The sequence below is a fragment of the Symplocastrum torsivum genome (genome assembly GCF_059505465.1).
Window position 1 is genome coordinate 1 of the sequence record NZ_JCACKQ010000036.1, and the last position, 57,671, is coordinate 57,671.

At 46.3% G+C, this 57,671-nt stretch carries 36 protein-coding genes and 4 pseudogenes (1 of these 40 running past the window's edge); 23 read left to right on the plus strand and 17 right to left on the minus strand.

Annotation, left to right across the window (positions count from 1 at the left end; genetic code table 11):
• Window positions 1-287: 287 nt before the first annotated feature.
• The gene (locus AC5JL3_RS11645) at window positions 288-2,972 is read left to right on the plus strand and encodes a ShlB/FhaC/HecB family hemolysin secretion/activation protein (protein ID WP_496074646.1); all 2,685 of its coding nucleotides are present in this window, start codon (window positions 288-290) and stop codon (window positions 2,970-2,972) included.
• 275 nt (window positions 2,973-3,247) lie between these two features.
• Here AC5JL3_RS11645 and AC5JL3_RS11650 read toward each other — a convergent pair whose 3' ends face one another.
• From AC5JL3_RS11650 to AC5JL3_RS11665, 4 genes are all read right to left on the minus strand, one after another.
• A complete protein-coding gene (locus AC5JL3_RS11650) occupies window positions 3,248-4,048 on the minus strand; it encodes a DUF928 domain-containing protein (protein WP_496074647.1) in 801 nt (266 codons plus the stop codon).
• Window positions 4,049-4,199: 151 nt separating this feature from the next.
• A complete protein-coding gene (locus AC5JL3_RS11655) occupies window positions 4,200-10,571 on the minus strand; it encodes a DVUA0089 family protein (protein ID WP_496074648.1) in 6,372 nt (2,123 codons plus the stop codon).
• Between the two features lie 342 nt (window positions 10,572-10,913).
• Window positions 10,914-13,439, minus strand: coding sequence for a CHAT domain-containing protein (locus tag AC5JL3_RS11660; RefSeq protein WP_496074649.1), 2,526 nt, complete (start codon window positions 13,437-13,439; stop codon window positions 10,914-10,916).
• Between the two features lie 206 nt (window positions 13,440-13,645).
• On the minus strand, window positions 13,646-15,373 hold the full coding sequence (locus tag AC5JL3_RS11665; RefSeq protein WP_496074650.1) for a tetratricopeptide repeat protein: 1,728 nt from the start codon (window positions 15,371-15,373) through the stop codon (window positions 13,646-13,648).
• 248 nt (window positions 15,374-15,621) lie between these two features.
• Here AC5JL3_RS11665 and AC5JL3_RS11670 point away from each other — a divergent pair, with 248 nt between their 5' ends.
• Together AC5JL3_RS11670 and AC5JL3_RS11675 are read left to right on the plus strand one after the other, a co-directional pair.
• Window positions 15,622-16,899: a pentapeptide repeat-containing protein gene (locus tag AC5JL3_RS11670; RefSeq protein WP_496074651.1), complete on the plus strand. Its 1,278-nt coding sequence runs from the start codon at window positions 15,622-15,624 to the stop codon at window positions 16,897-16,899.
• Window positions 16,900-17,075: 176 nt separating this feature from the next.
• A complete protein-coding gene (locus AC5JL3_RS11675; protein ID WP_496074652.1) occupies window positions 17,076-18,926 on the plus strand; it encodes a glycoside hydrolase family 9 protein in 1,851 nt (616 codons plus the stop codon).
• Between the two features lie 211 nt (window positions 18,927-19,137).
• Here AC5JL3_RS11675 and AC5JL3_RS11680 read toward each other — a convergent pair whose 3' ends face one another.
• From AC5JL3_RS11680 to AC5JL3_RS11695, 4 genes and pseudogenes are all read right to left on the minus strand, one after another.
• Window positions 19,138-20,061, minus strand: a complete 924-nt coding sequence (locus AC5JL3_RS11680; RefSeq protein ID WP_496074678.1) for a hybrid sensor histidine kinase/response regulator — start codon at window positions 20,059-20,061, stop codon at window positions 19,138-19,140.
• 92 nt (window positions 20,062-20,153) lie between these two features.
• Window positions 20,154-21,022 (minus strand): annotated as a pseudogene (locus AC5JL3_RS11685) (IS701 family transposase); the annotation flags it as partial.
• 303 nt (window positions 21,023-21,325) lie between these two features.
• Window positions 21,326-22,135: pseudogene (locus AC5JL3_RS11690) on the minus strand (sensor histidine kinase); the annotation flags it as partial.
• A gap of 246 nt (window positions 22,136-22,381) precedes the next feature.
• Window positions 22,382-22,600: pseudogene (locus AC5JL3_RS11695) on the minus strand (response regulator); the annotation flags it as partial.
• 409 nt (window positions 22,601-23,009) lie between these two features.
• Here AC5JL3_RS11695 and AC5JL3_RS11700 point away from each other — a divergent pair.
• From AC5JL3_RS11700 to AC5JL3_RS11710, 3 genes are all read left to right on the plus strand, one after another.
• On the plus strand, window positions 23,010-23,396 hold the full coding sequence (locus tag AC5JL3_RS11700; protein WP_496074653.1) for an HAD family hydrolase: 387 nt from the start codon (window positions 23,010-23,012) through the stop codon (window positions 23,394-23,396).
• A 159-nt stretch (window positions 23,397-23,555) separates the two neighbouring features.
• Window positions 23,556-24,155 carry a DedA family protein gene (locus AC5JL3_RS11705; RefSeq protein ID WP_496074654.1) on the plus strand — a complete coding sequence of 200 codons (600 nt, stop codon included), beginning with the start codon at window positions 23,556-23,558 and terminating at the stop codon, window positions 24,153-24,155.
• A 131-nt stretch (window positions 24,156-24,286) separates the two neighbouring features.
• On the plus strand, window positions 24,287-25,273 hold the full coding sequence (locus AC5JL3_RS11710; RefSeq protein ID WP_496074655.1) for a TIGR03885 family FMN-dependent LLM class oxidoreductase: 987 nt from the start codon (window positions 24,287-24,289) through the stop codon (window positions 25,271-25,273).
• Between the two features lie 45 nt (window positions 25,274-25,318).
• Here AC5JL3_RS11710 and AC5JL3_RS11715 read toward each other — a convergent pair whose 3' ends face one another.
• The 3 genes from AC5JL3_RS11715 to glpX all read right to left on the minus strand — a co-directional run bounded on the left by AC5JL3_RS11715 (window position 25,319) and on the right by glpX (window position 31,809).
• The gene (locus AC5JL3_RS11715; protein WP_496074656.1) at window positions 25,319-28,456 is read right to left on the minus strand and encodes a UPF0182 family protein; all 3,138 of its coding nucleotides are present in this window, start codon (window positions 28,454-28,456) and stop codon (window positions 25,319-25,321) included.
• A 301-nt stretch (window positions 28,457-28,757) separates the two neighbouring features.
• On the minus strand, window positions 28,758-30,044 hold the full coding sequence (locus AC5JL3_RS11720; protein WP_192217974.1) for a glutamyl-tRNA reductase: 1,287 nt from the start codon (window positions 30,042-30,044) through the stop codon (window positions 28,758-28,760).
• 727 nt (window positions 30,045-30,771) lie between these two features.
• Complete coding sequence (glpX, locus tag AC5JL3_RS11725; protein WP_496074657.1) at window positions 30,772-31,809, minus strand: class II fructose-bisphosphatase; 1,038 nt, start codon at window positions 31,807-31,809, stop codon at window positions 30,772-30,774.
• 211 nt (window positions 31,810-32,020) lie between these two features.
• On the opposite strand from glpX, the gene AC5JL3_RS11730 reads away from it, so the two are divergent.
• The 4 genes and pseudogenes from AC5JL3_RS11730 to AC5JL3_RS11745 all read left to right on the plus strand — a co-directional run.
• Window positions 32,021-32,692, plus strand: coding sequence for a Uma2 family endonuclease (locus AC5JL3_RS11730; RefSeq protein WP_496074658.1), 672 nt, complete (start codon window positions 32,021-32,023; stop codon window positions 32,690-32,692).
• An 87-nt stretch (window positions 32,693-32,779) separates the two neighbouring features.
• Window positions 32,780-35,374, plus strand: a complete 2,595-nt coding sequence (locus tag AC5JL3_RS11735; protein WP_496074659.1) for a DEAD/DEAH box helicase family protein — start codon at window positions 32,780-32,782, stop codon at window positions 35,372-35,374.
• Window positions 35,375-35,575: 201 nt separating this feature from the next.
• Entirely contained in the window at window positions 35,576-35,824 is a 249-nt protein-coding gene (locus AC5JL3_RS11740) for a hypothetical protein (RefSeq protein ID WP_496074660.1), read from the plus strand.
• Window positions 35,811-35,945: pseudogene (locus AC5JL3_RS11745) on the plus strand (HNH endonuclease); the annotation flags it as partial. The gene AC5JL3_RS11740 and the pseudogene AC5JL3_RS11745, both read left to right, overlap by 14 nt.
• A gap of 24 nt (window positions 35,946-35,969) precedes the next feature.
• Here AC5JL3_RS11745 and AC5JL3_RS11750 read toward each other — a convergent pair.
• Complete coding sequence (locus tag AC5JL3_RS11750; RefSeq protein ID WP_496074661.1) at window positions 35,970-36,503, minus strand: Uma2 family endonuclease; 534 nt, start codon at window positions 36,501-36,503, stop codon at window positions 35,970-35,972.
• 545 nt (window positions 36,504-37,048) lie between these two features.
• On the opposite strand from AC5JL3_RS11750, the gene dnaG reads away from it, so the two are divergent.
• Window positions 37,049-39,157 carry a DNA primase gene (gene dnaG, locus AC5JL3_RS11755; RefSeq protein WP_496074662.1) on the plus strand — a complete coding sequence of 703 codons (2,109 nt, stop codon included), beginning with the start codon at window positions 37,049-37,051 and terminating at the stop codon, window positions 39,155-39,157.
• Window positions 39,158-39,165: 8 nt separating this feature from the next.
• Here the strand turns inward: dnaG and AC5JL3_RS11760 are convergent, their stop codons facing one another.
• On the minus strand, window positions 39,166-39,678 hold the full coding sequence (locus AC5JL3_RS11760; RefSeq protein ID WP_496074679.1) for a pentapeptide repeat-containing protein: 513 nt from the start codon (window positions 39,676-39,678) through the stop codon (window positions 39,166-39,168).
• Window positions 39,679-39,761: 83 nt separating this feature from the next.
• Here AC5JL3_RS11760 and AC5JL3_RS11765 point away from each other — a divergent pair, with 83 nt between their 5' ends.
• Window positions 39,762-40,349: a YraN family protein gene (locus tag AC5JL3_RS11765; RefSeq protein ID WP_496074663.1), complete on the plus strand. Its 588-nt coding sequence runs from the start codon at window positions 39,762-39,764 to the stop codon at window positions 40,347-40,349.
• A gap of 349 nt (window positions 40,350-40,698) precedes the next feature.
• Here AC5JL3_RS11765 and AC5JL3_RS11770 read toward each other — a convergent pair whose 3' ends face one another.
• Window positions 40,699-41,088 carry a hypothetical protein gene (locus tag AC5JL3_RS11770; RefSeq protein WP_496074664.1) on the minus strand — a complete coding sequence of 130 codons (390 nt, stop codon included), beginning with the start codon at window positions 41,086-41,088 and terminating at the stop codon, window positions 40,699-40,701.
• Between the two features lie 151 nt (window positions 41,089-41,239).
• On the opposite strand from AC5JL3_RS11770, the gene queA reads away from it, so the two are divergent.
• A complete protein-coding gene (queA, locus tag AC5JL3_RS11775; protein ID WP_496074665.1) occupies window positions 41,240-42,487 on the plus strand; it encodes a tRNA preQ1(34) S-adenosylmethionine ribosyltransferase-isomerase QueA in 1,248 nt (415 codons plus the stop codon).
• Window positions 42,488-42,786: 299 nt separating this feature from the next.
• Window positions 42,787-44,259: a tetratricopeptide repeat protein gene (locus AC5JL3_RS11780; protein ID WP_496074666.1), complete on the plus strand. Its 1,473-nt coding sequence runs from the start codon at window positions 42,787-42,789 to the stop codon at window positions 44,257-44,259.
• On the opposite strand, the gene AC5JL3_RS11785 is transcribed toward AC5JL3_RS11780, so the two are convergent.
• Together AC5JL3_RS11785 and AC5JL3_RS11790 are read right to left on the minus strand one after the other, a co-directional pair.
• On the minus strand, window positions 44,248-44,943 hold the full coding sequence (locus AC5JL3_RS11785; RefSeq protein WP_192217965.1) for a potassium channel family protein: 696 nt from the start codon (window positions 44,941-44,943) through the stop codon (window positions 44,248-44,250). The genes AC5JL3_RS11780 and AC5JL3_RS11785 overlap by 12 nt on opposite strands.
• A 160-nt stretch (window positions 44,944-45,103) precedes the next feature.
• Window positions 45,104-46,438: a TrkH family potassium uptake protein gene (locus tag AC5JL3_RS11790; RefSeq protein ID WP_496074667.1), complete on the minus strand. Its 1,335-nt coding sequence runs from the start codon at window positions 46,436-46,438 to the stop codon at window positions 45,104-45,106.
• Window positions 46,439-46,516: 78 nt separating this feature from the next.
• On the opposite strand from AC5JL3_RS11790, the gene AC5JL3_RS11795 reads away from it, so the two are divergent.
• The 5 genes from AC5JL3_RS11795 to AC5JL3_RS11815 all read left to right on the plus strand — a co-directional run bounded on the left by AC5JL3_RS11795 (window position 46,517) and on the right by AC5JL3_RS11815 (window position 51,586).
• Entirely contained in the window at window positions 46,517-47,365 is an 849-nt protein-coding gene (locus AC5JL3_RS11795; RefSeq protein ID WP_496074668.1) for a methyltransferase domain-containing protein, read from the plus strand.
• A gap of 140 nt (window positions 47,366-47,505) precedes the next feature.
• Window positions 47,506-48,927, plus strand: coding sequence for a 1-acyl-sn-glycerol-3-phosphate acyltransferase (locus AC5JL3_RS11800; RefSeq protein ID WP_496074669.1), 1,422 nt, complete (start codon window positions 47,506-47,508; stop codon window positions 48,925-48,927).
• Between the two features lie 189 nt (window positions 48,928-49,116).
• A complete protein-coding gene (locus AC5JL3_RS11805) occupies window positions 49,117-50,667 on the plus strand; it encodes a tetratricopeptide repeat protein (RefSeq protein WP_496074670.1) in 1,551 nt (516 codons plus the stop codon).
• Window positions 50,660-51,175 carry a PIN domain-containing protein gene (locus AC5JL3_RS11810; RefSeq protein WP_496074671.1) on the plus strand — a complete coding sequence of 172 codons (516 nt, stop codon included), beginning with the start codon at window positions 50,660-50,662 and terminating at the stop codon, window positions 51,173-51,175. The genes AC5JL3_RS11805 and AC5JL3_RS11810 overlap by 8 nt, the downstream gene beginning before the upstream one ends.
• 69 nt (window positions 51,176-51,244) lie before the next feature.
• Complete coding sequence (locus AC5JL3_RS11815; RefSeq protein WP_496074672.1) at window positions 51,245-51,586, plus strand: type II toxin-antitoxin system PemK/MazF family toxin; 342 nt, start codon at window positions 51,245-51,247, stop codon at window positions 51,584-51,586.
• A gap of 124 nt (window positions 51,587-51,710) precedes the next feature.
• On the opposite strand, the gene AC5JL3_RS11820 is transcribed toward AC5JL3_RS11815, so the two are convergent.
• Window positions 51,711-52,046 (minus strand): hypothetical protein, encoded by a 336-nt coding sequence (locus AC5JL3_RS11820; protein ID WP_496074673.1) that lies wholly within the window; start codon window positions 52,044-52,046, stop codon window positions 51,711-51,713.
• Here AC5JL3_RS11820 and AC5JL3_RS11825 point away from each other — a divergent pair.
• The 4 genes from AC5JL3_RS11825 to AC5JL3_RS11840 form a co-directional block, all read left to right on the plus strand.
• Window positions 52,045-52,203: a hypothetical protein gene (locus AC5JL3_RS11825; protein WP_496074674.1), complete on the plus strand. Its 159-nt coding sequence runs from the start codon at window positions 52,045-52,047 to the stop codon at window positions 52,201-52,203. The genes AC5JL3_RS11820 and AC5JL3_RS11825 overlap by 2 nt on opposite strands.
• A gap of 497 nt (window positions 52,204-52,700) precedes the next feature.
• Window positions 52,701-53,906 carry a hypothetical protein gene (locus tag AC5JL3_RS11830; RefSeq protein WP_496074675.1) on the plus strand — a complete coding sequence of 402 codons (1,206 nt, stop codon included), beginning with the start codon at window positions 52,701-52,703 and terminating at the stop codon, window positions 53,904-53,906.
• 46 nt (window positions 53,907-53,952) lie between these two features.
• Window positions 53,953-56,859, plus strand: a complete 2,907-nt coding sequence (locus AC5JL3_RS11835; protein WP_496074676.1) for a two-partner secretion domain-containing protein — start codon at window positions 53,953-53,955, stop codon at window positions 56,857-56,859.
• A gap of 10 nt (window positions 56,860-56,869) precedes the next feature.
• Window positions 56,870-57,671, plus strand: partial view of a CHAT domain-containing protein gene (locus AC5JL3_RS11840; RefSeq protein WP_496074677.1) — the 5' end (the start) only. The gene runs 2,006 nt beyond the window's last position; 802 of the gene's 2,808 nt are visible here — the first part of the coding sequence; the start codon lies at window positions 56,870-56,872; its stop codon lies off the right edge, out of view.

Here is a 57,671-nt window from a genome sequence, read left to right on the forward strand (position 1 = left end):
CTTCCCTGCTCCTTTTTCGCTTAAGTTGACACCAATGAAAGCCTTGCGCCCCTACCTACTTGACAGACCACTAACGTGGGTTTGCTAGTCACTCGTTAGGTAGAAAGATGTACTGCATTTGGCAAAAAGTTTCACCAGCGTATCGAACAGTTACAACAGGACGTAGATCAGGAGATTGATGAATATAATGGCGAATGCCCTAAATGGTCGGTGCTGTTGTGGCATAACACCAATACAGGTATTGCTTCTTTTTAGATTTAAACGTTTATCGGTTGGGACTATGGCACATGATTGTCCTCACTATTGGGCCCTCGCTTAAGCCGAGGTTGCCATTACTTCTTAAAATTCTCGGCATCTCTGCATTAGTCGGTGTTTGCTGGCTGATTGCGACTCAGCTAGTTTTTAAATCGGAGTTTGATGTCGTCAGAGAGCCAGAGGATGAAGCGAGTAGTAATGAGCCGATTCGGATTGTCACGCTGTCTCCACCCACCTCAAATCAAACACGGACGAATACTCAACGGTCTGACGCGAGGAAAAATGCACAGCTTAGAACCAATGTAGGAAATTCAAATCAGGAAAGAGCCTTATCTAGTTCTCCCGCTTTACCTCAAATTTCTGCTTCACCACAAGTTCGCTCGACACCTCAAGCTTCCTCTTCACCACAAGTTCGCTCGACACCTCAAAGTCGCTCCGCCTCGCAAACTCGCTCTTCACCACAAGTTCGTCCGACACCTCAAGCTACTCCTCAAAGGCAACAATCTGTTCAACGTGCTGAGACTCGTTCACCGCAAAAACAGGCAGTTGCACCACAACCGCAACCTTCTCCGCTAAAGGTTGATTTTTCTGACCTGCTAGCCGCTCCAACAGCGCAATCTAGCACCCAGCGAGCTTTACTTGAACAAGCAAGCCTACCATCATCTGAGCCATCGCGTGTTGCGATCGCTCCACCTTCCCCTGTGCAGAGACAACGCCCGCTTCCCTTACCGGAAAAACCCGTTACTGAGCAAGTAACAGAACCTTCACCTCTAGCGCCTTCACCTCCGCCAGGGGTAGCAAAACCTCAACCCGTACCTTTGCCTCCAGCCTCAGAACCTCCGCCAACTGCCGCCATACCCCAGCCAGCACCTGAAGCCCCTCCTGTTGTACCCTCTCCCACTACTCCGGTTCAGCCATCACCAACTCCTACACCTGAACCAAAACCGATGCCTGAGGCAATCCCGCCTGTATCGGAAAATGTTTTTGTTGAGCGGTTTGAGGTTGTTGGGAGTACAGTTTTTAGCCCAGAAACCTTGGCACTAATTGCTGGAGAAGCGGTTACTCCTGAACAAGCCGAACCGTTACCCGAAGGGGTTGAGGTCGATCCGGCTGTGATTAATCGCCTCTTATCTCTTGCAGAGTTGCTGCAAGCTAGTGAGGCAATTACGAAATATTACACAGACCGAAACTATATCAATTCTGGAGCTTATATCCCCCAGGATGCTCTGCGTGATGGGGTTGCTACGATTCAGATCATCGAAGGTAGTCTGGAAGCGATCAATATCTTAAACACGACTCCCTCCATACCACCACTGGAAGGTAGTCGTTTGAGCCTGGGTCTAGAAGACGTTAACATCAATCGAGACAATAACCGCGCAAACAACAATGGTTCTGGGTCACTTTTGGCAAACCCATCCTACCTTACGAGTAACTGGCTAGAACCCAATGCTACACCTGCACCAGACCGCATCTTCATTACAGGGAATCGCCCTCTAAATCCTAGCTATATTCGCAGTCGTCTTGCGATCGCAGGTGCAACTCCTCTGAATTTGGATCGATTGCTAGAAGGTGTCCAACTTTTGCAGCTAAACCCTCTGATTGAGAGTATCTCTACAGAAATTGCTCGTGGGACACAAACAGGAACCAGTATCCTGAATGCTAATGTCACGCCAGCGGATACCTCGGACATTCAGTTCACCGTAGATAATGCGCGATCGCCTAGTGTAGGAAGTATTCGTCAACGCGCTCAAGTGAGTCAAGGGAATTTCTTAGGTTTAGGCGACAGCTTAATCCTCGGCTACAGTCGCACAGAGGGCAGCGAAGGTTGGGATGCTAGTTATAGCTTGCCCATCAACGCTCGCAACGGCACCTTAAGCTTTAGCCTTGGCGATACTTCTAGTGAGGTAATTGAAGACCCATTTAACTTTTTAGACATCCAATCTCGATCCCGCTACTATGAACTTACTCTTCGCCAACCTGTAATTTTAACTCCCACTGAAGAGGTGGCGTTGAGTTTGACAGCGTCTCGACGAGAGAGTGAAAGTGAGTTTCTCCAAGGCTTAACGGGAATAGCAGAACCATTCCCTGGTGTGGGCGCTGATGCAGAGGGGAATACACGAGTTTCAGCGCTGCGATTTTCTCAGGAATGGACGAAACAGGGGGAAGAGTACGTCTTAGCGCTGCAATCAGAATTTAGCCTTGGATTGGATGCCTTGAACTCAACGATCAACCCTATCCCTCCCGACAGTCGCTTCTTTTCCTGGCGGGGAAGAGGGCAGTGGGTGCGTCGCTTAGGAGACGATACGCTCTTACTGTTACGAGGTGAACTCCAACTTGCAGATCGTCCCTTAGTCCCGTTGGAACAGTTTGGAATTGGTGGGCAAGAAACAATTCGGGGATACCGTCAAGATACCCTGCTAACTGATAATGGTTGGCTAGCGGGTGTTGAGCTACGTCTCCCGATTCTACGGATACCTGAAGTTGATGGTGTGTTACAGCTTGCGCCGTTTCTGGAGGTCGGTAGGGGGTGGAATAGTGGAGATAGTACAGACCCAGAAAACAGTGTGTTGGCAAGTACAGGGATTGGTCTGTTGTGGCGGCAGGATAATCTAAGCGCCCGTTTGGATTGGGGTATTCCTCTCACATCTTTCTCATCAAGTGGGGAGACGTTGCAGGAGAATGGGATTCACTTCTCCGTGATTTACTCTCCATTTTAAAGCCAGCCGCTTCTATCCGCCTTCAACGAGGGAGTAAGCAGATTCCGGTCTCTCGCGTTGACCTACTGTGTACACAAGTGACTTATTTTGCTCAACGCGCTCCCAGACCTAACCCCCAACCCCTTCGGGAGCGAGGGAAGGGTGAGCCATCTTCAAAGCCCCTCTCCGTGTCGGAGAGGGGTTTGGGAGAGGTCTGCCGACTTCTGTGTACACGGTCGCCCCTATACCTCCATCTCCCCATCCGTCTCAACAGGCTTTATTAACTGTTCAGCGCCTTAGTTTCCGGCAATTTGCACCACAGGCTTGTTAGCAAAATCTTGCAGATTGACCGATTGCATGAGGCTTGCCCAATCTTGTGCAACGGATTGGTCGTTAGGATTGCTCAAGCGTAGTTCAGCTAAGGAGGACAAGGTATCCTGCCAAATTCCCGCTTCTGCATAGATAGCAGACTTTTCACGGAGAGTGGCTTGATTGATCTGACTCGCTACAGTAGGGTCTAGGGCAACTCGCTCTACCCAACTCATGGTAGACAGGCGATCTTGTGGCTTGTTGGCGTTACAGACAACTGAAACCTGCCACAGGTACTTTTGACCGACTTGCAAAGGAGGAACGCTCTCTGGAATCCGAATGCCTACAATCCCAGGCTTACCCGTCAAGGTAAATTTGGTTGAGTAAAGCTCTTGCTCGCCAGCTTCGTTCTGTAAGGTTAACTGGGCTGTCGCACCCGGCATTTCGGCTGGGATATTGACAAATAGTGTAGGATGTGCGGACGCGGTGGAATCAACAGGAGCTTCCTCATCTGAGGCGGTTTCTTCTGGTCGGGTAGGGGGTGTGACGGGAGCGATGGTTACGGGTGGGCAAGACCCACGCGCAAAGCCTCCAACTCGAAATCGGGAGGGTCGGACTCTTACCCGAAATCCAAGGCGACCTGCGACTAGGATTCCTTGACTTCCGGAGGAGGGTTGTCTGGCTTGGCTAAATCTGGAGAGGGCGAGTACGGGCAGGACGCTAGTACCTAAGAATCCTGCGGCGAGGACGGTTGCAATGGTGATTTTGAAAGAAGTAGAGGGTTTCATAGGGGTTCTCCTAGGGTTGGTGCTGCGGTTGGCGCGATCGCTTACGTTTGGTTTAGATGGTAATAATAGAGGAATTGAATTGTTTGGGTTCTACTGACACATCAGTTGAGTTGAGAGCGATTACGCAAGTCATTAACAAAATGTAATGGCTCTAGGGTGCGATCGCTGATGTTGACCAAGATTGGTAGCATAGTGACGGGAATTGTGCGAGTTGCTGAGGGCTGACTGAAGAAGTAAAGGGAGTTATGCGGATTGGGGTGTGGGCTTGGGGGGAAATGCGATCGCTTTCGGGGTCAAAAGTCACCCAATCAGATGCCTCAGCTTCGGGTGCTAAGGGATCAGTAGGATTAAGGGGTAGTCCGCCACGTCCAATGATGGTGAATTGGCTCAGTTCACCGTCTGCACCGCTTGCTGAACACTGCCCACCAACTAAGCCTGAGACATCAATAAAGTTTAGAGGTAAGGCAGCTAAACCTCGGCTGGGGTCAATGCCAAGGGTTGTTATTTGTACAGTTCCAGCGGCTCCACCTTGAGAACTGGCAGTAATGTCGTTAAGAGGGGTTCGTGCTAGGCGAAAGTCAAGACCAAAGATGCCAAGCGCGTTGATAGTGATTCGTCCGCCATTGCCGAGAACTGCATCAGCAACGATATCGTTGCCTTCCTTGCCTGTGGGGAAAGATGCTATGACGTATTGGGCGTTGATGTTAATGTTACCACCTGTGGCGCTACCTGTGGCTAGAGCAGAGATGAGGCTCTCGTTATCCAGACGCAAGAAGCCAGAGGCGTTGAGGTCGATGTTTGCACCGCCTTCCCCTTGACCCGCTTCAGCCGTTATGCTGCCTTGGTTGAGTCCGATAAAGTCAGCATTGACGTTAACATTGCCTGCAATTCCTGATGGGCTGCTCACGGATACTTCTGCTCCATCTCGAATTAGCAAATCTCCTGTATTTATAGTGACACTACCAGCTCTACCTCCTGTCGTAGCTGCTGCCACTACACCTCCTTGTGGTTCACTTCCCGGTGAGGGAGTAAATGTACCAGTAAGCGTTACTGAATTGCTGGCATCAATTATCACATCTCCCGCCACACCACTTATGGTGGAGGAAGAGATGAGACTGTTATTAACGCTCAACCTTTCCAGGTTTTGCAGTTGAACGCCTCGTCCTTGTCCTGCATTGGTCGCTGCTGAAATAGTCGAGCCATCTTCCACCGTCAACTCACGGGCGTTGATAGTGACTTGTCCAGACTCTGAGTTTGTATTATCTCCTGTCGCTGCTACTGACAACTCACTATTGCCACGAACTAAGACTGACTCTGCTGCCTGTTCTCCCACATTAATACTTAAGCTTCCGGCTATCCCATTGCGAGTGGAAGCGCTAATCTCACCGCCACTAGTAACTTGCAAACTGTCCAATCCTTGTAGAGTGATATCTCTACTCTCACCGGAAATGTTGGAGGCTAATATTTGGGCATTATCGGTAACTGTCAGTTGCTGTGCATTCAGGGTGACACTGCCAGCGTTACCGCCTGCCTCGGTTGCCTGAGCCGACAAGCGGCTTCCTTGACCAGAGAGTAGCACAGATTCCGCCGCCTCCTGTCCAACATTAATGCTCAGGCTTCCGGCTGTCCTTGATTCAGTAGAAGCGCTAATCTGTCCACCACCCGTGACTTCTAAGCGTTCTAATCCTTGTAGAGTGATATCTCTACTCTCACCGGAAATGTTGGAGGCTAAGACTTGGGCGTTATCGGTAACTGTCAGTTGCTGTGCATTCAGGGTGACACTGCCAGCGTTACCACCGCTCTCGGTTGCTTGAGCCGACAAGCGGCTTCCTTGACCAGAGAGTAGCACAGATTCCGCCGCCTCCTGTCCAACATTAATGCTCAGGCTTCCGGCTGTCCTTGATTCAGTAGAAGCGCTAATCTGTCCACCACCCGTGACTTCTAAGCGTTCTAATCCTTGTAGAGTGATATCTCTACTCTCACCGGAAATGTTGGAGGCTAAGACTTGGGCGTTATCGGTAACTGTCAGTTGCTGTGCATTCAGGGTGACACTGCCAGCGTTACCACCGCTCTCGGTTGCTTGAGCCGACAAGCGGCTTCCTTGACCAGAGAGTAGCACAGATTCCGCCGCCTCCTGTCCAACATTAATGCTCAGGCTTCCGGCTGTCCTTGATTCAGTAGAAGCGCTAATCTGTCCACCACCCGTGACTTCTAAGCGTTCTAATCCTTGTAGAGTGATATCTCTACTCTCACCGGAAATGTTGGAGGCTAAGACTTGGGCGTTATCGGTAACTGTCAGTTGCTGTGCATTCAGGGTGACACTGCCAGCGTTACCACCGCTCTCGGTTGCTTGAGCTGCCACACGACTATCCTGACCAGAAACCTGCACTGACTGCGCCGCCACCTGTCCTGCATTGATACTCAAATTACCGGCTGTTCCGCGCTCAGTGGAAGCGCTAATTTGACTGCCACCACTGACTTGCAAAGTCTCTAAGTTGCGTAGGGTTATACCGTCACTGGTACTTGTCTCTGAAACTGTTGAGGCTAACACCTGAGATCCCTGCTCCACGGTTAGTTGCCTTGTACTGATGTCCACACTTCCAGCATTCCCGGTAGCCGTATCGGTTGCCTCGGCAGATAAACGACCTTGAGCGCTCACAGTTACAGAGTCCCTTGCCACCACACTTAGGTTTCCTCCCTGACCACTAGCAGAGGTAGCTGCTGAAACCTGTGCCTGATCCCGAACAATTAACTCCCCGGTTGTAATTGTCACATTTCCCGCTGCTCCAGTCCCTTGAGTTTGAGAAAATAAACCACTATTAAGAATTGGCTCAGTAGCATCAGGTGAACGTGGATTTTCAACGGAAATGTGGAGTGTATAGGTGTCTGCCGGAATGTTATTAGTTGCATCTGAACCATCTGGTGCATTGCCTTCTATTAGGGTGCCATTTGATGCGAAAGAGTAGTATTCCCCAACTCCAATCACATAGTTGCCTGGTAAGTCAAAAACATGGCTGATAAACGCATCTAATCCAGACGTACTTCCGTTGGTACTCGCTTCAGCTAAGTAGTTATCATCGTTGCTTGCTAGCAAGGCTCCAGTATCTTGATTAAAGAGAAAGAGTTGCGTGTCTATGCTGCCATCTTGTCCCAGTTTGTAGCCCTCATCAATATCAAAAATCCCAAGACTGCCTGCTGTTCCCACTGAAAATGAGTAGTAAGCAAAATTACCATTTCCAGTACCTTCAATAGGGACATGAGGAATGGTTTCAGAGAAGACTACATTTGAGTTGCTGGCTATCTCAAAAGTTAATCCCAGGTCATTGAGGATGTTTAGGACTGTTACCTGTTGTGTTGTAAATTGGGACACTGGCTCGGTAAGGGGTGGAGCAACGCCAGATATGAGTGTTCTGGTTGTTGCATTTACCCGAATGTCACCCGCCCGGCCCTGCTGAAAAGCAGTTGTGAGTAATTGTCCTCCATCTATAACCTCAAACTCATTAACGTTTACCTCAATATTCCCACCCGCCGAAGCACTTCTGGTGCGGGCATCTAAAACTGCCCCTTCCGATATACGAGCAGTTCCATTGGAGGCATTTACGGTAATATTCCCGCCCTGACCACTGTTGGGAAGTTCTGATGCCGTCAAGAGACCACTAGGGAGTCTGCTTGCTTGACTGATACCAGAAACCCTAAAAGCGGGAATTTTTTCACCTGAAATCGGATCGACAGAATCAGCACCTGAAACATCGACGGTAATATTGCCAGCTCTAGAAGTTTGAGTTCCCTGCGTACCTGATTCTACTCTTGCGCCTTCTGTTAAGGAAAAGCTACCACTTTGGATATTGACATCGCCTCCGCTACCTGATGCCCTCAATCCCACTGTAGTTCTGATCGTGCTGTCACCTGTCAAAGAAACTTCACCATCACCAGCATTGATTGTGACACGACCACCTTGCCCTGAACCGCTAATACTGGCATTTAGGGAAGAGCCATTGCTCAAAGAAACTGACCCAGCCGTAATATCGATGCTGCCAGGAATGTTCTGTAGATCTGTGCCAGTAGAGCCAGTTCGGACAGCTGTATTAATACGACTGTTATCTGTTAAAGATAGCGCACCATTCGTATTAATTGTGACTGTGCCGCCCAGACCTGTACCAGTAGATTGGGCAAATATACCACTGCTAGAACCTTGATTTGGACTCAGCCCTTGATTAAGAAGCCTACTTGACCCAAGCGAAACTTGCAGAGTGTAGCTATCTCCTATGTCAGGAGTATTGCTTGGCGTTATTTCAATACCATTATCATTTGCTGTAGAGTCATACTCACCTACACCAATGACGTAGGTTCCCGGTTCCCGAAAAGTATAGCGGAGAAATGAATCATAGCGATGTTGGCTGCCACCTGCACCTGCTAATTCGGGAAAGTCATCATTTTCAGCTAGTAATGTTGTTACTGGTTCACCTTGGCTATTCTCCCTAAAGAGGAAAATTTCAGTATCTATTGTCAGATTGAATTCATCAATAGCTGTGTCTGGATTGTTAAGGAATTTACCATAATCAATATCAAAAATGCCAATAGTATTGGAATCTGTAATCTCAAACGAGTAGTAATCAAAACTTCCATTACCTGTACCATTGATAGATATATAAGGAATAAGTTCGGAAGACTGAACATCAGGGTTTTCATCCATTAAAAACTCTGAAAAGTCGAGATTATGTGCCCCAAGAACTGTATCATTAGCTTCCCTTTCATTAATCTCTCCAATACCATTGGCATTAATAGGAGTAGACCTATTTCGCTGAGCAAAATTGGAATCAGATCCAGAAATGGTAACACTATCGGAGGCATTAATCTTAATATTGCCAGCAGTTCCAGCCCCAGAACTTGTGGCAATTAATTGTCCACCATTTCTCAGTTCAACTTGAGCAGGATTATTGTTAGGATTTGCTTCATCACCTATTGTGATATTACCTCCAGGAGAGTTTCCTTGAGTTTGAGCGCTCAATACTCCTCCATCCGAGACACGTAAGCTGCCATTCCCAAGAAAATTGAGCGTGATATTCCCCCCTCTACCACTGTTTTCGGTTTCAGAAGAGGTGAACAAGCCACTGGAGAAGCCTTCTTGAGTACTGAATCCAGAAATATCAAATGCAGGTGTTATTATTTCACCTGAATTTGGATCTTCAGTATCTGAACCTAAAATATCAATCTTGATATTTCCCGCCCTCGCGTTTTCCTCGACAGGACTTTGGGGATTTTGGGGAATTTGGGGATTTTGGGTTCCAACTGTTCTGTCTCCAAATGTTCGAGCTTCAAATCTACCTCCGTCTGTTAGTGAAATAGACCGAGCTTGGACCTCGATATTTCCGCCAGAGCCGCCAGCTCCTACACCTACAAGAGTTCTGATACTACTATTGTTGGCAAGCGCTATACTACCCTCATTTCCTATGGCTGTGAGTGCTATGTTTCCACCTTGACCATTACCATTTGTAGTGGCATCTATAAGAGATTGATTGACTAAAGAAATCGAATTAGCAATGATACTAATATTCCCTCCTATGCCAGAAGTTTCAGTGGAAGAAGTATCACTAAATAAATTACTGTTATCCAGAGCAACTGAGGTAGCAGAAAGGTTGTTAACTCCCCTCAATATAATGTTTCCACCACTACCTCTTGCACCAATAGAACCTGCATCTAAGGAAGAGTTTGTTAAGGAAATAGCTGAAGGAGTTTCAATTGTGATGTCACCAGCATTTGTTGGTAAGCCGTCTTTAGCATAAATTGTATTAGTTCTAATAATGCTGTTTTCAATAGAGACATTTCCCTCGGTACTTGTAATAGTAACGTTGCCACCATTACCTGTGGTTGAAGAGGTATCGATATTACCTGTAATCGTTACCGACCCACCTGACAGCAATAAGTCCCGTCCCACTGCTAAATCGGCTTCACTTACCAAGGCCGCAGGTGGTTCGGAACCATACTGCAACCCAATGGGAATATTTACCGTTACCAAAGGCGGGGCATTGGGATTTGTTGCTCGAAACTCACTGCCATCGGGGAACGTAAACTTATCCGCTGTCCCCGCAACAAACGACCCCCGGATATCTAGTTGGGCATTGGGACCAAAGACTATCCCATTGGGGTTAATCAGAAATAGGTTTGCTCCACCATCTACCCCCAATGTTCCAAGAATATCGGAGCGGTTAGTTCCTGTTACCCGCCCCAAAATATTCTCAATCCCCGCTGGGTTCGCAAAATAAACTCGCTGTAGTTCCCCAACATTGAACTCCCTGAAACTGTGGAACAGGTTAACCCCCCGGATTGCTCCTCCATCAATTCGGTCAGCTAACCCTCCTGGAACATCCACATTTGGTGTTACCTGAGACCGTTGTGCCCCCAAGGTTTGGTCAGGAACAATCTGAGCAAGAGTCGGGTCAGTCCTACCTGTGAGAACCCCAATGACAGCCATGACACTCGCAAGGCTTAACGACCAAACACCATTATTTCCGAAGCGAGTCATTGCTGTACCTCCAGCCAAACAGTCTGTTGTTAAAGGGGATACCGAGAAAGCTTTTTTGATATTTCAACCACACCCACTTCAAGGCGAGGTATCAGAGCTACGTTTCAAGGTATTTGCACAAACGAGATATAACCTAGCTAAAACTCAGATCTTGTAGCAAATCGCTTCTACCCCACCTCAGCCCTCCCCTTAATAAAAGGAGGGAGCTAAATTCCCCTTAGCGAGGGAAGATTTCAGTAAACGCATCTATCTGTGGGTCTAGTCTAGGAAACCATATTCTATTCCATCCTCAGGTATCGGAAGAAAGGTTGTCACAATCTTTAAATTCTTCTGCGAAAGAAGCTACAACCAGTTCCCTACTAGGATGAACGGTGCCCAAAAATAAGGATGGCGTCGGAAACGAGGATCTTGGAGGATAGACAGTTGGGCTTGTCGTAACGCTTCTGCCTTCGTAACATCCTGACGCGCTAACTCCTTATAAAAGCGCCCCATTAGCATAGACGTTGCCTCGTCATTCACTGACCAGAGGCTGGCTACAGTACTCCGTGCCCCTGCCCGAACGGCAACACCTGCTAACCCTAATGCTGCTCGTTTATCGCCCGATGCTGTTTGACAAGCACTCAATACCAGTAGCTCAATCGGTTCAGAACGCCCTAACTCACTCGATTGCAGCAAACTGCTCAGCTCTCCTACATCGATCGCAACATTATCTTCCCCAGTCAGAATAAACGTCTCTTCTTGCCGAGAACTAAACTGACCGTGGGTAGCAAGATGCACGATGGGAGCCGCAGAGCTTTTCACAGCTGCTTTGAACCGCTCAATTGTAAAATCTTCATCGAGCAGGATGCGCGTAGGTAACTCCGCCTGAATTGTCTTGAGTTCTGGCTCAACGTTGGGTAATGGAGAAAACTGTTGAGAACGCCATTGCCGAGCTTCGGTGATGCCAACAGCTAGGACACTCAGATCTTTCTGCTGTAGTGGACTGGGACTAACAAGCTGTAATCCTGGAGTGAGAGCGATCGCATATTTCTCCAATAAATATTGTTGCCCATCATTGAGCGCCCCCATCGGAATATTCCGCAGCGCCCCATCCAAGACAAACACTAACGTATCCACCTTACTCTGACCCAAATCCTGCTCAATCGGACGGATGAGCAAATCGTAAACTTGCTGGCTTAAGGGTCGAAACTCTAAACTAATGCGATTGTACAAAGCACCCTGCAATCGCTCGACCAACGCTTCCACTTCCTCGCTGGTAATTTTCGTAGACTTGTGGCTCAACTGCTGCCCTGGTAAGTTGATAATCACCTCCAAGCGATCGGGTAGGATAATCGGATAAATTACCGCCACTTTCTCCACTCCAGCCACTTCGTCAAGTTTTACCGCTTGCACATCCAGACAGGCTTCCCGCAAGAAATTATTCAGTTCCGCAATTTGCAACGACTCCATTACTTGTCGTGCTTTTTCCAACTTTTCTGGACTGGACTTGCCATCGTTATCCTTTAATAGCAAACTCACTAATTCTCGGTGAATCGGTTCAACGCTTTCTTTAAAGGAAAACTGGACTTCTGGATTTACCGTAACTAGGTCACTTCGCAGAGATTGGAGAATATCAACCGCACTAGAATAAGCTGCGATCGCTTTTTCTATCTTCCCCTGTGCTTCTAATATCCGCCCAATCTGCCAATGCCAACGGTAAGTCATATCATTGGCATTAATCTTTTGGGAGAGAAACAGCGCTTGTTCCGTTAGGGTTTGCGCCTCATTCCACTGCTTCGTTCGTTCATAAATCTCGGCTAAATGACCCATAGCATAGGCTTGGGCGCGTTGATCACCTAACGCCTCTGCCTGTCCTCTTGCAGTGATTAACCCTTGGGTAATATCAGTCCAACTCAACGTTGATGGATTATTCAATTGGTTTAAGCGAGTCAAACTTCGAGCAAAGTTGATTTGAGCATAAACCGTGGTGCGACTGGGAGGCAGCGCATTAATTTGTTGTTGAATTGGAGATACAAGAGCTTGAGCTTGGGAGACTTGGTTAGTTTCTAGGAGGAAACTCAGTTGATTCAGTTGAGCTTGCAATTTTATCGTTGGAGAACCAGAACCCTTGGCAACCTGTTGATAAAAGTTGAGTGTTTCTTCATTCTTTTGCTGGGCACGGGCAATATTTCCCAAACTGAGTTGCGCTGATGCAATGGCTTGAGGAAGTTGCAATCGTTGCGCCACCTCCAAACTCTTCTGCGTTACTGAATAAGCTTGTTCGAGATTGCCCACAATTTGCAGCACCTCTCCTAAGCTGCGTAACCCCATCGCCTTAGTCGGTGAGTCGGATTGATTTTCTAGGCTTTGAGACAAAGGTTGCAAAAGTGCGATCGCTCGTTGGTGAAACCCCAAGATTTGTAGCGCTTGGGCTTGCCGAATCTGAGTTTGAGTTGCGTCAATTTCGTTGCCAACTTGCTTATAGATTGTTGCGGCTTGTTCCCAAGTTGCCAGTGCAGCTTCCGCTTGTCCTTGAGCGAGTTGAACCCCACCCTGAATTTCCAGCGTTTGTGCTAACACAGAGAGACGCTGATGATCTGAATCTCGTCGCGTTTGCAGAATCTCCAAACTTTGGGTTAGCGCTTGGTTGGCTTCTGCCCAAGTCCCTAACTGCTCGTACACTAAAGCTAGATTACTCAGACTCATCGCTGTCGAGAGTGTATCTCCTTGGGCACGATACCCCTGAACCGCCTGCTGGAGAATTGCTGCTGCTGCCGATAACTGCCCGGATTCGTAGAGAGTTCTGCCCTGCTGAAGCAACGCTTGAGGATTACTGCTATTCACACTCAAGCTAGGGGGAAAAGCGCCTAAAACTGGAGCAGTAGTCAAGCGAGGAAAGGTAACCAGGCAAAACGCTACTGTTAATGAAAGCAGCAAGAATCCCCAACCCCTTACACGCCGTAATGACTCGCTCCAATACCGTCGTTTGTGCCTAGGACTTACGCAAATTGCTCGTTTAAATACTATTCGTACTAGGGTGGGCACTACCCACCTTAGAGGTAGAGGTTCTGAGGAATGTCTTTGCTGTCTCTTGCTCATTGTTGTGTCTGGGGTTGCTGCGGTGGCTGTTGTTGCTGCGACTGTTGTTGCTGCTGTTGCAGCGCAATTCTTTGCAAAGCGGTTTGTGCGAGGGATTGTTGGGGATTAAGCTTTAGAGCAGTGGTTAGTGCTGCGATCGCTTCTGGAATGCGTCCCAACTGTCCTAAAATCAGACCTTGCCCTGTCCAAGCGTCTGCATTGTCGGGTGCAAGCTCAATCACTTGTTCGTAAGATTCTAAAGCTTCCTCATACCGTTGCAGGGCAACCAAGGCGACTCCTCGGTTATACCAGGCTTGCACTAATTCTGGATTGAGATTGATAGCACGATTGGCAGAGAAGATGGCGGGTTCGTGGCGTCCTAAATGCCACAACACGACGCTCCGATTTGCCCAAACTTGCGCGTTATTGGGTTCAAGTTCGAGTGCTTTTTCATAGGCTTCTAGAGACGCTTCGTAGTCATTGATACTCCGAAGAATTCTGCCTTGGTTTGCCCAAGCTAGCGCATAGTTAGGATTGAGAGTAAGCGCTTGCTTGCTGGAAGCCAGTGCCTCATCGTAGCGCTCCAAATACCAAAGGACGGCACTGCGATTGCTCCAAGCTTCAGCATAATCGGGGTTCAGTCCAACGGCACGATTCACGGCTGCTAGGGCTTCTTCATAACGTCCCAAACCACCAAGAGCGTGTGCTTGCTGATGCCAAGCTTCGGCAGCACCAGCTTCTCGCCAAGTCCCATCTCCCTGAACTGCCTTCGTACAAGCCTCCAGTGCTGGCTCATAGGTTTTGAGTCCATTTAATATCCCACATTGCGCGACTAATGCCCGTGAAAAATCCGGTTTGAGAGTAATGGCTTGCTGGTAAGAAGTTAGGGCTTCGGTATCGCGTTCGAGTTGCTCAAACAGTTGTGCCTGATTTGCCCAAGTCTGAGCATTTTTTGGCTCAAGGTTTAATGCCCGATCATAAGCAGCGATCGCTTCTTGATATTGCTTAAGTTGTGTATGAGCTAGCCCTTGATTGTACCAGGCAAGTCCTGGTGTTTTATCACCCCAATTCCCATTACCTGCCAATGCTTGCTGACAAGATGCGATCGCATCTGGGTACTGTCGCAGATTGAGCAAGGCTTCACAACGAGCCGTCAATGTTTGAGAATCGTTGGGTTCGAGTAATAGTGTCCGGTCATAGGCAACTAACGCCTGTTCATCGTCTGCCAACTGACTCAAAGCAACGCCCCGATAGTACCAAGCTAAAGCCGGAGAGCGATTTCCCCAGTTGCCATTCACCCGTAGTGCTTCATTGCAAGCATCTAACGCCGCTTCATTTTGCTTGAGGGCAGAATATGCCATGCACTGATAGGTGAAAGCAAGTGAGTTTTTGTCGTCAAATTTTAAGGCATTGTCTGCTGATGCGATCGCTTCGGGATATTGCTTGAGGTTCAGGAGAATCCCACTATGGACTGCCCAAATGCTTGCACTTTTAGGTCGTAATGTAATTGCCTGTTCACACGCGGCTAAAGCTTCTTCATACTTTTGGGCAGATACCAGTAAATCGCAACGATTTACCCAATAATCAAAATCTTCCAGGTCTTCTAACCCAGATTGGGCAGTAAGAGTAGTAAGTCCAGCATCTTGGCTCAAGGTCTGGGTGGTACTCGCAGCTAGGGTAAGTGATGGCGCTCCAAGACCGCCTACAACTGCCGTCAAACTCAACCCTATTCCGAGAAGCCGCATCAATTTTTACCTGTCTATTTGCCAGCATGAGACAACGGTAGTGATTACCCTGTAAAGCTGTGAGTGACGTGAAACTTTATTAGTGTTGTGAGTCTAGACCATCGATCATCGCATAAACTAGACTCACGTCAATTGACTTGTCACGAGTCTTAAAGTGTTGCGATAGTGAAGATTCAGGGTATTGAGTGAAGGGGATTAGGGATTGGGGATTGGGTTGACATTCAAAAAATTAAGGAAACGGAAGACTTATGGTTGCTCTAAAACCCTTTGCGATCGCGTTTTGCCTCCCTCTACTTTTTGCTCTCCCCTCTCAAGGAGCAGACCCTGATGATGTCAAACAACTACGAGACACACGAGAATGTGCACGATGTGACCTGCAAGAGGCTAATTTAGCAGGAGCTTATCTGCGACAAGCTAATTTACGGGGTGCAGACTTGCAAGGCGCTAACCTCAATGGTGCAGACTTACAAGGTTCTTATCTCAAAGAGGCAAATCTCGAAGGCGCAGACCTCAGAAATGCGAATCTCTCTGATGCGAATCTCGACAATGCGAATCTTGAAGGGGCAAGTCTCAAAAATACGGTATTTAACGACCGGACAATCATTGCAGACAAATGGCGGATTGTTCAACGGTTGGTTACTCAAGGAGTAGAGGGTCAAGAGCTAACTGAGGCGGACTTAGCCGGAGCAAACTTGGATGGTGCTGACCTAAGACAGGCTAACTTAGAAGGCGCAAATTTAGAGAGAGCCACTTTTGAGGGGGCGAACTTAAGCGGGAGTAATCTCAATCGCACCAATTTAGGAGAAGCTAATCTTTTCATCGCCAATCTCAGAAACGCAAGTCTGAGCCAAGTTAACTTGCAACAAAGCAGTCTACGAGCAGCAGATTTGAGAGAAACAGATTTTACTGGCACAAATCTGAGTAATGCTGACCTTGCAGCCGCTTATTTCGGAAGTGCTAACTTAACTGGCGCAAATTTGAGCGAATCTGATTTAACAAGTGCGATTTTGAGTAACGCCAATTTGCAATCAACTAATCTTGAGGATGCTAACCTTACGCTAGCCGATCTGCGGGAGACGAACCTTACAGGTGCAACACTAGAAGGAACGGAGCTAAGGGGAGCAGATTTGAGCAATGCTGACTTGGGGGGCGTCAGCTTGCAGGGAGCGGTTCCAGAGGGAGTAACGTTGAGGAATGTGGATTTAGTTGGCGCAGATTTGAGCGGTCTTAACCTGACGGGTACAGATTTGAGTGGTTTAGACTTGAGCAATATTAACTTGAGTCAAGCGAATCTTAGTGAGGTAAATCTTAGCGGGGCAAATCTCACGGGTGCCAACTTAAGTGGTGCTAATTTAAGCGAAGCGAACTTGAGTCAAGCTAACCTTACAAATGCACAGCTAGAAGGAACAAACTTGAGTCAAGCAAACTTGCAAAGGGCTAGGCTTCAAGGCATTCAAGTACGGGGAACTAACTTCTGTGGCGCTACTTTTCCCAGTGGAAGTGAGTTTAAATGTGGGAGCAATTGAAAGGGCTAAACATCACTCTTGTCCAGAAGAAACTCAAGAAATGGGGCAAAGGGCACGCTACCTGGCGGAGAAACGTTACAATTTGGAACGTTTTACTCAAAAAACGGTTTAGTGTATGCAAAGCTTAACATAGCATGGGTTTTGGCTAAGCACAGTAGAGCGAAAAGGTAGGCAGTATGAAAATTGGAAATATACGAGTCTTTTGGGGTTGCGTAGTTTTAATATTTATATTCGTTATTTCTCTACATTCTTGCTCTTCTTTGCCAAAAGTCGCTGATGCTTCGCCGCAAATTTTAGTTGATCAGTTTGGCTATCGACCTCGCGACCCTAAAATTGCTGTCATTAGAGAAGACGGGAATTCCCACCCTAAAAACACTGAATCTACTAATATATTTAACGTTATAAATGTAAGTACTGGTGAGAGCGTGTATTCCAATAATGCCACCCCGTGGAACCAGGGTAAGATTCATTCTCAATCTGGAGATATTGCTTGGTGGTTTGATTTCTCATCAGTCAGTAAACCAGGTCGCTATATTGTTAGTTCTCAAAGCGGTGAAAAATCTTTTCCGTTTGAGATTGCTGAAGATGTGTACCGTAATATTCTCGTTGCAGCAACTCGAATGTATTTTTACCAAAGGAGCGGCTTTGCAAAACGACTACCTTATGCAGATGCCCGATGGCAAGATGATGCTGCTTTCTTAGGACCACAGCAAGACACTGAAGCTAGATTTATTGACGATAAGGAAAACCCTGCTCTGGCCAGAGATATGCGTGGAGGATGGTTTGATGCAGGGGACACGAATAAATATGTCACTTTCGCAGAAGACCCAGTTCATCAGCTACTACATGCTTATTCTCAAAATCCCGATGTCTGGACAGATAATTTTAATATTCCAGAGTCGGGCAATGGCATTCCCGATTTGATTGATGAACTCCGTTTTGAATTGGACTGGCTTCAACGTATGCAAGACAGCGACGGAGGTGCATTTATCAAGCTAGGGACAACGGATCATAACTCTGCTGAAAGACCAAGCTTGGACAAGCGTCCACGGTTTTATGCGCCAAAATGTTCTTCTGCAACAATCGCTGTTGCAAGTATGTTTTCCCACGCCTCACTTGTTTTCGGCAGCTTTCCGCAGCTAGCCAATTACGCAGATGGTCTTGGTCAAAAGGCGCTAAAGGCTTGGCAGTGGTTTGAGTCTCATCCTATTGAAACGAGTTGTGATAGCCAAATAATTAAGGCTGGTGATGCAGATAGAACAGCTCAAGAGCAAATTGGAGAAGCCGTAGCGGCTGCCGTTTATCTCTTTGCTTTGACTGAAAATCCTAAGTATACAAATTACATCAAAGAACACCTTTCCCAAACACAGCCTTTTTTAGCTCCTGTTTGGTCTTCTTATCAGGTTACGCAGGGAGATGCGCTGTTATTTTATGCTAAGTTGCCGTCAGCAGATGCTGCTTTACGAGAATTAATAACCAATCGATTTAAAGAGCTAGTTCGTACCAACGTAAGCGCTTATGGAAATGCTAACGATTTAGACCCCTATCTAGCCTATATGCCGGATGAACACTATCATTGGGGTAGTAACTTCGTCAAAGCAAATTACGGGAACACAAACTATGATGTTGTTCTCCATAACATTAACCCTAATAAAAATGATCAGTATAGAGTTCGTGCACTTAACTCAGTCCACTATTTTCATGGGGTAAATCCGCTAGGAATTGTATATTTGACGAATATGTATGATTACGGAGCTGAATACTCTGCGAATGAAATGTGGCATGAATGGTTGGGTAAAGGAATCTACAGCAATGCTTTAACTTCTCCTAACGGTCCTGCTCCAGGCTATATTACAGGAGGTCCTAACAAGGACTCTACAGGCTCTGCTACTTTACGCCAACAGCCTCCCATGAAAGCCTATTTAGATAGTCATGATGTCAAATTAAATATGTGGGAAGTCACAGAACCCAGTATTGTCTACCAAGCCGCCTATATCAAGCTTCTGTCGAAATTTGTAGATAATTGATCTGTGAAAGATGTTACTGGGGACTGGCAAATTTGGGGTAAGCGAAAAAAAACAACTCAAAAACCGATTATTTTCCTAATACCAGGGCAAAGCATCTCTCTGATCCGTCGGGGAGAAATTATTAAGATGATTTACAATTTGTCAACTCATAAATGATGCAGGTTCTAAAGGTAAGATACTCGATAGTGTAGAAGATGAAGCTAAGCGGTAATCAATCCGTTCTGGCATTCTGGCTTGAGTTATTCAAGGGAATTGCAACGCTAAAGGTTGTCCCTGTGCCAACCTCACTCTTCACCGCAATCTGACCTCCGTGTAAATCCACGGCTGTTTTAACAATGGTTAACCCTAATCCTGTCCCAGAGATTTTGCCAACATTGCTCCCTCGATGAAACGATTCAAACAGTTGTTGTTGGTCTTCTGGAGAAATTCCAATTCCCTCATCCTTAATGTGGAAGATTGCCTCTCCATCCTGACAAACTAAGTTAAATGTGACGGTGCTGCCTTCTGGTGAATACTTAATTGCATTTGAGAGCAAATTAGTCAGAATTTGCCGCAGCAAGTTTTTATCCATGCAAGCTTTGGTCAATTGTCTTTGGCTGGAAAAGGCGATTCGATGCTGGGCACTATTAACCCGTTTTATTTCTTCCACTAAATCGTCGCAGAATTCTTCGACAGCTAGGGGTTGGGGGTTGAATTCTAGTTTCCCCGCTTCTGCCTGTCCAATACTCAGCACATCATTTAACAGCGCTGTCATCCGTCGAGCAGATTCTTCAATTTGACGAAGGTACTCCTGTTTTTTCTGTTCAGATAATTGTTGACTGCAATCTTTCATGAATTCAGCAAAACCTAAGATGGCGGTTAGGGGATTGCGGAACTCGTGAGACACCATAGAAACAAAGTAGGATTTGAGTTGGTTGAGTTCTTGTTCCTTAGAGAGTGCCTTACGAACTTCGGCTTCTGCCATCTCGCGCTGATGAACTTCCTGTTGCAGTCGTGCATTTTGCTCTAAAAGTTGCTGAGTGAGCCTTCGGAGTTGTAACTGATGCTCGACACGAGCCAAAACCTCTTGAGCTTGAAACGGTTTGGTGATGTAGTCTACCCCGCCTACTTCAAACGCTTTTACCTTATCAAACACTTCATTCAAGGCACTAATGAAGATAATCGGAATGTCCTTGGTTTGACAAGAAGCTCAGGACTTACGCAAAGACACTAGATATAGAGTAGGTGTCACACAAGTTGCATGGGAACAGAGGGATGTTTAAGTTCCTTAATCAAGTAACCAGAAAGCCATTGGTGTTTTAGTTGGTAAATGGTTTGAGCAGTGAGTGCAGCTAATCTGTTCAAGTGAGTCCAAGCTAGAATCGCACAAGCGATATGATTTCTTTGAATCCTAGCTTTACGGCATTGGCAAGCTTCAATACCAGTAAGTTGCTTAAGTCCGGGCGTGAAACTCCTCGACTTTCCAACGAACAGCGTTCGCTTTTTGAACCTCATCCGTTGAGTTTTGAGAGCAGTCATTAGTGACAATATAGTCCGTTCTATTGGTAGAGATAGTAACCCGGAATAATTTCACCTTTTTATATTTGGGAAAGTTCTTGATTTTAATCAACTTACCCTGCTGTTGTTCTTCTGTTGACCACCTCAATTGTTCAATCTGTTTATATTTCTCTACTCCTCCACTATCATCTACCAAGCGATTCCGTTTCAAAGGGCAGTAATAAATTTTTCCGAGTTGTTCGATGAAAGCCATCAGATAAGAGAGCGGCATACCAACTATCCATCAACACTCTGACGAAGGGTAGCTGCTTGCCGTACACAAGACCATGTAGCAGATATGCTACATGGTCGAGCTTGTTCTTTCCATCCCCATCAGGGTCATAAATTCGGTAGTCAATTACCCAGAATTGTCCGGTCTTTACATTGACATAGACACAACTGATTAGACCAATTCCTCGAATTACACGATGCTCTGTACCACTATACTGTCGGCGGACAAGTTCAATACAACGAGAGGAGTTTTTGTCAATAACCGTATCATCGAAAATAATCGAGCCATCTTCATCTAGTTGGATCAGATATTTAACGTTATCCCAAAGTAGGCGTCTGACAGGTGTAGGTTTTTTACAGAGGTGTGAGTAGTCACCAGCACGGCAGTGAAAATAGAGGATGAAACTTAGGTGCATCCAGAACTAAAAATGCTTTCAAATAAGCATCTTTTAGAGTGGTCACGTATAGTGTCACAGCAGATGAATCATCTATCACTCCCTCAAGTCGCCTTCCCTAGCGACGTGGAGTTTTGGCATGGTGATGACCAAATCAAGTAGTTTAACCCAGGTATCTAACTTCATTGCCAAGATCAATGGAGAAAAGCCCAATACAGTACGTCAGCGACTCAAAGATTCGACTAAAGGTAAGTTGCCGTATTCCTTAATAATAGAAATAGCCGAATGCTCTGGCTTTTCTTTCAGGCGATCGCGCAAAATCAACAAAGTGCTATCGATTCCCTCATGAATGTTGACAGATTTCATTTGCGCTTCATCAAGCCGGGAGAAGCTCCGCAACGTCAGCACAATCTCGCCAATGCGCTCAGCTCCCATCTTCATTGAAGACAAAGTTTTGGGCAAATCTTCTATTAAAAAATCCAGGTCAATCTCTTCTATTTTGTCTTGGATTTCAGGAGAACTGTGGGCATAGCCCTCCTGATAAAGGCTGATTAAAGCGAGTAAATCCCGTGTATAGTTATCTACATGGCTGAGGTTAGCTCCGATGAAGTTGACAGGGTTGTTGATTTCGTGGGCGACGCTGGCAATAAGTTGTCCGAGGCTGGACATTTTTTCGGTATGAATCAGCTTGCGTTGGGTGAGTTTGCGCTCAGTGATGTCGCGTGCGAAAGCAAAATTGTATTCCTTGCCCTCAAATTCTAAAAAGTTTGCATTGACTTCAGTGGGTCTTATCGTTCCATCCTTCCTCTTGTGGCGAGACTCAAATGTTAGGCTGCCGTGTTCTTTAAGTTCCTGCCAGTGAGTTAACCAAATGTCAGCATGGTAGTCTGGCTCGATATCGTGTACGCTCAGAGACAGCAATTCTTCTTCCGAATAGCCTAATAAGTGACAAGCGGCCTTATTAACACCTAAGATTTTGGCATCAGAGTCAACCCAAAAAATTGAATCGGATGCCTGTTGTACAGAAAATTGTGTTAGTTGAAGCATTGACTCTACCCGCTTTCGCTGACCGATTTCAGCCTGTAGAGATTCGTTGATTTTAGTTAATTCGGCTGTCCGTTCCTGAACGTTAACTTCTAGAGACTCAAGCGTAGAGCGTAGCAACTCTTCAACCTGCTGGCGCTCCTGGATTTCGTCTTTCAGTGCCCGGTTTGCCGTCTCCAGTTGTGCATTTTGCTCTACAAGTTGTTGAGAAAGTCTTTGGATGTGTAACTGATGCTCGACACGAGCCAAAACCTCTTGAGCTTGAAAATGTTTGGTAATGTAGTCCACCCCACCGACTTCAAACGCTTTTACCTTATCAAACACTTCATTCAAGGCACTAATGAAGATAATCGGAATGTCCTTGGTTTGACAAGAAGCTTTCAATCTAGAACAGACTTCATAGCCGTTTAGTTCCGGCATCATGATGTCCAACAAAATCAGGTCAGGTGGAGATGACTGGATAGACATAATAGGGTAAGTATTAAATCTAAATCGCCCTCAATTGCCGCTTTTTGTAAGGATGCCAACTATATGTCCTACGCTGGATTTCCTCTAGCTTCTACCTTAACCAGACTTACTGATAGAAACCAAGAGTCATGGGAGTAGACGTTGGACAGTGATACATTGTGGTGTGAATAACCTAGAAGAAAGGGAAAAAATTTAGGATGAGATTGAGGAGACGTTATTGTTGCCTATAGCTGAGATTGAGCAGCTACAAGCAGAGGAGAACAGTACACTTGGCAGTTAATAAAGATTATTCAAGTTCTGCGATCGCACTTCACTAATCGGCACCCATCTGTTTCACTTTCTTCTGGTTTCAACTCAAAGGACACAACTACGAGGTTGCAGTTGTCGGCTAATTTTTAAGGAGGTTTTTATGACAAAAGCGACAAAACCATACTCTAACCGCATTGCCTTGGTATTCGACTTCGATGACACCCTCGTCCTGGATACGGTTGATAGCCTGCTTGAAAGCTGTAGAATTGATTCCCAGGCATTTCGAGCCGAACAGATTCAACCCCTAACCGACAACGCTTGGGAACCGATTCTTGCCCGATTTTACAGCCTGATTCAGGAATCGAAGCGACGCGATCGCTCCGACAAGATTACCAAAGACTACAGTGCCAAATTCGGTCAGGAGTTAGCGCCGTTTGATGGTGTGCCCGAAATGTTCGATCGCTTGCGGCAGAGTGTTAAGGAAATTCTCCCAGATATCGAGGTTGAGTTCTACTTGATTACTTCTGGCATGGTGAAGATTGACTAGACCAAGCTGGCAGAAAGAGGTGACCAGTTAACAACAGACCCAAAAGTAGAAAGTTATAAGCCTTTCTTCCTTCTACCCTCTGCCCTGGAGCCTTCTGGCTTCTTGTACTAGTTTTTCGTCTTTGCTCTGTCCCAATTTCCTAATTAAAGGAATCGCTCAATGCTTGAATGGATTACAGGTACTATCAACTCTTTAGGCTATCTGGGAATTGCTCTGCTGATGTTCGTAGAAAACATATTTCCCCCCGTGCCTTCGGAGATTATCATGCCCTTGGCAGGGTTCACGGTAACGCAGGGCAAGTTGAACGTAGTCTATGTAATTTTGGCGGGGATGGTGGGTTCCGTGCTGGGCGCACTGCCTTGGTACTACGCAGGCAAGCAATTGGGCGAAGACCGCTTGAAGAATTTAGCTGATAAGTACGGTAGGTGGCTGACGCTATCTGGTAAGCATATCGACAAATCTAAGCAGTGGTTCGACAAACACGGTGGTATCGCAGTGTCCTTTTGTCGCCTTGTACCGGGAGTCCGCACCTTGATTTCAGTTCCCGCAGGAATTGACAAAATGCACTTAGTACCGTTCCTGCTGTACTCAACATCGGGTACTGCATTGTGGGTAGGTTTGTTAACCTATGCGGGATTGTTGCTAGGGCAAAACTATAAATTAGTAGAAAAGTTCCTTGGGCCTGCTTCCGGAATTGTACTCGTTGCTCTGATAGTTGCATTTGGTATCTGGGTTGCGAGGCGCAAAAAGAAACAGTAATTCAAACAGCTGTAGAGATAACCTCGCAGTTTCTTGATCACGACGCTTACTCCCGCTATCAAATTGTTGAGATACGTTAAGCATCATTAATATCATTAATTTAGTATGACATCACATACAAAGGAATCATCATGGTAAAGATTGCATATCATGCTTCCCACGAGCAGTTCAAGCCGAGCGCTCTTTTGAAATACGTTCAAATGGCCCAGCTTGCTGGATTCACGGCTGGCTCATCCTCTGACCACTTCCATCCCTGGAGCGATCGCCAAGGGGAAAGCGGCTTCTCTTGGGCATGGCTAGGCGCAGCAATGCAGGCAACGTCCCTTCCCTTCGGTGTCATTTGCGCTCCGGGGCAACGGTATCACCCTGCCATTGTTGCCCAAGCGGCAGCAACGCTGGCAGAAATGTTCCCCAATCGCTTGTGGGTTTCGCTGGCAAGTGGTGAGGCACTTAATGAGCGAATTACTGGAGAACACTGGCCTCCCAAATCCGAACGGAATGCTCGCCTCAAGGAGTGTGTTGATATTATCCGCGCCTTGTGGGCGGGAGAAACAGTTACCCACTACGGGCGGGTGCGCGTTGAGGAAGCAAAGCTCTACACTCGGCCTGAGATTCCCCTGGGGGTGATTGGAGCGGCTGTCACAACTGAAACAGCCGAGTGGCTGGGGTCTTGGGCTGATGGGCTGTACACCATCTCCCGCCCTCCTGAAGAACTGAAGAAGGTGGTAGAAGCGTTTTATCGAGGCGGGGGAGAAGGTAAGCCGATGTATCTCAAGGTGCAACTCTCCTACGCCAAAGATGAGGCAGAGGCACGACTTGGAGCCTACGAGCAGTGGCGTACCAACATTTTCAGGAGTGTTGCCCTAGCGGAATTGTGGACGCCCAAGCAGTTTGATGCGGCAGCGCAGTTTGTCAGACCGGAGGACATGGACAGCGCGGTGCGGATTTCTGCTGACCCCCAGCAGCACATTGATTGGTTACAGAAGGATATAGAACTCGGATTTAGTGAACTTGTCCTGCATAATGTGAACTTAGAACAGGAGCAGTTCATTGAGGTTTTCGGTGAGAAAGTGCTTCCGGCGATCGCGACAGCAGACTTCGCTGACGCACACCACTGACAGGCATCATTGTTGAGGGCAATCGTTATAGCGTTTCTCGAATAACTAAGGTAGAGCAGGTTCCTCGACTGGGCGGACGATTGCAGGTGTTGGCTGTTGGTCTGGCTGAAAGATGGCTTGGAGGGCTTGATCGAGAGTTGGGGCCATAACAATCCGATTTTCGTAAACCACAATCACCCGTACTAAAGTCGGTAAGCTATTCTGTTCGGCTTCTAGATAAAGAGGTTCGACATAAAGAAGCGATCGCTCAATCGGAATCACTAAAAGATTCCCCTGAAGCGCCCGTGAGCCTTGGCGATTCCATAGCGAAATCTGTTGAGATATCACTGGGTCTTGATTAATCAAAGCTTCGATTTGTTCTTGGCCGTAAACCAACTGCTGTTTAGGGAACTGGTAAAGTAATAGCTTGCCATAGTTCTCACCATCAGAACGTCCAGCTAACCAAGCAATTAAGTTTGTACGTTGAGTTGGTGTGAAGGGTAGGAGCAGGATAAATTCTTCTGAATCGGCAGCTGGCAGCTTCATTATCAAATGATATGGCTCTACCGCTCGCGGTTCACCACCATAAATCTCCTGGGGAACCTGCCATTGGTCTTCCCGGTTGTAGAACACCTGCGGGTCGGTCATATGGTAAGTCAGCAATCGCTCAGATTGAATGCTAAAAAAGTCTTGTGGATACCGAATATGGCTGCGTAAGGCAGTTGGCATCGCATCTAGCGGTTTGAAAAGTCCGGGGAAAACAGCCGCCCAGGTCTTAATAATCGGGTCTTGGGGGTCAGCGACGTAGAAATTCACGTCACCGTGATAGGCATCAATGACGACTTTGATTGAATCGCGGATATAGTTAAATTCGTTCTTGCCAGGGTCGGAATAGGGATAGCGATCGCTTGTTGTGTAGGCATCAACAATCCAGTAGAGGTAGTTCTCTGTTTTTTCCTCACTAGCATCAGCGACTACCAAATACGGGTCGTGGTCGTAGCGTAAAAAAGGTGCGATCGCACGAATGCGCTGGTTAATGTTACGACGGAATAAGAGTTTACTCTCAGAAGAAATATTGCGAGTCAGCAACATCTGCCAGTCTTTGAGATACTGAGCAAACAGCAACCGGCGCCACTGGGAATTTAAGCGCACACCACCCTTACCGTCGTAGGTGTTGTAGATATTTTCATCGCCACTGGGATAATCCAACTCCCTAGTTGTTGTTGACGACATCACATAGGTGTTAGTAATTTCGCCGTAGTAAATCCGAGGCTTCCCAATCGGAATACTTTCTCGAATGCGTTCACTCGACGTTGTTAAGGTACTAGTCTCATCAGCACCCGTACCAATATCTTTGACAAAGTAGTCTGGCAATCCACCAGGACCTACCGTATTAACAGGACTTAGGGTAAAACCAAAGCCGTGGGTATAAATTAAGTGTTTATTTACCCAAGTCTTTGCCTGTTGAGGAACAGCACTATAGTCTAACTCACGCGCAGCAATAAGGACTTGTTGCTTTTCAGTGTTTGTCGGTTGTCCGTTGTCCGGAGTTGGTTGTTCTGTACCACTGGCGACTGGCTCAACCTTGAGAGTATATCGGTCAATATCAGCGTCAGGAAACCTGTAGTAGAGGCGAATTTGTTGCAGTTGGCGGTTAGTTTCTAAAAGAGGGCGTTCGTCCCAAAGGCGGATATTGCGAATCGTTAGGTTATTCTCTTCTAAATCCGCGTTCGTGAGTTCACCTTCGGGGTTAAAGGTTTCAACGTTAATACTCTCTAGTTCAAAGGCTGCTCGTGTGAGGGCAATACTCCGTTGAATATAGGGTTGTTCTCGCGCCAGTTCATTCGGTTGGACAGCAAAGCGTTGCACAGCAGCAGGGACAGCTACACCAACTAGTCCGACCATCGCCAAGTACAGTCCTAATAGGATTAATGCTGTCTTACCGCTTGTCTTGCGGTATCTAAACCAGAAAATCGTTTGCAGCAGAAAGAAAATTGCGATCGCACCCGCCGCGACACTCAAAGCTGTATTGGCTGGTAATTGGGCATTGATGGCGGTGTAGCTTGCCCCATAGATAACCCCAATGGTGGAATAGAGTAATTCATAACGTGAAAGCCAGTAGTGAAGAGCAACGCTTGCTGCGACAGTGCTACCTAACCCGTACAAGTGGCGCAACTGACTTTGAGAAAAACCAGGAAACTTACCCTCAGAGAAGCTATCAGCCGAGAGTAAATAAATCAGTGTGACGGCGATTAGACCAAAGACAAACAGTCCCCCTAACCAAAAGTCCAATAGCTGCCATACGGGAAATTTGAAGATATAGAAGCTAATATCATTGCCAAATAGTGGCTCTTTGGTGTTGAAGGAAGTGGGATAGAAATACTGCAAAATCTTGCCCCACTGTCCAGAGAGAAGCAGCGACCAAAACAAAGAAAGTACAGCAGCTATTGCCGTCAACCAAAACTGAGGCTGGACAATCAGTGCAATCACAACCGCTGTCAGTACGCCTAGCTGCAAAATTTCTGCTAATAAGGGTTGTAGTAAAAGTTGTTGTACGGCTCCCAAATCAAAGGAGGATGGTATCGGTGGTGTTGCAGTTGCTACAGACGCAATTGAGCGTGTTTCTAAATTGGGATGCCAAAGTGAAAGAGCAATTTTGCCGTAGTGCAGCAGCATCAAACCTACGACTACACTAAGCAACAACACAACTGGCAAAAGCGATCGCAACCTTAGGGTAGCTGAAGTGTCAGAAGCCTTTTGTGGAAGTTGTAATCCTCTGTTCGTCCCGATTGGTCGGGGTATTGCCTCGTTTTCTGTCCTAAGTTTTGAATGGATGACTCCACCACCCTGACGACGAGTGATCGAGTCGGAGTTTTGGATTCTTCTTGACAAGTTTGCCCTATTTCGTCCAACCCGTATTTCTTGGGCAATATCTGAGTGTTCAATCCCTAGAGGACTTTCTTTGGGATATTTAAGTCGGTTGGCGAGATACAAGTTACCGAGTAAAAATCCAGCCGAGATACTAGCAACAAGTACCCACAGACCCAATTGGGTTTCTAAGCGTCTGAGAAATGCAGCTTGATAGCCAACTTCCTGAAACCATAGGATTTCTGCTACTAGGTGAGACAGCAAGTCCCAAGACAATGCGAGTCCTAGTAGTAAGACAATTGAACGAAAACTATAGTTCCACAACCGTTTGAGCATCAACTGAAGGAGCTTTCAACGCAAGTTTCCAATAAATTCCCTCAATAATAGGGTGATGAGGTGGTGGGGTGATGAGTGAAAAACTCCCAAAGTTTATGTATAGCAGTTCTCAGTTACGCGCGTGTACATCAGAAAAACCTAACCCCCAACCCCTTCCCGATTCCGGGAAGGGGAGTAAGAATCAAAGCCTCACTCAAGAGTAGGAGAGAGGTTTTCCAGAGAGGTCAGAGTGTACCGCATCCAATCGAGAAGGGCTATATATTAACTTCCTACCTCCCTATTACCCCATCTTCCTACTTCCTTAGCTAAATTGTTCGCCTTTATCCAAGTTGAAGAGCATTTGCAGCGATTGCATAGCGAGGCGTCTTGCCTCAATGTCTTGCTGAGCACGTAATTGCACCATCGGGTCATGGAGAATTTTATTCACGATACCCCGTGTTAGGGCTTCGATGACCTCTTGATGTTTTTCAGCAAATTCTGTCCCCAGACGTGATAAGGCTTTTTCTAGCTCTTGCTCACGAATTGTTTCAATTTTGTCTCTCAGACAGCTAATCGTGGTTACGGTTTCAAGCGATCGCCACCACACTTCAAAGGCTTCAACTTCTTCGTCCAAAAGTACTTCTGCTTCCAGTGCCATCTGACGACGGCTTTCTTGGTTTTGGGCAACAACAGCTTTTAAATCGTCAACGTTGAAGGCTTGAACATTGTCTAGCTCATTGACGTCTGCGGCAACATTTCGAGGCACAGAGATATCAAATAACATTACTGGTCGATTTGGCTCTAGGACAGCTTCGAGTTTTGCGCGATCGAGTAATGGTTCTGTCGCTGCCGTACTGGTAAACACCAAATCTGACTCCGCAATTACTCGCATCATATCCGAAAGCGAGTGCAGTTCTAGATTTGCATTGGCAAACTGTCGGGCTAATTCCTCAGATCGTGCCTGAGAACGATTCAAAATTGAAATATTAACAGCACCTTTGGATAGCAGGTGTTGCACCAGCAAGCGTGACATCTTGCCAGCACCCAAAATCGCAACTCGGCAAGCCGCTAAGTTTTGGGCTTTGATCTGAGCCAATTCTACAGCAGCCGAGCTGATCGAGACAGCACCTGTCCCAATGCTGGTTTCTGTGCGGACTCGCTTGCCTGCGGTTATTGCTTGTTTAAAGAGTCGGTTGAGCAGTCTACCAATGCCGTTGTACTGTTGACCCAATTTGTGGGTGTGTTTGACCTGCGCTAGAATCTGTCCTTCCCCTAGCACTAAGCTATCAAGACCAGCGGCAACTCGCATTAGGTGCATTACTGCATCCTGATGCAACAGGACAAACAGGTGTTGTCGCAACTGGTGTAAGGGAAGTTGACCCAATTCTGAGAGAAACTGGCTTAGTTCTCGAACGCCTGCTTCAGTTTCCGTCGCAACAACATAGATTTCCAAGCGGTTACAGGTGCTGAGTATTGCTACCTCTTCAATGTGAGGATAGCTACATAGCTGCTGTACGACACTTTCCATCTTCGCTTCTTGAATGCTCAGTTTTTCCCGAACTTCAACTGGCGCTGTCTTGTGGCTTAGACCTACGACTGCGATATTCATGTGTTCTCCAACTATTTGTCGTCTTCTCGGTCAGATATCACGATGTTTGTAAAGAGACTCAGGGATGGTTGCAACCTGTCTAATTATCAGAGGTTAAGACCCGATTTCCCTAGAAAATGAAGTATTTAGAAAATATCGTTTAATTAAACCAGAGTACGGGCGATGTGCAACTTTAGAATTTTGATTTCCCATTTTCCGGGGCAAAGGAGGAAGCTAAGGCTAGACAATTTATGTCTTCATCCCTCTTTTCCCCTGAAAGGGGGACTAATCAAAAGTTGCACATCGCTTCAAGTATGACCGTTGGGAATAGGCAAGGTTCTTTGTAGTGATAGATTCACGGGTTGACACTATTCCTAGCCTAACAACCTGCACGGTACACAATTCTCCTCAATCCCCAATTTTTGATCATTGACTCAGGCATCCGCACTCTTTAGGGGCGGTAGCACCTGTGAAGGTAATCATTCAAGGGAAGGCAGAAGGCAGGAAGTAGAGGGCTTTTATGTTCCGTTCAAACGGGGATTGAAACCCTTGGCTACAATCCGTCGCTCCTATGCTCGTAGCATCGGCACCGGGATAAATCCATAAAAGCCTTCTGCCTTTTGCCCTCTGCCCTCTGCCTTTCTTGGTTCAGCTAGAGGAGATGAGGGCGATCGCTTATACTCTGGCTTTCTACTAACTGCTGCTAGATAAGAGCGATTCAGTTAGTATCTATGATTGGGCGTTGCTCCTACCTCAATTGCAGGGTCTTTGGCTTATCGAACATGTGGATTGTGTCCACAAACCGAGCCGTCTGTGACTGATTGGAGATGACCAAGCTCTGAGTCCGCGCACCACCGTGGAAGAACCGGACGCCGTCCATGAGGGTTCCAGGTGTAATACCACAAGCGGCAAATAGCACGGTCTTACCCGATGCTAGCTCGTCATCGTTGTAAACCTTATCTGGGTCGTTAATCCCCATTGAGCTGAGCCGCTCAAGGTTGCTTTCTTTGCTTTCGCCAATCAGACCCGTTTTCACAATCGCAGGGTCATAGATTAATTGACCTTGGAAGTGTCCGCCCAAACAGCGCATCGCTGCTGCTGAGATAACGCCTTCGGGTGCAGCCCCAATACCCATCAAGGCATGGATATTAGTACCCGCAAAGCCGCAGGAAATGGCAGCAGAAACGTCTCCATCGCTGATCAGTCGGACTCTTGCCCCAGCTTGGCGAATTTCCTTAATCAGGTCGTCGTGACGCTCCCGCTTCATGACGACGACTACCAGTTCCTCAATTGATCGCTCCAAGCACTCAGAGAGAATTTTTAGGTTTTCGGTAGCCGACTTGTTGATATCGACATGACCCTTGGCTTGTGGTGGTGCGGCTAGCTTCTTCATGTAAAAGTCAGGAGCAGCAAACAAACCACCCTTCTCGGCAATGGCTAACACTGCCATTGAACCGTTCTGTCCATAGGCGACCAAGTTGGTGCCTTCGCAGGGGTCAACAGCAATATCAATCTCAACTAGCTCGTCTGGGTTGCAGTAGGCTTTGGCATCTTCACGGGTACAGATGCCGACTTCTTCGCCAATGTAGAGCATCGGAGCGTCATCTCGCTCCCCTTCTCCAATGACGATGCGACCCCGCATGTAGATTTTGTTCATCCGTTCCCGCATGGCTTCCACAGCCACTTGGTCGGCTGTGTTCTTTTCGCCTTTCCCCATCCACCTGGCGCTGGCGATCGCGGCTTGTTCGACAACTTCAATAATCTCTAAACCTAGTGTATTTTCCACGACACCCGTTCTCCCAAATGCTTGATTTTGCGACGTTTCATCTGGCTGTTCCAGTTTTCAAGTCTATCAGAGGGGATACCCCTGGAAACAAGTGTAGTCTGAGAGGGGTGTTAAGTTTTACTGCGATTCATTTTCTAGCCTTCAGCCATACCTCTAAAAAATATGACTTTGTTATCGTCGAGGCTAGTAGAGCCAAAACGGAGACATCCCAATGACAGCATCAGTTCAACCTTCTGCCGAACCAGTGATCGTTTACCCTGACAGCGACGGACAGCCGATGGCAGACAATACCAAGCAGTTTCGCTGCATCACAACTATTCAAGGAGGGTTAGACGCTCTATTCAAAGATAATGCTGATATCTTGGTCGCTGGCGATTTACTTTGGTATCCCGTTGAGGGAGATAGCAGAATTCGATTAGCTCCTGATGTCATGGTAGTTTTTGGCAGACCAAAAGGAGACAGAGGTTTTTATCAACAATGGCGAGAAGATAATATTCCTCCTCAAGTTGTTTTTGAAGTGCTTTCTCCAGGAAATCGCTTAGGTGAGATGGTCAAGAAACTGCGGTTCTACGAACGCTACGGGGTGGAGGAATACTATATGTATGACCCTGATAACGTTGATTTGACTGGCTGGCTACGTTCTGGTGATGAACTTAATGATATTGAGTCAATAGTCGGTTGGGTAAGTCCACGTTTGGGAATACGGTTGGAATTATCGTCAGAATTAGAAATTTATCGACCGGATGGGCAAAAGTTTTTAACCTATGTGGAACTAGAAAGACAAAGAGAGCAAGAACGACAGCAAAAGGAATTAGCTCAATCTAAAGTTGAGCGATTGGCACAGAGATTGCGTTCAATGGGTGTTAATCCCGATGAAGTTTGAGCGTGGATAGCGGCTTACTCAACCACTTCAATATTCTCTGGTGAGGTTGCGTTATCTTACAAAGTATGCATTCCTAGCTAAGGAAATATGACTAACGCTCAAAAGAGTCACTTTTACCGTGAGTTTGACCTGAAAAAGGTGCAGCCGTCTCACAAAGTACCTGCTAATCATCAGAATGAAGCCTTAGCCAAACTTAAGGAATGGTTCAAAAAGCAATACTCTGAGCCTGCTGGTGGTATTCTAGCTTTGCCAACAGGTGGTGGTAAAACTTTCACGGCTAGTCGCTTCCTCTGTTCTAGCCTGTCTTTGGATAGCTACGAGGGTCCCGTTTCCAAAGGCTATAAAGTTTTATGGCTAGCACATACCAAACATTTGCTAGAACAAGCTTTCTATAGTTTTGAGTCAGAAGTTGGGCGAATATCTGAACAAAAACGGCAGCTAAACGTGCGGGTTGTCTCACTAGGAAATCAACCCGTCCATTCAATTAAAGCCAGTGATGACGTTGTGATTATTACGCTCCAGACATTAAGAGGAGCCTATAATCGCCAGGATACTCAACTCGAACCGTTCCTTAACTCAGCAGATAAGCTTTTTGTCGTCTTTGATGAAGCACACCACTCCCCAGCGTACAGTTATCGCAAGTTAATGCTGGACTTGCGTAAACGTTTTAGTAATAAAATATGGCTCTTGGGTTTAACAGCTACTCCAACTTATACAGATGAGAGTAGACGTGGATGGCTTAGAGAGCTTTTTCCACAAGAAGTAATTTACCCAAAGAATGCAGAAGGCTTTATAGATAGGCTCATAGGTGATGGTATCCTTGCCAAGCCAAAATTTGAGGAACATTCCACGAATCTTGAAGTTGAATTTGACGAGCAAGAATATAAAAAATGGGTCAGTACCTATAAAGATTTACCCGAAGATATCATCAAGAAGCTAGCCGAGAATGAAGAGCGCAATCAATTTATTGCTGATACCTATGTAAAGTATAAGGAACGCTACAAGAAAACTATTATCTTTGCAGATAGATGGTATCAATGCGAAGCTTTATGTAAGTTCTTAGAGAAGCGCGGAGTAAAAGCAAGAGCAATCTATACGAAAGTCGATAGAAATTCGAGTGCCGTTCTTGCCGATCATAAGGAAGTTTTGGAGCAATTCCGTAATGGTGATTTGGAAGTGCTAATTAATATCCAGATGCTGACGGAAGGTACTGATGTTCCTAATGCTCAAACCGTTTTCCTGACTAGACAGACTACTAGTAGCATCTTACTAACCCAGATGATCGGACGGGCATTGCGTGGTTCCCAGTTTGGTGGAACAGATAAGGCTTATATTGTCTCTTTTATTGATGATTGGAAGCAGGTAATTGACTGGGGGAAAGCTGACTTTAATGGTGGTAAGAATGATGATATACCTGAATACGGAGAGCAAGCTCCTCTAGACCTCATCTCTATTGAGTTGGTTCGTCGATGGGCTGATCAAGTAGCTATGAGGGAAGACTCTTCTCTTCCTCCTTTCCTAACTCTACTTCCTCTCGGATGGTATCTACTTGAGTTTCAGACTGTTGTTTCTGAAAGTGAAGATAATGAGGTTCGCCAACTATTGCTTGTATTTGACAATGAGAAAGAAAGTTATGAAAAGTTCATTCAGAGTCTCACCCAAGCAAAAAGCAAAGCCTTTGCTGAAATAGATGTTAGTTTTGAAGATAAGCTTACCCAACTTGAAGAGTGGAAACGAGAATATTTCAAAAACTCAGAAGAATATATAGGCGAAAATCTTCTAAGAAATATCTTCCATATTGCACGTCACGTCTCTCAAAACGATGGAGAACAACCAAGATGGTTTGACTTTGAGCAACGGGAAAATCATAACCTAGATACTGTGGCTCAAGGGTTCATCAAAGCTAAGTTAGACCGCATAGCTGAAAATCAAAAATTGCAAGTTGAATACAAGAGAACAGACCGTTACTGGAATGTAATTTACCAGAACTATATCCGCTTTAAAGAGCAGTATGATGTCTGTGTGAATCGTCTTCTGAATCCGCCACCAGAACCACATCCACCTAATGAAGATGATTATATCGAAGATGATGAACCATATCCACCTAATGAAGATGATTATATCGAAGATGATGAACCATCCGAAGAGGCTAAGAGGCTGGTCAAGAAACGAGATGGGAACCGCTGCCTCTGTTGTGGTGAAGAAAACAGCCGTTTGCTGCAAGTTGACCACATCAAGCCTAAATATTATGGTGGCGATCACTCACTAGATAACTTACAAACTCTTTGTAGTCAATGTAATCAGATTAAAGGAACTGAAACAATTGACTTTCGTATTCATAAGACTCCTCTAGCTGTGGCACCTGTCTCTGTTCCGTTATCAGAATTTATCAAGCTTGGAAATCATAAGGATGGATATAGACTGTCTCTTCGTCGCAGTCTCAACTTTTTCTATCGCTGTGCTGCTGTTAACTCTGAAATCAAAGTCAACAGCAGCACAGGAGAAAACTTGTATCGATGGGAAATATCTCTTTACGCTGGTAACAATCCTGGTTGGGTCATCCCGCATCTTAAACAGACACTTAGAGAAATTCGGCTGGTTCGCTTTCAGGTTAGAGTTGCCAGACCAAAAGAAATCGTTATAACTGCACCTGGGTTTGATGTTTTCGATCCAATCATTTGAGTAATTTCGTTCAAGTGCTAAATTCGGTTGGAGACTATGAATACTCGTTTAAATAGTAGCTCTTGTAGGTGCGTCTAAACGCACCCTACGAAATGCGATCGCGTTTACCTTGTTCAGGAATCAGCAGTGCGATCGCTCCAGCTCTGTGTCTTGGTGGCAGGTATTAGGGATAAAATCAAGGAAACTTCAGACGAGCGAGTCATGACTGCTAAACTGGTTAGACCCTCCAAATTTCTGCCTGAAGGCATCTGCATCCAACGCATCAACAACCTCACCCTCTTCAAATTTACCGATAAGCTGGGCGAACGGATGCAAGAACTCCTCGATAAGCACAAATTGGATACCCTTACCCCAGACGAAAAAATCGAACTAGAGGCGATCGGCGAACTCGATGACATCTTCAGCTATATCAACGCTGTCATCGCTGCTCAAGACAATGCCCATTCCTAAATCCCTCTATGAGCAAGTCAGACAACGCGCTCAATTTCGCTGCGAATACTGTCACTACCCTGAACTTCTCAGTACAGCCCCTCTCTCCATCGACCATCTCCAACCCCAATCCCTCGGAGGCACAGATAATCTCGATTATCTCGCTTTAGCCTGTCGTCGTTGCAACGAAAGACGCTACAACTTCACCATAGGTACCGATCCTGACACAGGAAAAGAAACCCCCTTGTTTAACCCCCGTCGGCAGATTTGGTCTGAACACTTCATCTGGACAGCTGACGGCACACGTATCCTTGGTACTACTCCAACCGGACGGGCAACCTGCAATCGCCTCGATCTCAACGACCAGCTTAATGGAACGCCCCAGCGTAATTACAGGTTCTCGACTCCAAAGCGGTTCGTTTGATAGCACTGTTTCATCAAGGATGACAACATCAGGACGACGCGCAGTGGCTTCATTCGCAAAAGGACTAACGATGCAAGTTCTAGGAATCAGCCAAGGTAAGTTCTGCCGCTCAATCTCAACACTGATTTTTGTTGCCAGCTTCCCCCCAACCGCTTCGTGATGTCCCGTAGGTTCCATATCTATGAGTTCTCCATCAGCAAGTTCGTAGCGTGGGTTATCGCCGTACTGATTCAGAAATTCCTCAAAAGTCAGGAATCTTGATGGAGTATAAGTCATAAGCTACCTTCGCTTCGCCCTATCGTACCAAATCTTTCTATACGCTACAGCAAGTTTCTGTGAGCAGATGCGATCGCCTATCTAGTGGCACAGATTGACCGAAACGCGATCTGCCTTGCGGCAGCGCGAAGCGCTATCGCAAATCTGGTCGGTTGGGCATTGCTGTTCTTTTGTAGAAAACATTTAAAGATGCCTTTTGCGTTTGTTGAAAGAGTTCTTGTAGGGTGCGTCGCGACAGACTACAAAATGCGATCGCCTTCACTGTCACCAGACCACGATACGTTTAAGGATAATAGAACAAAGAATACTCAAATAGCTGCTTTCATAGCTCAGGTAATCAGTTGTGGGTGCATCGTGAACCAAACAATGGAAAGTATCAATCTGTGGTGAAGTATTCAACGGGGATAATTACGCCGTTAGCATTGCCGCAAGTGGAAGTGGAAGTGCATAGATTACTGCACTAATAGTTTTGCTGCTTGAAAGGAGTTCAGGAGTAAAGACTCGTTTGAATTAGAATAACTTATACAAATACTTAGATCGTAAGAGTGGAAATCCCTCGCCTCCATCCGGACACAGTTGAGGAAGTCAAGCAACGGGCTGACATTGTTGATGTTGTCTCCGAACACGTTGTTTTACGCAAGCGTGGTAAGGACTATATTGGCTTATGCCCATTCCATGATGAAAAGTCGCCTAGCTTCAGCGTGAGTCCGATGAAGCAGTTGTACTACTGCTTTGGCTGTAGTGCAGGTGGCAATGCCGTTACGTTTTTGATGGAGGTAGGAAAGCGTTCTTTTAGTGATGTGGTGCTAGATTTAGCGCGGCGCTACAATGTGTCTGTTCAAACCTTAGAACCAGAACAACGCCAAGAGTTGCAGCGTCAACTATCACTGAGGGAGCAACTGTATGAGATTCTGGCGATCGCAACTGAGTTCTACAAGCACGTACTGCGACAACCACTAGGAGAACACGCCCTCACCTATTTGCAGCAGACGAGGGGTTTAACAGAGGAAACGATTCAACAGTTCCAACTAGGATATGCGCCTGCTGGTTGGGCAACCATTTACAAATACTTGGTTGAACAGAAAGGGAAGCCTGTGCAGCAGGTAGAGCAAGCGGGATTGATTGTGCCTCGCAAGGAGGGGAATGGTTATTATGATCGGTTCCGCGATCGCTTAATCATTCCAATCCGTGATACTCAAGGGCGAGTGATTGGCTTTGGGGGCAGGAGTTTGGGGGATGAGCAACCTAAGTATCTCAACTCACCGGAAACTGAGCTATTTGATAAAGGGAAAACTCTCTTTGCTCTTGATAAAGCGCGTGACGCGATTAGCAAACAAGACCAAGCTGTAGTTGTGGAAGGGTATTTTGATGCGATCGCCCTTCATGCGGCAGGAATTACCAATGTAGTTGCCTCTTTAGGTACGGCTCTCAGTCAAGCTCAAGTGAGGCAACTACTACGCTACACTGAATCAAAACAGATTATCCTCAACTTTGATGCTGATCAAGCTGGGAACAAAGCAGCGGGAAGGGCAATTGGAGAAATTGCAGATCTTGTCTACAAAGGACAAATAAATCTAAGAATCCTTAACCTTAGCAAGTTCGGTGCCAAAGACTCCGATGAGTTTCTGGAAAAACATGATCCAGCTAGTTATCAAGACCAGCTAGGAACTGGTGGATCAGATAACCAAGGGAGAAGTCCAAGTTTACACCAAGATTGGTTAGGTAGTCTGTCAAAGGATAAGCTTAAAGCACTACAAAATCAGGCTCTCTCTTGGCTAGAATGGCAAATCAGCCAAATCCTGATTGGTAAAGACCTAAAAGATGCCTCCCAGTTTCAGCAAGTTGCTCAAGAGATGGTGAAGTTACTTAACAAGTTGGAGGACATCAACCAACATACCTATTACGTCAACCACTGCGCCCAATTACTCAGCCAGGGGCAAACGAAACTAGTACCCCTATTCATCGAAAATTTACAGGCTCAACTCAAGAAGCCAGTTCTAACCTCTAGTAAGAAATTATCGCCTAAGCAAAAAAACTCCTCAAACCAGCGCTCTCATCTCAATCTACCCGTTGGGTCAGAACAAAACCTTTTAGAACAAGCAGAAGCTTTACTTCTACGCATCTACCTGCACTGCCCAGAATACCGACAGACCATTATTGATACCCTAGAAGCGCAAGATTTGCTTTTTAGCCTCTCGCATCACCGATTTTTGTGGCAACAAATTTTAGGACTGCAAACGCCTGCACGATCTGCGATAGCCTTAGGCAACGCCAAGAGCGAACGCAGCAGCGCAACGCTATGGCACAACGATACACCCGACCGATTAATCTCATTGTTGCAAGACCGAAGTCTTGAATTTCCCAATGAGATCGCGGTTGTTTCCCATCTCTTCCATCTAGACGAGAGGCGGCAAGAAGACCTTGTTCGTGCGCCACTACTGATTCGGGCAGCAGCGGCTTGTCTTGAGAAAGTCTCCTGTGAAAAACATCGGCGTTATTGTCTTGAGCAGTGGCAAAAGCTAGACCCCTCCACTGATTTAAAACGCAGAGAGTATTACTGGCAGGAACTATACGCCGTTACTCAGCGAATCCTGGAACTAGACCAACTCCGTCAGTTCAACCTATCAGACATTATTGGAAGTGCGATCGGTTAAGTAGAAGTTTAGTAATCACAAAACAGTGTCTCACGAGTCTCGCGTCCAGTTGTGGGGTTGGTACCGCTAGCAACTTTGCAAAGCTGTTTTTGGACATCCTGACGAAACAGAACGTCTGTAAAATCTGCCCCTTCAATATTTGCGCCATCAAACTTGGTGTTAAAGGCAAATGCTCCTTCCAGGACAGCATTCTTCAAATTGGCGTTGGTTAAGCGGGCAGTGTCTAGAGTCGCATTACGGAGGTTAGCTCCCTCTAAATTAGCGGATTCTAGATTGGCACTAAAGAAACTCACGCCTTCTAAATCTGTATGGCTGAGGTTGCTGTTACGGAGATTTGCTTTAGTAAAACTATCGTCGGTCAGTACACGACCTGAGAAATCTGCACCCACTAAACTTTCTCTGTTGTAATCTTCAGCTAGAACAGGGGAAGTGAAGCTAGTGAACATCCAGGCACTAGCCACCAAGAAGAGAACTAAACTAGACAAAATAGCTGGAAGACACAGACGTTGCCGACAAGTCATACTGTTTTGAGCCACAAAAAGCCGTACTGTTGACAGAAATTGTTAATGAATGACCACATCAATCTTACCAGTAAGGAACAGCCGTGAATTTATGGGTTGACCGTACTCCAATTCCTGAAAACCAAACGCTTAATGTAGGCGAATTGGGAGAGAGGCTGGTAGCTTGGTGGTTACAGGCTCAAAGTGGGATAATTTTGCATCATCGTTGGCATTGCCGATGGGGAGAAATCGACTTGATTGTGCAACGACACCCAGTTGCAGGAATAGGGGAGAAGCCTTTACGCGATCGCAAAAGTGCTGCCAAAGCAAAAATCTCTTTACCCTCTCACTCGTTCTTATCATTTGTCGAGGTCAAAACTCGCAGTCAGAGGAACTGGGATGCTGATGGTCTGTTAGCAATTACGCCCTCAAAACAAGCTAAACTCTGGCAAACAGCTCAGCTATTTCTAGCAGAACATCCAGATTTAGCTAACCTTCCCTGTCGGTTTGATGTTGCTCTCGTTAGCTGCCAGCGCCTATCTCCCCGTCCGCGTCGTAATGACACAGATACCTCTGCCTCATCAGCAATTGATAAAGCGATCGCAGTTCCACAGGTACAACTGGGTCAACCTGTATTAATTGCAGGATATCGGCTTTGCTTGCATGACTACATTGAGTCAGCCTTTGATTGAGACAACCAAAGAGATTTCCCGTTCCCTCTTCAACAAGAAAGGCAGAAGGTAGAGGGCAGAAAGTAAACCTTCTGACAAGGGCACAAGCGGTCTTTCCATGAACAGGTAAATCCCCATCTGAATTATCTTATCCCTTCTGCCCTCTGCCTCCTGTCCTCGGTCTTCCAAAAACTGACCCCCGTTGCTCTCCTTAATCAAAGGAACAACAGAGGTGCTACAAGAAATAATTTTCCTAAAGTTCTATTTTGTATAGGCGCTTAATCTGGTAAACAAGCGTAGCCTGCTTTTGGATGATGTATGTTGGCTTAGAAGGTACAGTTCCAAGCCTTGAAGTGCTTGGAATTGCTACTTAAGCCAGAGTCTCTGGGCAGTATCCTAAGCCCATAGTGAACTGTTGGCGAAACGCTTCGATGTCGCTCTTATCGGGACAACCATGAGAAACCACGGCGACTTGATAGCGACGCATAACATCAATGGGTGATTGTCCTGTCTCTAGGCTCCAAAGCGCCATTTGCAAACGAATTTCGGGGTCGTAGGGAATCCCTAATTCGTTCATGTACGCCCGGAAGTTTCCATGCTGGTGAGGTGTGAGAGGACGGTTCATTTTGACCTTAATCACCCAGCCGTCAATCTGATGAATCACCGTCATCGATTGAACGGGTAGCTGGGACATCGAGTTTAGATACTCAACCACTCGTAAAGTCAGACTGGCATTCGCCAAGAAGTAGAGGTAATCCATAGAAATGCTTGGCTTGAGTCCAAGGAAGTGCTATACCTTAATTCTTGCAAGAGGAACTGCTACGCGATAGGGGAAAAGCACCCGATATTGGATAGGGGACTCTACCCAATTTAGTGATTCATGGAGCGATAGTCGCTCAGTAGAATAACGGATGACAAGAATTGACAAAGACACGGACTCGTTGGATGCCCAGTCTCAATACCTGGACACCTCTATTACTAGGCAAGAGACTGAATGTGTCTCTCGTTCCTCTCACCTCTCGCCTCCTGCCTCTGAGATAGACGGCTTGCTTTCTAGCTATGACTATGAGCTTCCACAAGAGCGGATTGCTCAAACACCGCTCTCACAACGAGATAGCTCGCGTCTGCTCGTCGTTGATTCGCCAACTTACCACACTCACAGCATCTTCCATAACTTACCCGACTTGCTGCGATCGGGTGACTTGTTGGTACTGAATAATACCCGCGTTATCCCAGCACGGCTTTATGGCTATAAATCTACGGGGGCACCTGTGGAGGTATTACTGCTAGAGGAGCAGCAGGATAACTGTTGGTTAGCTTTAGTTAAACCGGGTAGGCGTCTCAAACCAGGGGCAAAGATTTTATTTGAAGCGCACACAGATAGAACACAATCCCCTACCCCTACCCAATTAAGCGATGGGGAAACTCCCCCACTCCCTACACTGAATGCCACTGTTATGGCAAGGGATGAGGCAACTAACGGCCGTGTTCTACAGTTTGATGTTCCGACAGGAGCGTCTTTGGCAATGTTGCTAGAGCAATATGGTCAAATTCCTCTCCCTCCTTACATCACAAATACCCAAGCCTCACCGGAACAGTATCAAACAATCTATGCTCAAACCAACGGTGCGATCGCAGCACCCACGGCTGGGCTACACTTTACTGACGAACTCTTACAACGGTGTCAGGAACAGGGAATTCAGCAGACATCAATCACTCTACATGTGGGTGTTGGGACATTTCGACCTGTGGAAGTGGATGATGTCACTGCTCACAAAATGCATCGTGAGTGGGTGGAGGTATCCGAGTCAACAGTGGAACAGATTCGAGAAACTAAAGCCAAAGGGGGTCGAGTCATTGCGGTGGGAACAACGGTAGTAAGAGCTTTGGAGAGTGCCGCAGCCAGTGGAGAACTGCAACCCTTTAGAGGCAAGACAGAGTTATTTATCTATCCCGGCTACCAGTGGCGGACAGTGGACGGGTTGATTACGAATTTTCACTTACCGCGTTCGAGTTTATTGATGCTAGTGAGTGCAATGATCGGGCGTGAGCGCTTGCTGGATTTGTACAAAGAAGCGATCGCACATGAATATCGCTTTTATTCCTTTGGGGATGCCATGCTAATTTTGCCAGAATCCAGGAAAGTTGTTACTCTTTAATCTTTGGTTGTTAGTCTTTGGTTGTTAGTTGTTAGACAACGATTGGCAAGTTAGACACTATGAGACAAAAGCTCACGAACGAAGAAATGAAAATTCTTCTCCCCCGGCTTCCTCTGCTCCCCCTACCTATTTTCAGGCGCAGCGGGAACTAGATGATTAGTCCTTTAGTCATCTTTTTCTACTAAAAACTAATAACCAATAACGAACAACCAACAACTAACAACTCTTTAGACAGATTCAAATCTGGATAAAAAGCTGATAACTCAATTGCTGATAGCCACCGAGGACGGTCTTCTACCATGTCCAAACACTCTAAACAAATATCATTGTTTGCCGCCGCGATTCTTAGTCTCGGTTTAACAATGCCTCATCATGCCTTTGCTGGTGTGCAACCGCAGACGCGCACGAAGCAGCTAGTTGAAGGTTTATATACTGAAGATTTGGAGGCGGCGACTTACTTTCAACAAGGCGTAACACAATATACTCGCAGTGAATTCAACGCGGCAGAGCGAGCTTTTCAGAAAGCGCTGACGTCTGACCCGTTTATTCCGATGGCACGTTATTTGTTAGGGAATACGCTGTTCCAGCAGGGACAATACCAGCAAGCGGCTGAACAGTACCGACTTGCTATTGGGCTTGACCCAAATATGGCAGAAGCTCACTACAACCTGGGTTTGAGCTTGTATCGGCAGGGTAACACCGAGGAAGCGATCGTCCAGTACCAACAAGCACTCTCCCTCAATCCGACCTTGGCACCTGCTCGCTATAACCTGGGAGTAATATTTGAGTCAGAGGGGAATACACAAGCCGCGCTTAATGAGTACAGCCAAGCCGTTAGCGCAGACCCCAACTTTGATGTCGCTCAGTATAATTTGGGACTGCTTTTGGCAAAACAAGGTCAGAGTGAACCTGCCATTACAGCATTTCAACAAGCCGTGGAGAGCAATCCAAAATTAGTTGAAGCTCAATACCAGTTAGGTCTATTGCTATTTCAGCAAAACCGCTTGGAAGAAGCTGAAGTAGCGATGCAAGCTGCAACCGAGATTGACCCGAAATCGGCTCAGTCGCAGTACCAATTAGGTTTAATCTTAGCCCAACAAGGTGAGACGGCAGCAGCAGGCGCTCGTTTTCAGGAGGTAACGCGCCTGGAACCTAACAACGTTGAGGCTTACCAACGTGTAGGAGCGGCTTTGACCCAAATGGGTAAGTACGAGGACGCTGTAACCGCTCTACGAACCGCTACCCAACTTGAGCCAGGTAACGCTCTAACACACTACAACATTGGGGTAGCACTACAACGAGCTGAAAGGTACCCAGAAGCGATCGCAGCATATCAGGAAGCAATCCGTCTCGACCCCAGGTTGTCAGAGGCGTACTATAGCTTAGGTGTATCACTAGATCAAGCTCAACGGCGAGAGGAAGCGATTTCCTATCTGATGGAAGCCAGAAATCTGTTTAGTCAGGAAGGTAACTTACAAAGAAGCAGTGAGGTTGACCAATATGTTCGGCAACTCGCGCCAACCCAAGCGGCACCTGCGACAACGCCAACAACTCCCTCAAGAAGTCAACTGCGGCAACCGTCTACAGCACCCACGACAACGCCAACAACTCCCTCAAGAAATCAACTAAGGCAACCGTCTACAGCACCCACGACAACACCGACAACTCCCTTGAGAAGCCAGCCAATGCAACCCTCTACAGGACAGCCTAATAGGCTACCTGATATATCCCCCTTCCTTGCCCCTAGCCAGAAAAGTCCATCAAATCGGTAAGCGATCAATATCTCGGTTGCAGCCAATCACAACCATCACCATACCTTTGTGTAAACGCTTGTTTGGGTCGGGGTTAATCTCAAACTTGTCATCTTGACCGATTGCTAGGAGATTCAAGCCATAACGAGAGCGGAGTTGAAGTTCTGTAACCGTTTTGCCATGAAATTCTTCTGGCACCAAGATTTCCACAATACTGTTGTTGGGGTCAAGGTCAAAACGTTCTAGGATTGCGGGTCTTGTAAGCGATCGCGCCAAGGCACAACCTGCCTCATTTTCTGGATACACAACATGATCAGCACCCACTCGCTGCAACAGCTTCCCGTGGACTTCTGAAGAGGCTTTGGCAACAACGTTAGGGACACCCGATTCCTTCACATTTAACGTAGTAATAATGCTTTCTTGTAAATAGTTGCCAATTGCAATGATGACTGTATCAAATTCAAAAATCCCAGCTTCTTTCAGCGCCCCTGGTTGTGTCGAGTCCAACTGCACAGCATGGGCAACAATTTGGTCAGTCAAGGATTGAGAGACTCGCTTTTCATCAACATCAATCCCAAGCACTTCATACCCCTGACGGTGCAACGTTGAGCAAACAGCTCGACCAAAACGCCCTAAACCGATAACTGCAAACTGCTGATTGTCTCGACGTAGACTGCGAAAAAATCCAAAATTAGACAGATTCACACACTTTATACCTTTGTTCTAAATAGGTGTAATTAGGCACCCAACGAACCTTGAGCCACTAAACTTAATCCAGACTATACTGAATTTGCTTTCCTTTGAGGATAGACCTTAGGGCCTATCAATCGGTTCGAGTACTTTGTCTATACCGAAATTTAGCAGACTATCCTACCAATACATTCTCCTCTGGATAGTGAATTGCGCTAGGTCGAGGGTCTCCGAGGAGAGCTGCCATTAGTAGTAAGACACCAACTCGTCCAACATACATTGTCACAATTAAAACTAGCTTTGCCCAAGCTGAGACGCTAGCTGTAATACCAGTGGACAAACCCACAGTAGCAAAGGCTGATACAACTTCAAATAAGAGTTGAATAAAATCAAACTTTGGCTCTGTCAGGGAAATTAAAGCGAGTGAAATAATTACTGTTGTTACTGAACCAACCAGAACACCAATTGCTTTCAAAATTAACGACAGGGGGACTTGACGCTGATACAGTTCAACTTCTTCTTTCCCTTGCAAAATTGCCTTCGTACAAGAGAATAAAATTCGCAATGTTGTTGTTTTTATTCCACCCCCAGTACCCCCAGGACTGGCTCCGATAAACATAAGACCAATAGTAAGAAATAGACCCGTCGTCGTCACTTTACTAAAATCAATCGTATTAAATCCTGCGGTTCTAGTAGTAACAGATTGAAACCAAGCTGCCATGAGCTTATTTCCCAAACTCATGGAACCGAAAGTTCCTGGATTGTTGAGTTCAGTTAAGAAGAAGGCAACAGTGCCAAAAGCTAAAAGAAAGAGTGTCGTACTGATAGATACTTTAAAGTTTAGAGAAAATACGATTCGTCGTGATTTATTCAGAAGGCGATCGCGTAACCACAAAAACAGTTCAAAAATCACCCGATAACCAATACCTCCAAAAATAATTAACGCTGTAACAACCAAGTTTAATAATATTGATGATTGATAGCTTATAAAATTATCTCTCAATAGACCAAAACCTGCATTATTCCAAGAATTGATGCTATGAAAGATAGCAAACCATAATCCACGTTGCCACCCAAAATCTGGAACAAAAACAGGTAGAAGTAGAAAAACTCCCGTAATTTCAAAAAGTAGTGTAGTTGCTACAATCGAGCGGATTATTAGCGTACTGCCCTGTAAACCGGGTCGATCCAAATCTTGTTGAATCGCTATCTTATGCCTTAAGTCAAACCGACGCCCCACGAGTAGGATAAGAAAGGTTGTTGTTGTCATATAGCCCAACCCGCCAATCTGAACAAGAGCAGCAATCAGAAACTGACCCCAGAAAGAAAAATAGCTTCCAGGGTCTACAACCGATAAACCCGTGACACAGACAGCAGAAGTCGCTGTGAACAAAGCCACCAGTGGGGGAATCCACGTCCCAGTACTAGCGGAAAAAGGCATCATCAGTAAAAGTGTCCCGACAGTAATCAGCGCAAGGAATCCCAGGCAAACAGTTCGCGAGATGGTCATGGATGGATGTGGATAAGGGCAACGATAGGATTAAACAGCGATTTTAGATTACTTTGAGTGGAATCTTAGGAGTCAAGGATGACATCAACGATACAGAGTCAAATTCAACAATTTTATGACGCTTCTTCCGGTTTGTGGGAACAGGTTTGGGGCGAACACATGCATCACGGCTACTACGGTGCAACTGGCAACGAGAAGAAAGACCGCCGACAGGCACAAATTGACCTGATTGAAGAACTGCTGAAGTGGGCCCAGGTAAGGCAAGCTGAGCAAATTATCGATGTCGGCTGTGGCATTGGCGGTAGTTCTCTATACTTGGCAGAGAAGTTTAATGCTCATGCGACAGGGATTACGTTAAGCCCAGTGCAAGCATCGAGAGCAACTGAACGAGCAGAAGAAGCTGGGTTGGCAGCAGCCGTTCAATTTCAGGTTGCCGATGCCCTAGATATGCCTTTCGCCGATGAGACGTTTGATTTTGTCTGGTCGATGGAAAGTGGTGAACACATGCCCGACAAGGAGAAATTTTTGGCAGAGTGCTATCGGGTACTTAAACCAGGCGGGACATTTCTCATGGCAACCTGGTGTCATCGCCCGATAACGCCAGCAACAGGACAACTAACGATAGATGAACAGCAGCACTTAGCGGAAATTTACCGAGTTTACTGCTTACCTTATGTAATTTCGCTACCGGAGTATGAAGCAATTGCACATCGTCTCCCCTTCCAAAACATCCGTACTGCTGATTGGTCTGATGCCGTTGCACCATTTTGGGATATCGTGATTGATTCCACCTTTGAGCCTCAAGCCATTTTCGGCTTGCTCCAAAGCGGTTGGAGTACAATTCAGGCTGCCCTTTCGCTCGGTTTAATGAGTCGAGGCTATCGTCGCGGGTTGATTCGGTTTGGGTTGCTGTGTGCAAATAAGTGATATGTATCGGTACATATTGATGTGTACCAATGGCTTACTGATTGACTCTCCAGATTGGATAATCGTTGTTTTTGTGAAATCTAAAATCTGTGTCAACGCTGCTGCGCTAGCATAGATCGCTTATTCAGGAGAAAACGACCTTGCCCGATTCGATTATCCACGCTCAGCCTTCCCTGGAATTTATTCCACCAGCTTTTAATCCCTTAGTTTTACGAGTCGCTCAACAGGTATCGCCTAGCTGGATGCGATCGCAAACTTCAATCGGCAAAATTGAAGCAAAGAACGTCGAAGCTTTAGTCGATCTGTATCGCCAGTTTCAGGATAATAAAATCCGCTTCCTGCTTGCCTTTCGCCATCCCAGCGTTGATGACCCCTTCTGCATGACTCATTTGCTTTGGCGGCTGGTGCCACAAGTCGCTAGAGAACAGGGTATATCGTTACAGCGCCCAATTCATGCCCATTTTATCTATGACCGAGGGATTCCTCTGTGGGCAGGTTCTTATATCGGTTGGCTCTATTCTCGCTTGGGTGGCACTCCCATCCATCGGGGTAAGGCAGATTGGACAGGTTTGCGAAAGGCACGCGATTTGTTTGCCAATAGTCAGTTTCCAATGGCAGCCGCGCCAGAAGGGGCTGTTAATGGTCACAGTGAGATTATCAGCGCTTTAGAGCCAGGTATTGCTCAATTAGGCTTTTGGTGTGCTGAAGATTTGCTGAAGGCGGGACGCTCTGAGCAAGTATTGATTGTGCCAGTGGGGATTCAATATAGTTATGTTGATGCTCCTTGGAATGCTGTCGAAAAGCTTTTGAGTGAATTGGAAGCGGCGAGTGGTTTATCAGAAGCCGAGTTAAAGGTAGAAAGTGCAAACCTACCCACTCACCTTTCACCAACTCAAACCGCTCTTTATCAACGGCTGTATCGTTTGGGCGAACATTTACTGTCATTAATGGAGGAGTTTTACACTCGGTTTTATCATCAAATCCCAACCAGGAAAGGCAATACTTTACCTACCAGTCCTAACGAAGCTCTAGCAGTTCGTCTTCAAGCTCTAGAGAACACGGCGCTACAGGTTGCAGAGGCGTATTTTAACTTGCCATCAAAAGGCAGTGTGATAGATCGTTGTCGTCGTTTAGAGCAAGCTGGCTGGAATTACATCTATCGGGAAGAACTGAAGAATGTAAAAGCGCTTTCTCCTCTAGAACGCGGATTGGCGAATCGAGTAGCGGAGGAAGCAAACCTACGGATGTGGCACATGCGACTGGTAGAAACGTTTGTTTCAGTAACAGGACAGTATGTTATTGAAAAACCAACAGTAGAGCGGTTTGCAGAGACAACCTTGCTGTTGTGGGATATGGTGACTCGGATTAAGGGAAGCAATCCCTTCCATCGCCCTCGCTTGGGTAAGCAACAAGTGCAACTAACTATAGGAGAGCCTCTATCAGTTTCAGACCGTTACCCTGCCTATCATGCGAGTCGCAACGGGGCGAGACTAGCTGTTGCTGAGCTTACGAAAGACCTTCAACACGCTCTGGAGGGTTTGATTGTATCAGGAGTGGATTGAAAGAAGATGCGATCGCACTAATTCAGACAAAGCATTTTCTTCTCCCCTGCACGAATCTAGATTTGGATTGTTTGCCCAAGAATTAAGCATTATCAGGCTTTCGTAGGAGATATTAGGGGTAGGTGAAAGGCAAATCCATCAATGCTCAAATGACCAACTTGGCAAAACTTGAATGGAAGAAATACCTCTATGAGTAGCCTCCTATCAGAACGCCCTAAAGAAGCGGAAGCGCTTCCTAACCCTGAAAAGCTCCTGACAATTAAACCCGACAGCAACGACACCTTTTTTAACCGAGGCAATGCACTTTTTAAACTAGGACACTTAGAACAAGCGATCACTAGCTACGACCAAGCCCTTGAAATTGAACCGGATTACTACGAAGCTTGGTACAACCGGGGCATGGCACTGTTGTGCTTAAAATGCTTTAGAGAGGCGCTCGCTAGTTTCGAGAAAACCTTGCAACTAAAACAGGATAATCATGAAGTCTGGCTCATTCAGGGAATTGTGCTGTGGACATTGGGACACTTAGATGAAGCACTTGCTTGCTTTGATCGAGCAACGCAAGTCAAACAGAACTTTCCTGAAGCTTGGATCTACCGGGGTGCTGCTCTATGGAACTTAGAACGCTTAGAAGAAGCAGTCGCAAGCTACGACAAAGCCATCCTCATTAAACAAAACTTCACCGAAGCTTGGTACAACCGTGGTATTACGCTGTTCTACTTAAAGCGTTATGAGGAGGCGATTACTAGCTTCAATCAAGCTATACAAATTAAATCGGACTTACCCGAAGCCTGGAACCTCAGAGGCGTAGCACTGTCAAATCTAAGACGCTATGAAGAGGCTATCGCTAGCTACAACAAAGCCATAGAATTCAAGTCGAACTTTCCCCAAGCTTGGTACGATAGGGGCATTGCATTGGATGACTTAGGGCGCTTAAAGGAAGCAGTTGCTAGCTACGACAAAGCTATAAAATTCAAACCAGACTACTACGAAGCCTGGTACAACCGAGGGATTGTGCTTGGGAAGTTGGGACGTTTAAATGAAGCGATTGCTAGCTACGACAGAGTCATACAGTTTAAACCCGATGCCCACGAACCCTGGAACAATCGGGGCAATTTACTGAGAAGATTGGGACGATTAGAGGAAGCGCTCATTAGCTTCGACAAAGCTTTGGAAATTGAACCTAACCTTCAGCAAGCCTGGTACAACAAAGCTAGTTGTTATGCTCTGCAAGGCAATGTTGAGCAGGCTATTGAAAACTTGCAAGAAGCCATCAATCTTGATCCCGATCAATGGCGAAATTTGGCAAAAACTGAATTAGATTTTGACAGCATTCGAGACGATAAGCGATTCCAGGCTTTAATTCAGGATGAACGCGAAGGGGAAGAAGGAGAAATAGACGAGCGCGAATTGCTCCAAGCATCAGCAAGTAATCCACTATTTGATTACCTAAAAGACACTGAAGAAGATATCTACAACTCAACCGATTCACTACAACTCACAATCAACTACCCAGCCGCGCTGCCTGAAGCTCTACAACAAACACGAGAACAGTTTGAACAAGAAGCTCGCATGGCAATGGCAGTCAAGCTGTTTGAGATGAAACGTATATCTTCAGGAATAGCAGCTCAATTAGTCGGTACGGATAGAGTGTCTTTCCTGCTGAATTTACATAGTTATGGTGCAGCCATGATTGACCTTGAAGAAGAGGAACTTTTATCCGACCTAGAGAATGCCTGAGACTGAAAGAATTGTGATTGATACTGCACCGCTCATTTCTCTTGTAGCTGCTCTAGGTGATTTAAAAGTTCTACAATCTCTTTACTCTCAAGTGCTAGTTCCTTTTGAGGTCTGCCAGGAGATACTTGCAGGTGGTTCCAGTGGATTTGCAGTAGCAGAATTTGAGACTGCCGATTGGTTGCAAAGATGGTCGAATCCTCTAGAGATTTCTCCTTCTTTGCTTATTCCTTCGCTGGATAGAGGTGAAGCATCTGTAATTCAACTAGCTATTAATGAAAAGGTTCAAACCGTTTGCATTGATGAGACAGTTGGCAGACGTGTTGCTAAATCGAATGGTCTCTTAGTTACAGGTTCGATCGCCATTTTGCTGCGTGCCAAGAAGGAAGGAGGCTCTTTCTCTATGCAAGAAGCCATCCAGAGGATGAGGAACCGACGCATCCGCCTGAGTGAAAAACTTGTCAATTTTGCCCTTAGCCAAGCGGGTGAGAGTGATAGATCTTTAATATAGTCATATCTTTAATTCCATAAAAGACCCAGAATGAAGACATCTACACCCTAGCTAACGGCAAATCATTCAATGACCAAAGGTAAAATTTTTCTAGCGCCTTTTCCCTATGATGATTTATCAGTTAATAAACTGCGTCCAGCGGCTTGCTTGACTAATCCTATAGGAGCGCGTCGTCATATTATATTGGCTTATATTACTAGTCCAATTCCCGCTAAATTACTGGAAACAGACATCCTGTTAGATACTAACCTTTCCGATTTTGCCGCTACAGGATTGCAACAGCCTTCTGCTATCAGGCTGCATCAACTGGTGACAGTCTCTGCACTAATAGTCCAGCGTGAATTAGGAGAACTCTCAGTAGATATACAAACTCACATAGCTGAGAAGTTGTGCAAGCTGCTAACTGAGTGATGTAGGCCTAAGTTAGTTTAGGTTTCGGTATTTGTCTGATTTTGGGCATGTCCTGGTAGACTCAACGCGATCGCACTTGTCCACAGAGAACCTGAATTTCCGAGAACTTCCTCAACTGAAAACCCTAGACCTCGTCCGTGTTCTCGTCTATATCACTTGCCATGTGGTCTGTAAAACCTTTGCTAGAAGGGGCAATGGATTTACTCCTCATAAGAAAATACAGAGCAAAATACAACCTAAGCCACTCAATTTTGTTGGTTTGCGTTTCGACATCAACAATTGATTGCTGAACCCCATTTATTAAATCTCGGATTTTCTCCAGCTCATGCGGGTTTTGGTCTGCCTGCTCAATTGTGTTGGTTTGTGTTTCGACATCAACAATTGATTGCTGAACCCTATTTATTAAATCTCGAATTTTGTCCAACTCATACGGGTTTTCGTCTGTTCGCTTCTCAGTCATGGTTGCAGTAGTTATTTATCCCTCTGCAAATTTAGTAAACGCGCCTAATTCTCGTATATATCGCTTGAATGAAGATGTCTTAAGAGTAGTTGTTGTCGATTACACATTGGACGTGATCGCAATCACTGCCAACTACTTCGGTCGCTTAACTCCCTAAAAGACGAGTCGCTTAGGACAAACGATGCTAGCGCACCATCTCTTTTGCTAGTTCCTGAGCTTCTTGTGTAATAGAAGCCGCTTCCTGGACATCAAGAATCGTAAGGGACTGGTGCAGGAAGACATTTGTCAGCTTCAATTTGAGTCCTCGTCTTTCTATCCCAATCATCGTAAGGCTTTCAGGCTTAACACCGGAAACTTGCCCAAACTCAGGGGTTAGATCTTCCCCGAAAAATTAGTAAAATTATGCATTTTAGACGCACAGCAGCTTATCATCGGGTTTAAACTGCATTTAGCGATAAATTTGCGGTGTTAGAGGTGTAAAAGAGACAACAAGCAAGTTAGCCTTATAAAAATTTATGGAGTTAGGGCGCATCTTAAGCTAGCTGTTATGTGTGAATTGTGTCTCAACATCAATAATTTCACTGAGTAATCTAAGCGACAGCCAATGCCTTAGAACTTCATTGTTAATTCTGTAGCCACGAGAGTCAGCCATCCATGTCTCAGGACGTTATCACAAACAAAAGGGCAAGTCAGCCACTGAATGCTCCCGCTTCTATCCAACCTTGGTCGGCAGATTCCGAAGCCGATAAGTTAATGGATGAGTTATTTTCGGATATCGACCGGATTTTGGAGGGGGGAAGCAAGTTACCAACGGAACCAGTTAAGCCGGAATATGTCTCCTTAAAATCACTTGTGATTCCGCAAATCACGATGCCACCAGCAGTAATGTCTCCTCAGGAATTGGTACAACAGCCAAGTCTTGATGATTCAATTGATACGGCATCACTAGCCCAACTAGACACAGATGTTGCTAGCCCCCCCGTTGTTCAGAGTAAGCGGTGGAATTGGTCTGTTGAAAAAGTCCTACTGGCAGTCGGTGTCGCTTCACTTGTTGTGATGGCAATTATGCTGCTGAGCAATAAGACCAAGCTTGCTTTGCCGGGATGGCTGAATTTTGCGGGTTCACCTTCCGCCGAGAATGGTCAGATTTCGGACACGGATTCCCAGTTTATTAGCTACATGCAGCGATCGCTTGAGGTAATTGACCGTAAGACTGGAGCTAACCAAAAGCCAGCAACAGCATCGAGTACGGCACCGAGTACTGCAACGGCGGCTAACCTACCCCCCGTTCCTACGGCTGGCAATCGTACTCTTGCTCAGAACCAAGCCCCAACTGTCCTTGAACGAGTCTACATCCCCGTTTATCCACCATCAACTCCTGCGGCACCCTCAGCCCCATCGGTTGCAGCTAGACCATCAATTTCACCAGTAGCCCGACCATCAGTCCAACTCCCTCCACCACCAGTCAGGTCATCAGTTCCACTACCTCCACCCGTCACCAGACCATCAGCCGCAAGACCCCCAGCCGCAAAACCATCAGCCGCAAGACCGCCAGCACCCGCCAGTCCTCAGGCTGCGGCACCGTCTCCAAGGAGGTTGCCAGCGCCCCCCTCGGTCGCCGTCCCAACTTCACCGACTGTGCAATCCCCTGCACCTGTGGCAAACCATACTCTTGTAGGGTTACTGGAACTTGGCGATCAATCTGCTGCCTTATTTGACGTTAGTGGTGTCACTCAACGTATTACTGTGGGAGAAGCGATCGGTGCTAGTGGCTGGATTTTAGTCTCGGTAGCGAACCAGGAAGCTGTGATTCGACGCAATGGCGAAGTTCGTTCTGTTTATGTGGGACAGAAGTTCTAAAAGACGATAACAATCTAAATAGCACTAACAAAGGTGCCATAAGATTATGGGCAGCTTTTTCCGGCAACTGAGTTGTTACGACCTTTGGCTTAGTGTCAGCCTTTGCCTTCTGGCTACTGCCAGCACAGCTAGGGGGCAAATCATACCAGATGGAACGCTGCCGCGTAATTCTCTTGTCACCTCTAATGGCAACACCTTTGTGATCGAAGACGGTACGCAAGTTGGTAGCCATCTATTTCATAGCTTCCAGGAGTTTTCTGTCCCCACAGGCTTAAACGCTTTTTTCAACAACGCTTTGGATGTTCAGAATATCCTCAGCCGCGTTACCGGGGGAAATACCTCCAATATCGACGGTTTGATTGGCGCTAACGGCACGGCTAACCTGTTTTTCATCAACCCCAACGGGATTATCTTTGGTCAAAATGCTCAATTAAATATTGGTGGCTCGTTTATTGCCTCAACAGCCAGTAGCATTCAGTTTGCATCAGACAGTGAGTTTAGTGCCATAAATCCCCAGGCGCCACCACTGCTTACAATTAATCTTCCAATCGGATTGCAGTTTGGTTCAAATCCTGCCCCTATTATTAATCAATCTGTCGCTGATAGTGTACTAACGGCAACTCCCCGTGTTGGACTGGAAAATTCCGGTAGAACCTTAGCACTAGTCGGTGGCGATTTGACCTTAGATGGGGGCAATCTGACCGCTTCCGGTGGGCAGATTGAACTAGGTAGCGTTGCGAGTTCTGGATTCGTTAGCCTCACTCCTATCAACATTGGCTTTACCTTGGGTTATCAAGGTATTCAAGACTTTGGCAACATTGAGTTAACGGGTGCAGCCGTCAATGTGACGGGTTTAGGCAGTGGCACAATCAGGGTGCGAGGAGAAGACGTTACTCTCCTTGAGGGTTCAAAGCTAGTTGCTGAAACCTTTGGCGATTTTGACGGTGGGGGTATTGACATCCAAGCAACTCAATTCAGCCTCCAAGATAGAGCTTTTGTCTCCACTTCTACCTTTGGTTCTGGTGCCGGGGGAACTCTCAGTATCCACGCTGATATTGTAAAACTCACGGGAACAACTCCTTTAGAAACCTCACGACAGTTATTAGAGGGAACCTTTAACCCATTTAACCTTAGCAACGGCTTGTATAGCTTGAGTGTTCGTAGTGGTGCAACGGGAGACTTAATAAGTGGTGCAGCGGGAGACTTAATAATTGACGCAAGCCAGTTAATTATGCAAAACGGTGCAAATATCTTAACTACAGCATTTGCTGATGGTCGGGGAGGAAATTTAACTCTAAACATTTCCGAGTTGGCAGAACTTGCTAATGGTTCTCTCTTACTCACCGGGACGGCTGGCGACGGAGATTCAGGTGATTTAGCAATTACCGCTAATCAGTTGAGGGTTTTGGACGGCACAGCCATTAGCACGACGACTAGTGGTGTAAGCACTGGTAGTGGGGGAAAGCTTACTGTACTTGCTGAGTTTGTCGAATTGAGAGGACCTCCAGCGTTCTCACCTGTTCCTGGCGGTTTATTTACCGCAACACTTGGTGATGGAGATGCGGGGGATTTAACAATTACAACGACAGGTCAACTGATTGTTGCCGATGGCGCACAAATCTCCTCGTCTTCTGCTGGTAGTGGGCGTGGAGGAAAGCTTACTGTAGCTGCCGATTCCATCGCGCTTAGTGGCATCTCCGCCGATGGTCGGTTTCTGAGTGGTTTGCTCACCTCTTCCTCACTGTTGACTGTTTCAGGACAGAGAGGAACTGCTTCAGCCGGGAATTTATCTGTTACAACGAGACAGTTGAGTGTTCAAAACGGTGCTCAGATCTCAGCGGCAACGGGTAGTGATGGGGCAGCCGGAAATCTGACAATCAATGCGTCCGAGTCAGTGGAAGTAACTGGGTTTGCCACTGGCGTTGATCCTTCAGTGGAAAAAGTTTCCTTTGGAATTATCGGTGATGGCATTGTACCTAGCGCCATTGAAGCGAATACCAGTGGTGCAGGAATGGCAGGTGATTTGACAATTGATACCTCTGTATTAGCCGTTCGGAATGGGGCGGAAATTGGAGTCAGAAGCACAAGTTCAGGGGCAGCAGGCAATCTGACAGTAACGGCTGACTCAATTGTGCTAAGTGAGCAAGGAACAATAAGCGCTGTCAATGTTTCTGGCAACGGTGGCAACATTCAACTCAATGCTCAAGCAATCCAACTTAATGATGGAACAATTACCGCTACCAGCCTCCTCGGTGAGGGAGGTAATATCACTCTGCAAGTGCAAGACGATTTAGTTTTGCGTAACCAAAGTGAAATTTCTACGAGGGCGGGTACGGAAGATACGGGCGGCGGAAATGGTGGCAATATTACGATCAACGCCGAATTGATCGTTGCTATCCCCAGAGAAAATAGTGATATTACCGCCAATGCCTTTAACGGGAGTGGTGGTAACATCAACATCACAGCCCAAGGTATCTTTGGTCTTGAGAGACGTGACCAACTGACTCCACTGAGTGACATTACAGCCAGTTCAAAACTGGGGGTAGATGGAGTTGTGGAACTTACTCAACTGAGTGTTGACCCCTCACAGGGATTAGTTGAGTTACCAGAAAATGTTGTTGATAATAGTTCGCGCATCGTCGCTGGCTGTCCAGCGAATGAAGGGAACTCTTTTGCTATAACCGGACGAGGTGGCTTACCCGAAAATCCGACTGGAACGCTTAGAGGTCGGACAGTTTGGCAAGATTTACGTTTCGCCAATAGCACCACAGGTGCAGGGGAGCAAGAGAAAATCCCGAAATCCCAGCCATCCGAACAAAACCAACAACCAACACCCCTTACTGAGGCAAAAGGTTGGCTGATTAATGATACTGGTCAAGTAGAATTAGTCGCTTTGACATCTGATGTGACTTCTCAACAGCCTTGGGATCATCCAGCTAATTGCTCAAAATAAGGTTGATCAGATGAAAAGGGTTAACAAATTTGTTCAGCGCAAGGGCGAGTCTATTATCAGACTTCAGGCTTCACACTGGATAGTGTTCTTTCTCACCCTTTTCTTTGTAACAACAGTCTTGCCTGTAGCCGCGCAGTATTCTTCCTCTCAATCGAGCTTGCTACTTTTATCTGAACAACCGAAATCCCGCCTTTTGGTAGGAACAGAAATTCCTCGTCTAATACCAATTGGGTTAAACAATAGTACATTTCATACCCCCTCAACTCCCCTTCTTAAGGGGGGAGTAGTTCAAGAAAACGCTCTTGTTAAGGGGGCAGCCGTTCAAGAAAACCTGTCAAACTTAGACCAAATTGGTATAAAGTCTCAAGTGGATGCCTCAAGCCAACTTGCACAAGGTAGAACCCTCTACGAGGCAGGACAATTTGCCCAGGCGGCTACTTTGTGGCAACAAGCGGCTCAACGTTATGAGGCGCAAAATGATTACCTCAACCAAGCCTTGAGCCTCAGTTATCTGGCCTTAGCCTATCAAGACTTAGGGCAATGGCAAGCCGCAGAAACAGCGATTAATCAAAGTCTAGAACGGCTCAACAACTTAGAACTTAGAACTCAAAATTCAAAACTGATCTTTGCTCATACTCTAAATACTCAAGGCAGTCTTCAACTGGCTAGGGGACAAGCCCAAGCGGCTCTCGATACCTGGAAACAAGCACAAGCAGCCTACACTGATGGTGGAGATGACATTGGCAGATTCGGCAGCCAGATTAACCAAGCTCAAGCTTTGCAAACGTTAGGACTGTACCGACGCGCACAAA

What these genes read in the sequence shown, in the direction of transcription:
- AC5JL3_RS11790 (WP_496074667.1), bottom strand. Translation starts at nt 46,438, where the DNA reads ATGACCATCTCGCGAACTGTTTGCCTGGGATTCCTTGCGCTGATTACT.
- AC5JL3_RS11805 (WP_496074670.1), top strand. Translation starts at nt 49,117, where the DNA reads ATGAGTAGCCTCCTATCAGAACGCCCTAAAGAAGCGGAAGCGCTTCCT.
- AC5JL3_RS11670 (WP_496074651.1), top strand. Translation starts at nt 15,622, where the DNA reads ATGGTTGCTCTAAAACCCTTTGCGATCGCGTTTTGCCTCCCTCTACTT.
- AC5JL3_RS11700 (WP_496074653.1), top strand. Translation starts at nt 23,010, where the DNA reads ATGACAAAAGCGACAAAACCATACTCTAACCGCATTGCCTTGGTATTC.
- AC5JL3_RS11815 (WP_496074672.1), top strand. Translation starts at nt 51,245, where the DNA reads ATGACCAAAGGTAAAATTTTTCTAGCGCCTTTTCCCTATGATGATTTA.
- AC5JL3_RS11705 (WP_496074654.1), top strand. Translation starts at nt 23,556, where the DNA reads ATGCTTGAATGGATTACAGGTACTATCAACTCTTTAGGCTATCTGGGA.
- AC5JL3_RS11825 (WP_496074674.1), top strand. Translation starts at nt 52,045, where the DNA reads ATGGTTGCAGTAGTTATTTATCCCTCTGCAAATTTAGTAAACGCGCCT.
- AC5JL3_RS11735 (WP_496074659.1), top strand. Translation starts at nt 32,780, where the DNA reads ATGACTAACGCTCAAAAGAGTCACTTTTACCGTGAGTTTGACCTGAAA.
- AC5JL3_RS11750 (WP_496074661.1), bottom strand. Translation starts at nt 36,503, where the DNA reads ATGACTTATACTCCATCAAGATTCCTGACTTTTGAGGAATTTCTGAAT.
- AC5JL3_RS11740 (WP_496074660.1), top strand. Translation starts at nt 35,576, where the DNA reads ATGACTGCTAAACTGGTTAGACCCTCCAAATTTCTGCCTGAAGGCATC.
- AC5JL3_RS11760 (WP_496074679.1), bottom strand. Translation starts at nt 39,678, where the DNA reads ATGACTTGTCGGCAACGTCTGTGTCTTCCAGCTATTTTGTCTAGTTTA.
- AC5JL3_RS11710 (WP_496074655.1), top strand. Translation starts at nt 24,287, where the DNA reads ATGGTAAAGATTGCATATCATGCTTCCCACGAGCAGTTCAAGCCGAGC.
- AC5JL3_RS11715 (WP_496074656.1), bottom strand. Translation starts at nt 28,456, where the DNA reads ATGCTCAAACGGTTGTGGAACTATAGTTTTCGTTCAATTGTCTTACTA.
- AC5JL3_RS11780 (WP_496074666.1), top strand. Translation starts at nt 42,787, where the DNA reads ATGTCCAAACACTCTAAACAAATATCATTGTTTGCCGCCGCGATTCTT.
- AC5JL3_RS11650 (WP_496074647.1), bottom strand. Translation starts at nt 4,048, where the DNA reads ATGAAACCCTCTACTTCTTTCAAAATCACCATTGCAACCGTCCTCGCC.
- AC5JL3_RS11820 (WP_496074673.1), bottom strand. Translation starts at nt 52,046, where the DNA reads ATGACTGAGAAGCGAACAGACGAAAACCCGTATGAGTTGGACAAAATT.
- queA (WP_496074665.1), top strand. Translation starts at nt 41,240, where the DNA reads ATGACAAGAATTGACAAAGACACGGACTCGTTGGATGCCCAGTCTCAA.
- AC5JL3_RS11665 (WP_496074650.1), bottom strand. Translation starts at nt 15,373, where the DNA reads ATGCGGCTTCTCGGAATAGGGTTGAGTTTGACGGCAGTTGTAGGCGGT.
- AC5JL3_RS11835 (WP_496074676.1), top strand. Translation starts at nt 53,953, where the DNA reads ATGGGCAGCTTTTTCCGGCAACTGAGTTGTTACGACCTTTGGCTTAGT.
- AC5JL3_RS11795 (WP_496074668.1), top strand. Translation starts at nt 46,517, where the DNA reads ATGACATCAACGATACAGAGTCAAATTCAACAATTTTATGACGCTTCT.
- AC5JL3_RS11770 (WP_496074664.1), bottom strand. Translation starts at nt 41,088, where the DNA reads ATGGATTACCTCTACTTCTTGGCGAATGCCAGTCTGACTTTACGAGTG.
- AC5JL3_RS11730 (WP_496074658.1), top strand. Translation starts at nt 32,021, where the DNA reads ATGACAGCATCAGTTCAACCTTCTGCCGAACCAGTGATCGTTTACCCT.
- AC5JL3_RS11810 (WP_496074671.1), top strand. Translation starts at nt 50,660, where the DNA reads ATGCCTGAGACTGAAAGAATTGTGATTGATACTGCACCGCTCATTTCT.
- AC5JL3_RS11645 (WP_496074646.1), top strand. Translation starts at nt 288, where the DNA reads ATGATTGTCCTCACTATTGGGCCCTCGCTTAAGCCGAGGTTGCCATTA.
- AC5JL3_RS11655 (WP_496074648.1), bottom strand. Translation starts at nt 10,571, where the DNA reads ATGACTCGCTTCGGAAATAATGGTGTTTGGTCGTTAAGCCTTGCGAGT.
- AC5JL3_RS11720 (WP_192217974.1), bottom strand. Translation starts at nt 30,044, where the DNA reads ATGAATATCGCAGTCGTAGGTCTAAGCCACAAGACAGCGCCAGTTGAA.
- AC5JL3_RS11830 (WP_496074675.1), top strand. Translation starts at nt 52,701, where the DNA reads ATGTCTCAGGACGTTATCACAAACAAAAGGGCAAGTCAGCCACTGAAT.
- AC5JL3_RS11675 (WP_496074652.1), top strand. Translation starts at nt 17,076, where the DNA reads ATGAAAATTGGAAATATACGAGTCTTTTGGGGTTGCGTAGTTTTAATA.